Genomic DNA, 55898 nt, shown 5'->3' with positions numbered 1-55898 from the left:
CGTGTCATCCACCCTGGACTGAGAGGCGCGGAGAGGGGAGGATGCCAGGGCTTACTACACAGCGGGGTCACGTACTTACCGGAGAGGTAAGGATGAACGTCGAAATGTGGGTGCGGGCGTTGAAGGCCGCCCGAGCCGGTGCCGAGGTGTCCCAGGAAGCACTGGCAACGTTGACAAGATGGAGTCCATCCACGGTGGCCGCCATCGAGACCGGCCGGCGTCGGCCGACCATGGAGTTCGCGGTCGCCGCCGACGAGGCCCTAGCCACCGGCGGCCTCCTCGCCGAACTGTTACGGGCCGCCGATCGGCAGCGGCTTCCGACCTGGTTCGTTCCGTGGCGCAACCATGAGGAGCAGGCGATCCGGCTCTGCGAATTCGAGCCGTGCCTGATTCCGGGGCTTCTGCAAACCGAGGACTATGCCCGCGCGGTCATTTCGGCTGGCGGGCTGAATCCAACCAAGGTGGTGGACGAACTGGTCACGGTCCGGATGGAACGACAGCAGTTGTGGCAGCGGGCAGAGTCGCCGCAATGCGTCTTCGTCCTGGACGAGACGGCTCTACGCCGCCCGGTCGGCGGGCCGGCGGTACTGGACGCTCAGCTCGGTCGCCTGATGGAACTTAGCGCCCTGCCAAGCGTCAGACTGCACGTCGTGCCGCTCGACGCCGGAGCCCACGTCGGACTGACCGGCGGGTTTTTGCTCGCCGAACTGCCCGACGGGGAACGGGTCACCTATGTCGAGGACGTTGCTCGTGGACACGTCATCGATGACCCAGACGTCGTCCGCCTGATTGGTCGGAAATGGGATAGCCTGCTCGGCGAAGCGCTCTCCACAAGCGCCTCGGTGGATCTGATCCGGAAGCTGAAGGTGACGCCATGACCGTTGCTCAACCCCGCTGGCGGACGTCGACCAGGTCCGGCGACACGGGCGGTGCGTGCGTCGAGGTGGCGGACAATCTGCCCGGCGTCGTGCTGGTCCGGGACAGCAAGGACCGTTCCGGCCCGACCCTCACCTTCGCTCCGGCCGTTTGGCGTGACTTTATCGCCGACGCTGCCCAGGTCGCCGGCCGCCGCGCAGGCTAGCGCCGGGGCGTGACCGTGGCCAGCAGCTCCGGCTGGCGTCGGTCCAGCACGTCGCCGGCCAGGTACGCGCCCAGCAGCGCCGCGCCCAGCCCGTACGCCACGCCGACCGGCAGGGCCAGCCAGAGCCAGGCGTCACCGAGCAACGCGGCGGCCACCACCATCGGCACCGCGGCGACCGCCGAGGTGAGCATGGCCAGCAGGGTGAGCAGACCCTTCGTCAGACCCGCACCGCTGTTCATCGCGAACGGGTTGCTGGTCTCCGGCAACGAGTACGCCCCGAGCACCGAGACCAGGCTGTTCACCGCCAACCCGGCGCCGTAGGTGGCGACCAGGCTGCCGGCCGTGAGCCCGATCCAACCCGGTCGGCCGAGCAGCACCGACAGCACCACCGCCACGACCGCCAGCATCGGCAGCACGTACAGCGAGAAGGCCGTCATCCGGGCCCGCAGCTCGACCCGGCCCGGCACCCCGGCCACCACGTTGGCGGCGTACGCGCTGCCGTCGAAGCCGAACTGGTTGGCCAGGGTGACGGCGGCGAGCACGCCCACGAAGACCATCGAGATGGTGACCACGACCGGTGAGCTGTCGCCGGCAGCCGCCGTCAACCCCTCGTCGCTCATGGCCGTGAAGTCTCCGCCCGTAACGTTGATCATCACTGGCACGAAGATGCCGACCACCGCGATCGTGATCAGGTTGGCTCGGCGTCGAGCGTCCCGCCACCAGTAACGGGCCTCCCTGGCGACCAGGGCACCGAACCGGTCCCGGCGGGCCCAGCCGGCAACCCGGGGAAACAGTTGGGCGACCGCACCACCGGCAGCGCCGCGCCGCGCCGGTGCCTTACCGGCACTCGCCGCACCCACCATCGCCGACTCGAGCGACCGGGACCACCAGGCCAGCAGGGCACCGAGCGTCACCACCGTGATCAACAACTTGACCGGCGCCGCCCAGACCCGCCCCTGGGCCACGTCGATGCCGGCGGTCCACGGTGCGCCGAACGGTGTCCAACCGATCACGGTCGCCACGCCGGCCAGCCTGGTCCAGTCCGCCTCGCGTAGCGCCGCGAGGCCGAAGACCTGCAACGGGCCGAGCAGCGCGGCGGTCACCGCCAGCAGCACGGCCGCCAGGTCGCGAACCCGCCGGGACCGCAACATGGTGGCGAAGGCGCTGGTCACCGCCCTACTGGCGGCCACGCAGAGCAGCAGCCCGGCGAGTACACCCACCACGGCGACCAACCCCGCCGACCAGCCACCCAACGACCAGGCGGTCAGCACCAACCCGAACGACGCGATGAGCACCGCCAGCACCGGCACGCTGATCAGGGCCGCGGCGAACAGGCCGGTCACCAACGTGCGGCGGGGCAGCGGCAACAGCGCGAACCGGGCCGGGTCCAGTGTCTCGTCCACACCGAAGAAGACGAGGGGCAGCAGCAGCCAGCCGAGCACCAGCAAGCCACCTCCCGCCGCCGCGATCAGCACCGCGTACCGGCCGTTGCCCGCCAGGCCCGGCGCGGCGAAGAGGAAGAAGCCGCTGGCGGCGAACCAGAGCCCGAGCAACGCGCCGCCGATGAACAGGGCGATCCGCCAGCCCTGACCCCGGAAGTTGTTGCCCATCACGCGCAGCTTGAGCCGCACGAAGTGTCGAGCGGAGACCGCGCGCACGGGCGCGGCGGGGGTGGCGTCCGCGCTCACTGGGAGAGCCACGACAGCTCCTCGCCGGTCGCCGTGCGTCCGCCGACCACCTCCACGAAGACCTGCTCCAGCGAGCGGTCGCCGCGGACCTCGTCGATGGTCCCGACCCGCTTGATGGTGCCGCCGGCCAGGATCGCCACGTGCGAGCAGAGCCGCTCGACGACCTCCATCACGTGACTGGAGAAGACCACAGTGCCGCCGCCGGCCGCGTACCGGGTGAGGATGTCCCGGATCAGCGCGGCGGAGACCGGGTCGACCGCCTCGAACGGCTCGTCCAACACCAGCACCCGAGGGCCGTGCAGCAGCGCGCAGGCCAGGCCGATCTTCTTCTTCATGCCCGCCGAGTAGTCCACCACCAGCGTCCGACCGGCGTCGCCGAGCGCCAGCACGTCCAGCAACTCCGCGGCCCGCTGGTCGACCACCGCCGGGTCCATCCCCCGCAACAGCCCGTGGTACGCCAGCAGCTCCGCCCCGGTCAGCCGGTCGAACAGGCGGACCCCGTCGGGCATCACGCCGAGCAGCCGCTTGGCGGTGACCGGGTCCTGCCAGACGTCGTGCCCGAGCACCCAGGCCGTACCCGCGTCCGGTCGCAACAGCCCGACCGCCATCGACAGCGTCGTGGTCTTGCCGGCGCCGTTCGGCCCGAGCAGGCCATAGAAGGAGCCGGCGGGGACGTCCAGGTCGACGCCGGCCACCGCGATCGTGCCGTCGAACCGTTTGGCCAGGCCACGTAGTGCGAGCGCGGGGTGCTCAACAGTCATGCGCCGACGTTATCCGTCGACCGCCAGTTCCGCCGTCCGGCGACGGGCGGATCGCTGATCATCCCTGCGGCGGACGAGCCCCGCAGAGCCCCTGGCACGGGTACGTGACGAGGACGCTCAACAGTGATCCTGACAACTACTCCTTGCTGCACCTGATGCAACCGGACGCCGTGCTCGCGGGTGACTGAGGCAGGAGCGAAACGGGGAGGGACGTTGGACAGAGATGACGGCTTCGAGGAGTTCTACCGAGCGACCAGGCACCGGCTCGTCACCGTGCTGTACGCGCTCGGTGGCGACATCCATGAGGCGCAGGACGCCGCGCAGGAGGCGTACGTGCGGGCCTGGCAGCGCTGGCAGTCCATCGGTGCGTACGACGATCCATCGGCCTGGGTGTACGTCGTGGGACATCGCCTCCTCCAGAACCGTTGGCGGAAGATCCGTAACGGGATCACCGCCCATCGGCGGAATGACCAGGTAACCGCGGTCGGACCACCATCGGAGAACACCGTCGCGCTGGTCGCCGCGTTACGCCAGTTGCCGAAGGACCAGCGCGAGGCTGTCGTCCTGCACCACCTCGCGGATCTTTCGGTCGCGGACATCGCGACGCGGATGGCTGTTCCGGCCGGCACGGTCAAGGCGCGGCTCACCCGAGGGCGCAAGGCCCTCGCACCTCTGCTCGGCACCACCCTCCCCGAGGAGGTCAGCAATGCCTGATCAGCCCTTCGTTGACCTGTTTCAGGACACCGAGCACCTGCGCTGGGCCCCGACCGAACAGGTGCGGGAGCGTGGCCGGCGGCGGACCCGCCAGACCAGGATCGCGGCAACGCTCGCCGGCCTGGTGACGGTGGCGCTGCTGGCCACGGGGGCGGTGGCGCTGGCCGACGGCCAGGAGGGCGCACCGACTCCGGTGCTGCCGGCGACCGGATCACCCACCCCGACACCCACGCCGTCGGCTACCCCGACGCCCTCCACCCGCGACACCCCTGGGCCACCACCGTCGAGCCCGTCGACGACCAGCGGCAGCCCGTCGAATGGTTCCACCAGCACGGCCATCCCGGCCACGGCCATGCTGCGGCTCACGGATCTGCCCGCCGGCTTCACGATGACCGAGGGCGACATCGACGGCGACTGGAGCCTGGAGTCGGTGTCGATCTACTGCCGCGATGCGCCGTCGTGGACGTCCAACGGCAGGCTCGCCCAGCGGACCGTGTCGTTCGACTCGCCCACCGCCAGCATGATCCAACGGGTCGTCCGCTACTCGCGTGGCAATGCTGCCGTTGAGATGGACGGGGTCCGCGCACTTTTCACCGACTGCATCCCCAGAGGGGCGACCAGCTCGATGTCGGTCCTGGCTGATGGGCTGGGGGCCGGTGACGAGTCTCTGCTGGTGGGCTCGGACATCGAGGGCGTGCGGAGCCGCTGGCTCGTCGTACGGCAGGGCGATTTGGTGGCACAGATCGCGTTGGACACGGACACCACGCCGAAAGAGGCGCGGCGGTACGCCCAGCCGGTGGCGCAGCGGCTCTGCGCCGGCACTGACACCTGTTGACCTGTTGGCGACCCCGTGGCGGCTGTGATCACTGCATGCGGAGGGCTTCCGGGGTGTGCAGGCGGAGCATGGTGGCGGCGACATCGGCCGGGGCTCGCCGGCGGGTGGCGATCGACACCGCGACCATCACGGTGAAGGCCAGCGGCACCGTCCAGGCGGCCGGCTGCGCGATGAGCGTGGCCGGCCAACCGGACAGCGGCGGGCCGAGCACCGTGACCAGCACCGCGCCGATCGCCGCGCCGCCGCCGACCAGCACCCCGGCGGCGGCGCCCAGATCGGTCAGCCCCCGCCACCAGATGCCGAGCACCAGCAGCGGGCAGAAGCTGGACGCGGCGACCGCGAAGGCCAGCCCGACCACCTGGGACACGTCCAGTCCGGAGACGTGCAGCGCCAGCACCGCCGGGACGGCTCCGGCGATCACCGTGGCCAGTCGGAAACCGCGTACCGAGCCCCGGCCGAGCACGTCCGTCGAGATCACCCCGGCGACACTGGTCAGCAGCCCGGACGAGGTGGAGAGGAAAGCCGCGAACGCACCCGCCGAGACCAGCGCGGCCAGCAGCCGCCCGGCCGTCCCGTCGCCGAGGGCCGCGCCGGGCAGCAGCACCACCACCGCGTCGGTCTGCCCGCTGACCAGTAGCTGCGGGGTGTAGATCCGGCCGAGCACCCCGTACAGGGTGGGCAGCAGGTAGAAGGCGCCGACCAGGGCCAGCACCACCAGGGTGGTCCGGCGGGCCGCCGCCCCGTCCGGGTTGGTGTAGAAGCGCACCAGCACGTGTGGCAGGCCCATGGTGCCCAGGAATGTGGCCAGGATCAGCGAGTACGTGGCGAACAGCCCTCGGTCGTCGTCGCCGGCGGCGCTGGGCAGCAGCCAGTCGCTGGCGTCGGTGGCCACCCCGGACACGTCCGGCACCGGGTCACCGGCGGCGAAGGTCAGCTCGTCGCCGGGGCGTACCTCTCGGATGTCGCCGTCGGGCAGGGTGAGGGTCGCGCGGTGCTCGACCACGACGGTGGTCGCGGCCCGGAACGTCGGCCCGTCGGGTGGGGTCACCGCCGGGCGGCCGTCGGCCTGCCACTGCAAGGCCAGGAAGATCACCGGTACGGCGAGCGCGGTCAGCTTGAGCCAGTACTGGAAGGCCTGCACGAAGGTGATCGCGCGCATCCCGCCGAGCGCCACGTTCGCGGTGACCACGGCGGCCACCAGCAGGGCGCCGAGCGGGTACGGGGAACCGGCCACCGTGGCCAGGGTCAACCCGGCGCCCTGCAACTGCGGCACCAGGTACAGCCAGCCGATGAAGATCACGAAGGCGGTGGCCAGGATGCGGAGTCGACGTGATCCCAGCCGAAGCTCGCAGAAGTCGGGCAGGGTGAACGCGCCGGAGCGGCGCAGCGGCGCGGCCACGAAGAGCAGCAGGGCCAGGTAGCCGGCGGCGAACCCGACCGGATACCAGAGCACGTCCACGCCGTACTTGAGAACCAACCCCGCGATGCCGAGGAAGCTCGCCGCCGACAGGTACTCCCCGCCGATGGCGGCGGCGTTCCAGGTCGGACTGATCGCCCGGGACGCCACCAGGAAGTCGGAGGTGGTCCGGGCCAGCCGCAGCCCGTAGAAGCCGATTCCGAGGGTGACCAGGGTGACCGTGACGATGGCCGGGACCACGAAGTCGTTGCCCACCTCAGCGCTCCGGCCGTTGCACCAGGTCGATGAAGTCCTGCTCGTTGCGTTCGGCCAACCGCACGTACGCCCAGCCCACCCCGATCAGGAACGGGAAGGACACCACGCCGAGCAGCAGCCAGGGCAGGTTGACGCCGGCGACGGTGGTCCGGCCCAGCGAGGGCGCGATCGCGAACAGCCAGGGCAGTCCGCCCAACCCGATGGCCACCACCAGGGACAACCGCAGCGCCAGCGCGAGTTGGGCCCGGACCAGGCCGCGGACCAGTGCCTCGCCGACCTGGGTCTGTTGGGCCAACTCGGCGCGGGTCCGCTCGGCGCGAGTGTCCTGCCGGGTGATCTCGGCCAGCACGATCCGGGACCGCCGGGGCGGCGGAACCGTACCGCCCGACCCCACGTCCGGGAGTTGCTTGGCCACCCCGGCAGTCTCACCCGCCGTACGCGATTGTCAAGCAGCACGAGCACGGCACCGCTGTGCATAACCTGTGGACAACGACTCAAGGCTGTGGATAACTCGCTCGCTGTGCGGGCTGGCCTGTGTGAACTCCCGAGGCTCGTTGTGGACGACCGACCGAGCTGTCAGGGTGGTCCGGTAGAGAGGAGGTGTGACGGTGACCAACCCTGCCCGGCCCGGCCACGGCGACGCCTGGACGGTCGACGACCTCCAAGGCATTCCAGAGGACGACCAGGTCTACGAGATCTTCGACGGGAGCCTGCTCGTGTCCCCCCATGCGGACGTCTTCCACGGCGCAGTCGCCAACCGCCTCCGCCGGCTCCTCGACCGGCAGGCCCCGGACGGCGTGCTCGTCGGTCAGGACATCGGGGTGAGCGCCAAACGCACCTCCTATTTCGTGCCCGATCTCTTCGTTGCCCGCGAGAGTGCGGTGGACCGGGGAGGCGCGGCGCTCGACCCGGCCGACGTGCTCCTCGTCGTCGAGGTGATCTCGCCGAGCAACGCCGGCCGCGACTTGGTGTTGAAACGGCACGAGTACGCGGCCGCCGGCATTCCCATCTACTGGCTGGTGGAGCCGCGAAAGCAGACCCTGACGGTGTTGGTGAACGGCGTGGGCGGTTACCGCGAGGAGGTCTTCCTCCCGGCTGGCGAGGTCTATCGCACCGACCAGCCGTTCCCTCTCGCCCTGCCGCTGGCCGACATCTTCTGACCCGTCCGTCCAAAGGTGCGGGCCGGTGGTACGGCCGGTCACTCCAGGCCGATGCGCTCCGGCCGGGCCGAGGCGGAGCCGAGCCAGGTGTGCGGGTTGCCGTACCAGCACCAGCCCAGCTTGGGTGCGCCCTGGCTGATCCAGAGCGCCGGCACCCGCTTGTCGCCGCAGCGGGAGCCGACCAGCGAGAAGCACCGGTTGCTGGCCAGCGCGGCGGGGTGCAGGGTGACGAAGGCGAGCCCTTCGTCGATGGTCAGCGGCAGCCGACCCTGGGCGGTGATCCCCTCCATGGCCGTCGCCGGGGCCAGGTTGCGGAACTCCTCGCCCCGGTCGACGTCGAAGAGCAGGTACGCCGGCCCGGCCGGTACCTCCAACTCCTTGATCGGGTCGAAGCGGGGCAGGTCGTCCTCGGCGTAGTTCCGGTCGATGACGCCGGGCTTGCGCTTGCCGGCCAGGGTGGTGAGCTGCACCCGTTCCGGCACCCCGATCAGGTCCCGGGTGATGACCAGCAGGAACGGCACCCGGGCGTCGGTGGGAGCGGGCAGTCCGGCGGTGCCCTCGACCGCACTGGCCCGCAGTGGCGCGACCAGGTCGCGGAAGGCGTTCTCGGTCAGCCCGGCGAGGGCGGGGTAGCCGAGCTGCACCAGTCGGTCGAGTTGGCGGTCGAACTCGGTCTCGGCGTCGAACGGGGTCTCGGTCACGGCGGCCTCCCGGAAGTCGTACGGACTAGCGTACAACGTACGGTAGGGCCGCTGTCATTCCCGGTTCAGCGACTCCAATCCTGCTTCGCGGCCCTGACCAGCTTGTCCTTCAGCTCCCGGGTGTGCCGCCGACTCACCGGCAGCTCGGTGGCGTCGACCACCACCACATAGCCGGAGTTGACCAGTCGCAGTTCCGCGATCAACTTCAACTGCACCAGATACGACCGGTGCACCCGAACGAAACCGGCATCGGCCCAGCGTTCCGCCAGCGTGGCCAGCGAGACCCGGACCAGGTGCGACCCCTCCGCGGTGTGCAACCGGGCGTAGTCCCCCTGCGCCTCCACCCACCGCACCGCCGAGCGGGGCAGCATCCGGGTGGTGCCGGCCAGCTCGATGGGGATGGTCGGGTCCTCCTCCGCGCGGGCCAGCGCCGCCGGGTGCGACGGCACCACCCGTGAACCGATCACCCGGCGCAGCGACTCGGCCAACCGATCGGCCCGAACCGGTTTCCGGACGTAGTCGGTGGCACCCAGGTCGAAGGCGTCCACCGCGCCGTCGTCGTACGCGGTGACGAACACGATCGCCGGTGGTCGGGCGAAGCGGCGCAGCACCCGGGCCAGCTCCATGCCGTCCAGGCCGGGCATCCGGATGTCCAGGAAGACCACGTCAACGTCGCCGTCGCGCAGCAGCCGCAGCGCCTCGGTGGCATCCCCGGCCGTGTGCAGCCGGGCCACCCGGGGGTCGGCCCGCAGGTGGTACGCCAACTCGTCGAGCGCGGGCGGCTCGTCGTCCACCGCCAGCACCCGCAGGAAACCGGTCGCGTTCACCGCACCCGTCCCCGTCCGCTCGCTCACGATCCTGCCCGTACGCCGGGGTGGAACTTCGGCACCCGCATGCTCACCTTCGTACCCGAGCCCAGCCCGGTCTCCACGACCAGGCCGAACCGGTCCCCGAAGACCGACCGCAGCCGCTCGTCGACGTTGGAGAGGCCGACGTGCTGGCCCGTGTCGTCGCCCGGGTCGCCGGTGCCGCGGGCCAGCTCGGCGATGCCGGCGGTCAGCGTGGTCGGATCCATTCCCACTCCGTCGTCCTCCACCGTGATGTGGCATTCGGCCCCGGCGTCCCGGGCCTCGATGCTCACCATGCCCGTGCCCGGCTTGCGGGACAACCCGTGGCGGACCGCGTTCTCCACCAACGGCTGGAGGCAGAGGAACGGCAGCGTCACCGGCAGCACCTCCGGGGCGATCTGCAGCCGTACCTGCAACCGGTCGCCGAACCGGGCCCGCTCGATGGTCAAATAACGGTCGATCGACCGCAGCTCCTCGGCCAGCGTGGTGAACTCCCCGTGCGCCCGGAACGAGTACCGGGTGAACTCGGCGAACTCCAGGATCAGCTCGCGGGCCCGCTCCGGGTCGGTGCGCACGAACGAGCCGATCGCGGTCAACGCGTTGTAGATGAAGTGCGGGCTGATCTGCGCCCGCAACGCGCGGATCTCGGCACGGGCCAGCCGCTCCCGCGACGAGTCCAGCTCGGCCAGGGCGAGCTGGTTGCCGGCCCAGTGCGCCGTCTCCAGGGTGGCCTGCACCAGCCCCGGGGGTGGTGGACCGTCGGCGACCGCCACCAGCGCGCCCACCACCCGGCCGTCCGCTCCCAGCAACGGCGCGACCACCGCACCACGGATCGGGCAGTCGACCCGGTCGCAGTGCAGCTCCTGCTCACCCAGCACCGTCGAGCGGCCGGTGTCCACCGTCCGCCGGGCCGCCGCGAGCAGTTGCTCGCCGTGGTGCGTGCCGCGCCCATCGAGGGCCAGCAGCCGCTCGGCGTCGGTGAGTGCCAGCCCGGCCGCACCCACCAGAGCCCGCAGATGGCGTACGGCCTTCGCCGCGCCCGCCTCGCTCAGTCCGGCCCGGAGGGGCTCGGCGGCCAGGCCGGCGGTGTGCAGCACCTCGTAGGTGGCGCGCTGGGTGGCGGTGGCGATGCCACGGCGGGCCCGCAGTCGCAGCACCGCCAACAGGGCCGCGGTCAGCGCGGTGACGAGTGAGACGACGCCGACCACGGCGGAGAGGTTGGCAGCCACGCAGCGATCCTTGCCCCTGCGAGCCGGCGCGCCAACCCCCTAGTACGCGCCCTTGCGGGCGAGCACCACCCCGACGGTCCGCCACAGGATGCTCAGGTCGTACGCGAGCGACCAGTTGTCGACGTAGTAGAGATCCAGTCGGACCGACTCGTCCCAGGACAGGTCGGAGCGGCCGGAGACCTGCCACAGGCCGGTCATGCCGGGGCGGACCAGCAGGCGACGGCGGACGTCACCCAGGAAGTCGCCGTCGTCGGCCGGCAGCGGGCGGGGCCCGACCAGCGACATCTCGCCCCAGAGCACGTTGATCAGCTGCGGCAGCTCGTCCAGCGAGGTGGCCCGCAGGAAACGACCGACCGGGAAGACCCGGGGGTCCTCCTTCATCTTGAACAGCATGCCGTCGGTTTCGTTCCGGTCGACCAGCCCGGCCAGCCGGTCCTCGGCGTCGACGTACATGGTGCGGAACTTCCACACCCGGAACGTGCGCCCCTCGTGCCCCACCCGGGGCTGGCGGAAGAAGACCGGCCCACGGTCGGAGATCCGGATCGCCACGGCGATGGCCACGAAGAGCGGGATCAGCAGCAGCAGGCCGAGGCCGGCGGCCACCCGGTCCATCAGGTTCTTGGCCAGCAGCGCCGGCCCGGAGAGGGTCGGCTCCTCGACGTGCAGCAGCGGCAGACCCTCGATCGGCCGAATGTGCACCCGGGGCCCGGCGATGTCGGTCAGTTGTGGGGCGACCACCAGGTCGACGCCGGAGCCCTCCAACTGCCAGGCCAGCCGACGCAGCTCGCCCGGCTCCGCGCTGGCCGACCCGCAGACCGCGATGGTGTCCCCACCGACCTCACGGACCAGGGCCAGGACGTCGCGGCCGGCGTACACCGGAACCGGGGTCGGCATCCCCCGGGCCGCCGCGTACCCGTCGGTGATGTGGATGGCGACGGGCATCAGCCCGGCGGCCGGGCTGCGGGTGACCGCCGCGTAGACCTCCAGGCATTCGGGCAGGGTGCCGACCAGCACCATCCGGTGCGCGGCCTGGCCGGCCCGCCGCCGGATGTAGTGCAGCGCCCAGCGGGCCACGAAACGGCCCCACAGGATCAACAGCAGCGCCCCGAGCAGCGCCGTGCCCACAGTCCAGCGGGACAGCGCGGTCTTGGTGGCGAACGCGAGGAACGAGACGCTCGCGGCGACGGTCACCGCGGCCCGAATCACCCGCTTGAACTCGTCCGGGCCGAGCCCCAGATAGCGCCGGTCGTACGCCCGGTTGCTCCAGAGGATGACCACCCAGCCGAGCGGGAGCAGCAGGTAGGAGATCGTGTGGAACCAGGTCGGGTCCTGCTTGGTGCCGGAGAACCCGGAAGCGGCCTGGTCGAAGAGCTGGATCGCGATCCAGCTGGCGAACGCCGCCGAGGCGAAGTCGAGCAGCAGCAAGATCGCGATGTAGGGGCGGTGCCAACGGGAGACACGGCGTCGCGCCCTGGTCCATGCCGACCGAGGGACGCCGTTGTGGGACGGCGGCGTCGGCGGCTGGATCTCGAAGCTGTCGACGTGCCGCACGAGTCTGCTCCGGCCTTCGTTGGTTACCGGGCGCTGGAGGCTTGCCGTCACCTCACCCATGTCCTCCCGCATGACACGAGCCGCTCACTCAGCGTGAGGGCCCGGTCGCCCACCGTCCCAGTCTCCCACGCGGGCTCCGACCGGTCGTCGCCCCGAAGGAGATTGGCGACCGATGGTGCCGGCGAGATCTGGCCGGCTCCGCACCATTTCAGAAGCCGGGGACCGGGCCACTATACCGATGGATGCGCGCCTGGCGAGAACGGCGGACCGGAGCTTCCGCTCAGTGCGGGCGATTCCGCTCCGTAGTCGTGGAGTGGAATTACTCACCGTACGAGGCGGGACAACCGACGGTCAGCGAGCGGCTTGCCGCCGGTCTGGCAGGTCGGGCAGTACTGGAGGCTGGAGTCGGCGAACGACACCTCCCGCACGGTGTCCCCGCACACCGGGCAGGGCAGCCCGGTGCGGGCGTGCACCTTCAACCCGGAGCGCTTCTCGCCCTTGAGCTCCGCGGCCCGTTGACCGAGGGACCGTTCGACCGCGTCGCCGAGGACCTGCCGGGTGGCGGCGTGCAGGGTGGCGATCTGGGCGTCGGTGAGCCGATCGGTGATCGCGAACGGAGACAGCTTCGCGGCGTGCAGGATCTCGTCGGAGTACGCGTTGCCCACGCCGGACAGCACCGACTGGTCGGTCAGCACCCCCTTGACCTGCCCCCGCCGGCTGCGCAGCCGCTCGGTGAAGGTGGGCAGGTCCGCGGCCAGCGCGTCCGGGCCCAACTTGGCCACCCCGGGGACCGCCGTGAGGTCGGTGACCAGGTACGCGGCCAGCTTCTTCTGGGTGCCCGCCTCGGTGAGGTCGAAGCCGGAGCCGTCATCGAGGCGTACGCGCACCGCGATCGGGCCCTTGCCCGGACGCAGCGGGGTGCTGGCGGGGAACGCCTCCCGATAGTGCAGCCAGCCCGCCCGCGCCAAATGCACCACCAGGTGCAGGCCGCCCTCGAAGAGCACGTCGAGGAACTTGCCGTGCCGGCTGGCGTCGACCACCGCCCGGCCGGCGACCTCGCTCGGAGCCGGCTCGTACGTCTTCAGGGCGCTGATCGCGGCGATCTCCAGGCGATCGACGCGCCGCCCCACCGCGCGCTGACGCAGGTAACCCGCGAGCGCCTCAACCTCCGGTAGTTCGGGCACGCCACAACGGTAGCCTTCTTTGCCGTGAGCGTGAGGAATGAGCTTGCGAGTTCCCACCGCGAGCGCGAGGAGTGAGCTTGCGAGCCCCGCAGGCGCGAGCAACAGTCGGCACAGCCGCGAACGAGAGGCAAGCTCCGTGAGAATCGTGGTGGCGCACAACCGGTACCGGGAGGCCCAGCCCTCCGGTGAGAACACGATCGTCGACGCGGAGATCGCTCAGCTCACCGCCGCTGGCGTCGAGGTGCTGCCCTTCATTCGCAGCTCGGACGAGATCCCGTCGATGTCGAAGGCGGCGAAGGCGCTGCTGCCGATCTCGCCGATCTGGGCTCCGCGCGCCCAGCACGACCTGAGCCGGCTGCTCACCGAGCACCGCCCGGACGTTCTGCACCTGCACAACCCGTACCCCCTGCTCTCGCCCTGGGTGGTGCGGACCGCGCACCGGCACGGCGTGCCGGTGGTGCAGACGGTGCACAACTACCGGCAGGTCTGCTCGTCGGGGATCTACTTCCGCGACGGTGTGATCTGTCAGGACTGCAAGGGTCGGGCGCTGGGGATCCCGGCGATCAAGCACCGCTGCTACCGCGACTCGGCCGCGCAGAGCGCGCTGATGGCGACGACCCTGGCCGTGCACCGGGGCACCTGGCGCTCGGTGGATCGGTACGTCGCGCTCACCTCGGCAATCGCCGATCACCTCCGCGACTACGGCATTCCGGACGAACGCATCGTGGTCAAGCCGAACTCCGTACCCGATCCGGGTCGGCCGGCGCCGCTGGGTGACGGCTTCCTCTTCATGGCCCGGTTCTCCCCGGAGAAGGGTGTCGACCTGTTGCTGGACGCCTGGCGTCGGCATCCGGTGGGCTCGTTGGGCACGCTGCGGCTGGCCGGCGACGGTGAGCTGCGCCCTCTCGTGGAGGCGGCTGCCGCCGAGCGACCCGACGTGGTCTACCTCGGTCAGCTCGACCGGGCCGGCGTGCGGGCCGCGGTCGAGGCGAGCGCGGTGGTGATCGCCGCCGCCATGTGGCACGACGTGCTGCCCACCGTGATCATCGAGGCGTTGGCGAGCGGCCGGCCGGTGCTCGGTACGGCGTTGGGCGGCATTCCGTACCTGGTCGGGGCCGACGCCCCGCATGAGCCGGCCGGCACCGGGCCCGCCGAGATCGCCTCGGCGGTCGCCGGAGGTGGCGGGTCACCCATGCCGGCGGGGATCGACCTGGGCGAGGCCGGTTGGGTGGTCGCCCCGGAGTCGGCCGCACTCGCGGCCGCCCTGCCGGTTGCCCGCGCCGGTGCGCCCGAGCTGACCCTGGCCGCCCGCGCCCGCTACGAGCGCACCTTCCACCCCGACGTGGTCACCAAACAGCTCATCGACATCTACGCGGGCCTGTCCCGCACCCCCAACCCCGCGTAACCCCCGCCCCCCGCCCCCCGCCCCCGCCGCGCGATCTTGCACTTTCTGTCGCGGCATAAGGGGTATTCCGCCTAAGTCGACAACCGAAACTGCAAGATCGGCGCGGTCAGATCGGCGCGGTCAGGATCGGCGCGGTCAGGGTGGCGCGGTCAGGTCAGCGTAGGGAGGCTCGGGCGGAGAAGGCGATGCTGGCCAGCAGGAAGCCGCCGTTGACGATGGTGAAGGCGACGAGCACCCAGAGGATCAGCGCGGGGGCGACGGCGAGCACCAGGGCGGCCACGAAGACCACCGCGCCGTAGTCGCGGACCAGCTTCACCAGGCGTACCGGCAGCGAGGTCGAGGCGACCATGCTGGCCGCGTTCGGGCCGGCCTGCATCACCGACGTCACCAGGTTGACCATCCAGGTGCCGGCGAAGGTCGCCACCAGCCAGGTCGGCGTGGACGGCTCCTGCGCCACGGCGGTGGCGGCCAGGGCGGCCACCAGGGCGATCTGCGCGGCCACGTCGCAGAGCACGTCGACCCGGGCCCCGGCCGCGCTGCCCTGGCCGGTCACCCGGGCCAGTTGCCCGTCGGCGCAGTCCAGGGAGTACGCCACCTGCCAGCCGACCAGGGCGAGCAGGCCGACCACCCAGGCCGGTACGTCCCCGGCGGCGACCGGGCCGGCGAGCGCCACCACGGTGACCGAGGTGGCCAGTCCGAGCACCAGGTTGGTGATGGTCAACGCGGTCGGTCGCAGCCCGAGCCGCTGGGCGACGAGCGCGAAGACGGCACCCAGCCACTGGCTGATCGACTCGCTGAACAGGCCGCCACCCCGGTTCACCCGGTGGAAGTCGGCGATGGTGGGACGGGGGTCAGCCAAGCTGGTCGCGGATTGCACCGGCGTAGTCTGCCAGCCGTTCCCGGGTCTCGGTAGGCGACAGCGCCAGGTGTTCGAGGATGGTGTACCGGTCCGGCCGGGTCCGCGGCGCGAACTGCACCGCCTCCACGAACTGGTCGTCGGTGAGCGCCACCTCGGCGGGGAGCCGGGGCAGACCGTGCCGGGCGAGGCAGGCCGACATCTCGCCGAAGCGGCGCAGGTCGCCGCGCAGCCAGGTGCAGAACAGCGCGCCCAGTCCGGCCAACTCGCCGTGCGAGGCGGTGCCGGGGAAGAGCGTGTCGACCGCGTGCATGATCTCGTGGCAGCCGCCGCTGGACGGACGGCTGGTGCCGCACACCGCCATCGCCAGGCCGCTGGAGATCAACGCTTCGGCGAGCACGGTGACGAACGCGTCGTCGCTCATGTCGCCGGGGTGGTTGAGCACCGCCTCGGCACCCGCACGGGCCAGCGACGCGGCCAGCCCGTCGACCGGCTCACCGCGTACCCGCCGGGACAGCTCCCAGTCGGCCAAGGCGCTGATGTTGCTGATCACGTCGCCGATGCCGGCCCGGTTGTGCCGGTCCGGGCCGCTCTCCACGAAGTCCAGGTCGACGATCACCGCGATCGGGATGTGCACCCCGTAGGAGCCCTTGAGTCCATCGGTGATCAGACTGGCCACCGGGGAGGCGATCCCGTCGTTGGCGAGGCTGGTCGCCACCGACACCATCGGCAGCCCTCGGCGGGTGGCCGCGTACTTGGCCACGTCTATCGTCTTGCCGCCGCCGATGCCGACGACCGCGTCGTACGACCGGGCGCGGAGTTTGCCGCCCAGGTCGTCGGCGGCGTCCAGGGTCCCGCCGGAGACGGTGAACACGTCCGCCGAGCGCAGCGACGGTCGGATCAGCTCCGCGATCTGGGCACCCTGACCCGGGCCGACCACCACCGCGACGTCGCCGCCGGAGGAGATCCGCCCGTCGGCCAGGATCGCGGCCAGGTCGGCGACCGCCCCTCGTCGTACGTCGATGTGCAGCGGGGTGAGGACGCTCCGAGCTAGTAGCGGCACGCGATCTCCCGGGCGCGGGCCAGGTCGGCGTGGTTGTCGACCTCGACCCACGGGACGTCACCGATCGGCGCCGCCCGCACCTCCCCACCCCGGTCGGCGAACTCCTGGTAGCCGTCCTCGTAGTAGAGGTTCGGGTCCCGTCGCCAGGTCGCCTCCAGCGCGTCGGCGAGGGCGTCGGCGACCTGCGGCTCGATCAGCGTCGCGCCGATGTACTCCCCGTACGCCTCGCCGGGGTCCATGATCTTGGTGATCCGGGTGAGCTGGCCGGCGGCGTCGAAGGTGGTCTTCATCTCCTCCTCGGCCAGCGGCTTGAGCGTGTCCACGGCGAGCAGGATGCCCGGCCCCCGCTCGGCGAGCAGGGTCTTCTCCACGCTCACCGGGTGCACGGTGTCCCCGTTGACCAGGAGCACTCCGCGGGCGAAGTACTCCCGGGCCAGCCAGAGCGAGTAGGCGTTGTTCCACTCCTCGGCCTTGTCGTTGTGCACCAGGGTGAGCGTGACCCCGTACCGCTTCTCCAGGTCGGCCTGCCGCTCGCGGACCGCGTCCGCCGCGTAACCGACGACGATCACGATGTCGGTGAGCCCGACCTCGGCGAGGTTGCCCAGCGCGATGTCCAGGATCGTCGTCTCGCCATCCACCGGCACCAACGCCTTGGGCAGGGTGTCGGTGTACGGGCGCAGCCGTCGTCCCGCGCCGGCCGCGAGCACCATTCCGATCATCGCGACATCCTCCCTCGTCCTGCTCCCCGTCACCGCTGGAGGATAGCCCTGGCCGGCGGTACCGCTCCGGCCAACCGGGTCAGCCGGGCAACGCCGCCAGGTCGGCGAGCATCGTCAGGCGCTCCTCCGCACTGAGCGTGGCGTACGGGCCGGCGGCCCGGCGGTCGGTCTCCAGCTCGATGGCGAGCCGCTCGGGACCGGCCGGCAGGGCGGCGATGCTCGACGCGGTGTGCCCGGCGGCGGTCCAGGCGGCGGCGTGCGCGTCGGCCCGGTGGTATCGCAGGGTGCCGAGCCGGTTGAGCAGCAGCACGCCCGACGGGGTGCCGTCCGGCTCGTACGGCGGCGCCAGCGCGGTGAAGGCCGAGCCGCCCCGGTCCTCCTCCTCGTCGGCCAGCACCAGGGCGTACGACAGCAGTCGGCCGAGCAGCGCCACCAGCCGGACCACCCGCTCGTCCTGCCCGGCCCACAGCTCCTCGGTGACCTCGGCGTGCACCTGGTACAGCTCGGCGAGGAAGGCGGCGCCACGCTCGGTGGCGGCCAGCGCGCCGTCCGGGCCCCGGTAGATCATCCCGTGTGCCACCTGCTTGTCCACGATCCGCCGGCAGGTGACCGGGTCCTGGTACCGGGTGATCGCCGCGAACCCTGGCCCGTCGACCGTGCCACCCGGTGCGGCCAGCCGGGTGCGCAGGTCGACCAGGAAGCCGGTGGCCGCCACACCGCCGTACCGCTGGGACAGCTCGGCGCCACCACCGTCGCGGCCGGCCAGCATGCCGGCGCGGAAGGTCCGGTCCACGGCCGGTGCGAGCAGCCCGGCGATCCGGTGCGGCGTCAGCGCGACGGTGTTCACAGACCGATCGACCGCAGGACGGCGAAGCCCTCCTCCGCGATCCGCCGGATCAGCCCGTCGTTGACGTCGCGGTGCTCGTCCAGCAGGGTCACCTCGTGTTCGGCCAGCCAGCGGTACTCGGTGTGCTTGCCGGCCTCCAGCGTCGGGCGGTCGAGGTCACCGTCGACGCGGACCAGAAAGTCGTACTCGGTCCGGGCGAGCCCGTCGTCGCCGACGTAGGTGTACTCGCCCACCTGGCCCAGGACGTGCGAGAGGACCCAGCCGGTCTCCTCGGTGATCTCCCGGCGTAACGCCTCGTCGATGTCCTCGCCCGGCTCCAGGTGCCCGCCGACGATGTCCCAGCAGTTGGGAAAGAGTCGTCGGTGTGGTGAGCGGCGCTGAAAGAAGATGCGGCCGTCGTGATCGACGATCAGCGCGCCGGCGCAGCGCAGGGGCTCGGTGGACACCATCCGACAGTAGCCAGCGTCCGCAGCATGTGCGATGCCGCTCTTGTCCCGGAAACATCCACGGACCACCATGTCTGTACCGAATGCCACCGTCCCAAAGGGGTGATGCGTGATGCAGGTACGGGATGCGATGTCCAGCCAGGTCCTCGTCGTCGGTCCGGAGCACACGCTCCGCCAGGCGGCCCGGATGATGTCGGCCCGCGGTGTCGGGTCGGCGGTCGTGATCGACCCGGACTCCGAGGGCGTCGGGATCATGACCGAACGCGACGTGTTGAAGGCCATCGGTGCCGGCCTGGACTGTGACGTGGAGCGCACCGGAGCCCATCTGACCTGGGACGTGGTCTACGCGGGGCCGGAGTGGACGGTGGCCGAGGCGGCCGCCGCGATGGCCCGGGGCGGGTTCCGGCACCTGGTGGTGCTGGACGGCCGGGAGGTCGCCGGGGTGATCTCCGTTCGGGACATCATGCGGGTCTGGTCGGAGAGCCAGGCGGTCGCCACGACCTGACCCGGGGTGGTGTGCCGGGCCGGATCGACGGGTAAGCATCCCTTGCGGGCGCGGAAATGCCGTGGCCCGTGGGGGAGGTCCCGATGCGCGACGCGGAGCGGCTGGTCGAGCAGCAGTACGCCATGCTCCTGCGCCGGGACGTGGCCCGGCTGCCGGATCTCTACGCCCCGGAGGCGTTCTATTCCATGCCGGGCGTGACGGTCCGTCCGATCGAACTGCCCGCCCTCCTGCGCACCTGGACCGGTGCCTTTCCGGACCTGCGGATCGACCCGATGGGCGCGGTCCGCACCGGCGGTGGCGCCGCCGTCGAGGTGCGGCTGACCGGCACCCACACCGGCACGCTGCATTCGCCGTACGGCACCGTTGCGCCCACCGGCCGCCTGGTGAGCTGGGAGGTCGCCGACGTGGTCCGGGCCCGCAAGGGTCGGATCACCGCCTGGCGCTCCTACTTCGACTGGAGCCAACTCCTCGACGCGCTCGGTGTGCAGCTGGAGGGACTTTCCCGGGCGGCGCAGCACGACGCGCTAGCCCTTCCGGTCTGATCTGCCGTCGACCGGCCACGTGGGGTCACCCGACCCGGTGGCTCAGGATGCGGACATCGCCGTGCCGACCGCGCGTTCCCCACCGCCGCCCGTACGCTCAACATTCATGACCGCCGAGCAGTTGATCTCCTTTGCCCGTGGGGCTCCCTCGCTGGACATCGTTGATGTCGAGGGGCTCAAGGCCGCCGCCGTCCGCGCCTTCGACGCCGACCCCGCGGGGGTAACGGCGTACGGCACCTCCGTCGGTTACCTTCCGCTGCGAAAGTGGATCGCCGAGAAGCACGGGGTCGCGGCCGACCAGGTGCTGGTCACCAACGGGTCGCTCCAGGCCGACGCGTTCCTCTTCGACCACCTGGTCCGCCCCGGTGACGCCGTGGTGGTGGAACGCCCGACGTACGACCGGACGCTGCTCAACCTCCAGCGGATGGGCAGCGAGCTGCACGGCATCTCCGTCCAGCCGGACGGTCTGGACACCGCCGAGCTGCGCAAGCTGCTGGAGTCCGGCGTCCGTCCCCGGCTCGCGCACGTCATCCCGAACTACCAGAACCCGGCCGGCATGACGCTGTCGCTGGAGAAGCGCCGGGAGCTGCTCGACCTGGCCGCCGAGTACGAGTTCACCATCTTCGAGGACGACCCGTACGCGGACATCCGTTTCCGTGGCGAGGCGCTGCCGTCGATGCTCTCGCTGGACACCCGCAACGTGGTGGTGCACGCGTCGAGCTTCACCAAGACGGTCTGCCCGGGCGTGCGGGTCGGTTACCTGGTCGGCCCGGCCGACCTGATCGCCGACATCGCGAAGAACGCGACAAGTCTCTACATCTCGCCCGGCATGGTGTCCCAGGCGATCGTGCACCAGTTCTGCGTCTCCGGTGACATCGACCGCTCGATCGCGACCGTACGGGCGGCGCTGGGCGAGCGGGCCCAGGTGCTCGCCGAGTCGCTGCGCCGGCACCTGCCGCAGGCGCGGTTCGTGGAGCCCGACGGTGGCTACTTCCTCTGGGTGGAGTTCCCGGAGGACGTACTGGTCGACCGGCTCGCCCCGGCGGCCGCCGAACGCGGGGTCGCGGTGGTCAAGGGCAGCGACTTCGTGGTGGACGGCGGGCGGCACGCGCTCCGGCTGGCCTTCTCGGCGGTGACCGCCGACCGGATCGACGAGGGCGTCCGTCGCCTCGCGGAGGCCGTCGAGGCGGTCCGCGCCTGATTTATCTGTCGGGTTTCCGACAAAACGACGATGCCGGCCGTCCCAGGGCTCCCCTGCGGGCGGCCGGCTGGCCCACAATGCTGCGAGCGTCACACGTCAGCGGCGGAGATTACCGCCCGGCCTCCGGGCCGGTCCCGACACCTGGGTGACGCGGCAGCACAACCTCCCGCCCCCACAGGCGCCGGGTGGGCCGTGTCGTCCCCGCACACCCCCCGATGCGGCCCGGCCCGCCCGGCGCCGCCCCCGAGCGACCGCCGTCACACCGACCCTCGACCGCCGTCGGCGTAGCCTGCAAGCCGCAGCTGAGCGCGGGAGGTGACGCGATGACGGATCGGACAGAGCGGGACCGGACGGCACCGTCGACCACAGGCCGGGTGCTGCGACCTCGGGCGTGGCCCTCGCCGGTCCGGGCGATGACCCGGATCCTCAACGCCGACGGTTCGCCGCCCGTCCCGGCCCCGACGGGCACCGGCCGCAGCGCGGTGGTCGACTGCGCGCTCTACATCGACGGCAAGCGGCAGCCCGGCGACTGGACGTACGCGGAGGCGCTGGCCGCGGCCCGCCGCGAGGAGCACGGCTTCGTCTGGATCGGCCTGCACCAGCCCGAGCTGGCCGAGATGACGGCCATCGCGGAGACCTACGGCCTGCACGAGCTGGCCGTCGAGGACGCGGTCAAGGCCGAGCAGCGCCCCAAGCTGGAGCGCTTCGGTGATGTGGTCTTCCTGGTGCTGCGGACCGCCCGATACTGCGAGCACACCGAGCTGACCGAGAACTCCGAGGTGGTGGAGACCGGGCAGGTGATGCTCTTCATCGGCCCGAATTTCGTGATCAGCGTCCGGCACGGGGACGCCTGCCGGCTCGCGCCGATCCGTGCCGACCTGGAGACCAAGCAGGAGCTGCTGCTCCAGGGCCCGTGGGCGGTGGCGTACGGGGTGACCGACCGGGTGGTCGACCTCTACCTGGAGGTGGCCGACCAGATCGAGGACGACCTGGACATGCTGGAGGCCGAGGTCTTCGACCGGCACGGCCACGGGCGGATCCAGCGGATCTACCAGATGAAGCGGGAACTGGTGGAGTTCAAGCGGGCGGTGGTGCCGTTGCAGCGACCGCTGTTGACGCTGACCTCCCAGGTCAACCGGGACGTACCCAAGGAGATCCGCCGCTACTTCCGGGACGTGCAGGACCACCTGAGCCGCACCGTGGAGCAGGTGAACTCCTACGACGACCTGCTGAACTCGATCCTCCAGGCGCGGCTGGCCCAGGTCACCGTCGACCAGAACAACGACATGCGCAAGATCGCCGCATGGGCTGGCATCGCCGCGGTCTGGACCGCCATCGCCGGCATCTACGGCATGAACTTCGACAACATGCCCGAGCTGAAGATGACGTACGGCTATCCGGTGGTCCTGGCCCTCATGCTCGGCGTCTCGCTGGCCCTCTATCGGTGGTTCCGCCGCAACGGCTGGCTCTGAACGCCCGGCGACATCGCCAGCGGGCGGGTGAGCGCCGCCGACGGGGAAACGCGGAAGCGCGGCCAACCCGGAAGTGCGGCCAACGCGGAAGCGCCGGCGAGTGGGTGAGTCCACTCGCCGGCGCCCGGAACGCTGCCGCTGGCCTCAGCGGCGGCCGTTGGTGCGGGCCGTGTTCTTGCCCAGCGCCTTGGTGAGGTCGTCGGTCGGTCGACCGGAGACGTCCGTGGCGCCCTCGGCGACCGACGGGACCTTGTCGGTCGGTCGAACACCGGTCTGCTTGGTCGTGCCGGTGGTGCTGGCGCTGGTGCCGCCGGCCACCGCCGAGCTGCCCGCGCCGGTCATCCCCGCCGCGCCGGTCATGGCGGACCCGTCGGACCCCCTGGTGGCGGACGGCGTGCGTACCTCGATCGAGTCGACGTCGTCGCGCATCGGCTCCAGGGTGCTGCGGGTCGGGTCGTACTCGGCCCACTCCTGCTGCTCCCGGCGGCGACGCAGCGCGACCGCGCCGGCCAGGCCGGCGATGGCACCCGCCGCCAACAGGCCGGTCATCATCGAGCCGCGACGGCGCGGCTGCTTCTTCTTACCGGTAATCCGCATGGTCTTCGACTTGGCCTTCCTGGTCAGCGGCCCTGCCTGCGCGGCGCCGTCACGGGCCGCCGCTGCCAGCGGTGCCAGCGTGGTGAGAGTCGTCCCCCAGCCGGTCGACGCGCGGTCGCGTACCTTCGCCGCGGTCGGCCCGACGTAGCCCCGGGCCACCTGGACCCGCGGGCCGACGGTTGCGCCGGCGCCCTTCGCGGCGTGGTTGGCTGCCAGCATCAGGTGGCTGATGCTCTGGTTCAGCTCGGCCAAGGCCTGCTGCCCCTGGGACTGCCGCCGCCCGAATCCAAACACGGTCCTACCTCCTGGGAGTTGTTCCTTCGTCATCCTCCACCTTCGGATGCCTCCGCGATGCCAGATCGGGCACATGGGAGGATCCGCATGGAACTGACCAACGAGTGAGGAGTACCCGTGGCCGAGGCTGTCTACGCCACCCTGCACACCAACGCTGGCCCGATCCGGCTGGAGCTCTTCCCCAACCACGCGCCGAAGACCGTCCGCAACTTCGTCGACCTGGCCGAGGGCAACCGTGAGTACACCGACCCGCGCACCGGTCAGCCGGGCAGTGGTCCGTACTACGACGGCACCATCTCGCACCGGGTGATCAGCGGTTTCATGGTTCAGATGGGCGACCCGACCGGCACCGGCCGGGGCGGGCCGGGCTACAAGTTCGCCGACGAGTTCCACCCGGAGCTGCGGTTCGACCGTCCGTACCTGTTGGCGATGGCGAACGCCGGACCGGGCACCAACGGTTCGCAGTTCTTCATCACCGTGTCCCCGACGCCGCACCTGAACAACCGGCACACCATCTTCGGCCAGGTGGCCGACGAGCAGTCGGTGAAGGTCGTGGACTCGATCGCGAACACCCCGACCGGTCCGAGCGACCGTCCGCTCCAGGACGTCGTCATCGAGCGGGTCGAGATCGAGCGGTCCGCTTCCTGAGCGACTCGCGAGGTACCTTTGCTCGCATGATTGAGCGCTCCGGAGCACCGCACCGGCCGGTGCCGGTGGATCGCGCGGCGGTGGACGGAGGGTCGGCCCGGTGAGCGAGTCTCCGCCGACCGCCCCGGTCTGCTACCGGCACCCCGGCCGGGAGACCTACGTCCGGTGCACCCGCTGCGACCGGCCGATCTGCCCGGACTGCATGCGGGAGGCGTCCGTCGGGCACCAGTGCCCGGAGTGCGTCAACGAGGGACGTCGCAGTGTCCGGCCGGCGCGTACCGCCTTCGGCGGCGGTATGGCCGGCCGGCACGGCTACGTCACCAAGGCGCTCATCGCGCTGAACCTGCTGTTCTTCCTGCTCTCGGTCGCCTCCGCCCGGAGCGGTAACGCGGTGGTGGGTGGTTCCGGCTTCGGTGGGCTGGCCGGCGACGAGACACCGCTCACCCGCTGGGGCGGCGTGCTCGGCTACGCCTCGTACGTCGCCTTCGGCCCGGTGCACGGTGTCGCGGCCGGCGAGTGGTACCGCCTGGTCACCGCCATGTTCCTGCACTACGGGTTGCTCCACCTGCTGCTGAACATGTGGGCGTTGTGGGTGCTCGGCCGGGAGTTGGAGGGGGTGCTCGGGCGAGTGCGTTTCCTCGCCCTCTATCTGATCGCGGGGCTGGGGGGCAATGTCGCCGTCTTCCTGTTCAGTGCGCCCAACCAGCCACCGACAGTCGGCGCGTCGACGGCCACCTTCGGGCTCTTCGCCGCGATCTTCGTGATCATGCGTCGCCTTGGTCGCAACACCTCGGCGATCGTGCCGATCCTTGTCATCAACCTCGTCTTCACCTTCGCCGTGCCGGGCATCTCCATCCCCGGGCACCTCGGCGGTCTGGTGGTCGGCGCGCTGATGGCGTTGGTGCTGGCGTACGCGCCGCGTGCTCGGCGCACGCTGGTGCAGGTCGTCGGTGCCGCGGTCATCCTGCTGGTCCTGCTCGTCCTGGTCCTCGTCCGTACCGCCTACCTGCTCGGCTGACCGGGGGACGGGTCAGCCGGCCTGGTCCGGGCGGGCGGCCCGCAGCTCGGCGGCCACCTCTTCCGGGGTGGCCCCCAGGTCGTACCGGCCGAACAGGTGCAGCGAGTCGCCCGCGTCGATCTCCAGGGTCTCGCTGGTCAGCCCCAGCCGGGGCCGCCGGTCGACGGCGATCGCCTCGACCGCCGACCAGGGCAGCAACCGCCGGCCGGCGAAGCCCTGGATGACGGTGAGCCCCGCCGGGTCCACCGCCAATCGGACTGGTGCGACCAGGTCGCGTACCGCCCAGCCGGCCAGGGCGGCGGCGGCCAGGACGGCCACTGCCAGTCGGACCGGGTCGCCGTCGGCGAAGAGCAGACCGAGCGCGATCAGCAGAACCGCACCGGCGAGTTTCGCCGCCGGCAGGCCCGCCGGGACCCGCCACTGCCGGACCGGGGAGATCTCATCCACCCGCCCAGCATGCCAGCGGTCCGCCGGATCGTAGCCCCGTGCGGGTCGATCATGGAGTTGTGCTGCCCCCTATATGGTGCGAAGCGGAAACTTCTGCCCACCACAACTCCATGATCGACGCCGGAGGGGGCCTGGGGGCAGTGTCGTGGGCGAGGGACGACGTAGGATCGGGTCAGCCCAAGTTACCGGGGAGTAAACATGAGTGACGCGGTCATCGTCGGCGCGGTACGAACCCCGGTCGGGCGGCGCAAGGGCAGCCTCGCCGGCGTCCACCCGGTCGACCTCTCGGCGCACGTGCTGCGCGCCCTCGCCGAGCGCACCGGGCTCGACCCGGCGCAGGTCGACGACGTCTTCTGGGGTTGCGTGTCCCAGGTCGGCGAGCAATCGTGGAACATCGCCCGCAACGGCGTGCTCGCCGCCGGCTGGCCCGAGACGGTGCCCGGCACGACCCTGGACCGGCAGTGCGGCTCCAGCCAGCAGGCCCTGCACTTCGCCGCCGCGACCGTGCTCTCCGGCCAGGCCGACCTGGTGGTCGCCGGCGGGGTCGAGTCGATGACCCGGGTGCCGATGGGCTCCAGTGTGGCCGGCGGCATGCCGTTCAGCGACCAGTTGCGGGCCCGCTACCGGGGTGTCGAGGGCTTCGCCGACGACGCCCCGCTGCCGTTCAACCAGGGCGTCGGGGCCGAGCTGATCGCCCGGCGGTGGCGCCTCTCGCGTAACCAGCTGGACGAGTTCGCGCTGGCCAGCCACGAGAAGGCGGCCGCCGCACAGGACGCCGGGGCGTTCGATCCGGAGCTGACCCCGGTGCCGGTCGGTGATGGTGGCAAGTTCGCCGCCGACGAGGGCATCCGCCGGGACACCTCGCTGGACAAGCTCGGCGAGTTGGCCACCCCGTTCCGGGCCGACGGTGTGGTGACCGCCGGGTCCGCGTCCCAGATCTCCGACGGTGCCGCCGCCCTCGCGGTGACCACCTCCGACTGGGCCAGCCGGCACGGCCTGCGCCCGCTCGCGCGCATCCACACCGCCGTGGTCGCCGCCGACGACCCGGTCACGATGCTCACCGCGCCCATCCCGGCCACCGCAAAGGCGCTGCGCCGCGCGGGGCTGGGCATCGAGGAGATCGGGGTGTACGAGGTGAACGAGGCGTTCGCCCCGGTGCCGCTGGCCTGGCTGGCGGAGACCGAGGCGGACCCGGAGCGGCTCAACCCGCGCGGCGGTGCGATCGCCCTCGGGCACCCCCTCGGCGGCTCCGGTGCCCGGATCATGACCACCATGCTCCAGCACATGCGGGACAACGGGATCCGCTACGGCCTGCAAACCATGTGCGAGGGCGGTGGCATGGCCAACGCCACGATCGTCGAGCTGGTCTGAGCCGCGGTCGAAAAACTCCTCGCCTCGGCGCGGGAGGGCCACCTAAGGTGCCGACCGTGACGACGATCGCCGGTGACCGCGCCCCCGACTGGTCCAGCCAGCAGTGGCAGGTGCGGGCCCGGTCCTGGGTCGATGCGCAACTGAGCCGCGCCGGCCGGCGGGTGACCGGCCTGGTGGAGCCTCGGCTGCGCCCCTGGTCGCTGGTCTGGCGGGTGCCGACCGACGACGGTCCGGTCTGGTTCAAGGCCAACAACCCGGGCACGGTGCACGAGGCCGTCCTGGTCGCGTCGCTCGCCCAGCTGACACCCGACCGGGTGCTGACGCCGATCGCGGTGGACCCGACGCAGGGCTGGTCGCTGCTGCCCGACGGCGGCGAGTCGTTGCGCGACGTGCTGGGGCGCGACCCCGATCTGAGGCACTGGGAGCGGGCGCTGCCCGGGTACGCGGCGCTGCAACTGGCGAGCGCGTCCCGTGCCGACGAGTTGATCGCCCAGGGCGTGCCGGACCAGCGCCCCGAGGTGCTGGCGGGATTGTTCGCCGGACTGCTCGACGATCACGAGTCGTTGCTGATCGGCGCCGAGGGCGGACTCAGCCCGGAGACGTACGAGCGGCTGCGGGCGGAGGTGCCGTCGTACGCCCAGCGGTGCCGCCGGCTCGCCGACATCGGCATTCCGGCCACCGTGCAACACGACGACCTGCACGACGGCAACGTCTTCGCCGGCGAGGCCGGCTACCGATACTTCGACTGGGGCGACGCCTCGGTGGCGCACCCGTTCGGCACGCTGCTGGTGACCCTGCGTTCCATCGGGCACGTCAAGAAGCTCGCCGCCGACGACACCCAGCTGGTTCGGTTGCGCGACGCCTACCTGGAGGCGTGGACCGACCGGTACGACCGGCGGACCCTCGTCGAGGCTGCCGACCTCGCGATCAGCCTGGGGCCGGTGGGCCGTTCGCTCTCCTGGCGTCGGGCACTGGACACCGCCGAGGAGTCCCGCGCCGAGTACGCCGACGCGGTCCCGGGGTGGCTGGGGGAGCTGTTCGCGGCCAGTCCACTGCAGCCCAACTCCTGACCATGATCCGTCGGGGTCTGAAGTCGGACAGGCAGTGCGACAGAGGGCGTGGAACTTCCAAAAAAGCCGCGTGACCCACGTCACTCCGCTGGGGAGGTCGTTGGGCAGGTCATGGACGTCTTCTCCCGAACGTTCCTCCCGGCCGCCGCTGAGGCTGGCCTGGCCGTGCAGACGGTGAGCCGGCACATGCCGGTCTTCCGACGCTGCGTCGGCTCCGGTGACGCCACCATCCTGGTCACCCGTTGCAGCCGCCCCGACCGTCCGGTCACCGGCGACTACCTGTTACTGCTCACCCACCGTCGGCTGGTGGTGACCCAGCAGACCCGCCTCCTGCACCGACTGCGCCTGCACCTCAACACCGAGTTGCGCGAGCTGAGCAACGTCACCTGGAGCCCGGACCCGCGGTTGCAGTCGGTCGAGATGGCGGCCACCGCGATCGACGGGATCCGTGAGCGGTTCCTGATCCGGACCAGTCACCCTAAGCAGGTCTGGCAGCTCGACGCGTTGCTCAACCAGGCGTTCCGGACCCGCCTGCGGCCGTCCGGCGCGCGGGTCGTCGCCAGCATCGGTGACGCACCGGCCGTCGCGCGGCCGGGGATGTTCGCGCCGTCCCGGTGAGCTGACACCTCATCGGGCTTTGCACCGCCTTTACCGAACTCGAACACGCACCGATCGCGCCGAGCCCGCCGGGTCGGCAATCATGGGCCGGTGACCGTCGAACCACCGCATCGCGGGCTCGTCCTCGTCGTCGAGGACGAGCCGGCAATCGCCGACCTGGTCCGGCTCTACCTCACCCGGGACGGGTTCGGCGTCCACCTGGAACGCGACGGCGAGGCCGGTCTGAGCGCGGCCCGCCGGCTGCGCCCGGTGGCCTGCGTCCTGGACATCGCCTTGCCGGGTCTGCCCGGCACCGAGGTCTGCCGCCGACTGCGCGAGGCCGGCGACTGGACACCGGTCATCTTCCTCACCGCCCGCGACGACGAGGTGGACCGGATCGTCGGCCTGGAGTTGGGTGCCGACGACTACGTGACCAAGCCGTTCAGCCCTCGCGAGTTGGTCGCCCGGGTGCGCGCGGTGCTGCGCCGATCCGCCGGCGGCCCGGAGGGCGCGGACCGGCCGCGGGTCGTCGGCCCGGTGACGCTCGACCCGGCCCGCCGCACGGTCACCGCCGCCGGTGCCCCGGTGCAGCTCACCTCCACCGAGTTCGACCTACTGGCCCACCTGATGGCCCGGCCCGGTCGGGTCTTCACCCGGGAGGAGTTGCTGGCCGGGGTCTGGGGCTACGCGGCGCACGCCGGCACCCGGACCGTGGACGTGCACGTCGCGCAGGTACGGGCGAAACTTGGCCCGGCGAGCGTGATCCGCACCCATCGCGGCGTGGGATACGCGGCCGATGCGTGACCGTCCCGGGCACGTCGAGTCGCCGACCATGGCCCTGCCGGTGGTCGGCACCGGTCCACCCGCCGCACTTCGACGAGGCCGCTTCGGCCGTACCCTGACCGCCCGCGCGGTGTTGGTCACCTGCGCGGTGGCGCTGGTGTCGGTGCTGGTCACCGCCATCGTCGCGGTACCGTTGGCGATCCGTGGCGCGCAGCGGGGCGAGCAGGAGGCGCTGGCCGCCCAGGCCCGACTCGCGGCCGAGGTGCTGCGGACCCGCCTCGACCGGGGTCGCAGCGCCGACGAGGAGCGGCTCATCCAGCAACTGCGTGACCAGGGCATCGACGCGTACCTGATCCGGCGTGGGGCGGTCGACCGGGCGGGTCTGCCACCCAGGGTGGTGCAGCGGATCAAGGAGGGCCGCAACGTGTCGGCCCGCCGCTCGGTCAACGGCGAGCGCGCCCTGGTCGAGGGTCGGGCACTGCCCGGCGGCAACGGGGTGGTGCTGTCCCGTCCCCTGGCGAACGGGCTGTGGGCCCGGGTGCTGCTCAGTCTCTGGTTGCCGCTGCTGGCCGGGCTGACCGCCGGTGTGGTGGCCGGGCTGCTGCTGGCCCGTCGCCTGGCCCGGCCGATCCGGGTCGCGGCCACCGCCGCCGCCCGGCTGCGCGCGGGTGACCGCGCCGTCCGGGTGCCGGTCGAGCCGCCGGACGAGGTCGCCGACCTGGCCGAGGCGTTGAACGGGCTGGCCGCCGCTCTGGCCACCAGCGAGGGCCGACAACGGGAGTTCCTGCTCTCCGTCTCGCACGAGCTGCGCACCCCGCTGACCGCGATCCGCGGGTACGCCGAGGCGCTCGCCGACGGGGTGCTCGGTGTCGATGACACGGTGGACACCGGCCGGACGATGCTCGCCGAGGCGCAACACCTGGACCGGCTGATCGGTGATCTGCTGGCACTGGCCCGGCTGGAGGCCGCCGACTTCCCCCTCGAACCGGTGCCGGTGGACCTGGCCCAACTGGCCCTGGACGCCGAGCCGACCTGGTCCGGTCGGTGCGCGGCGGTGGGCGTGCCGTTCCGGGTGGAGACGCCCGGCCAGCCGGTGCCCGCGTACACCGATCCGGGGCGGATCCGGCAGGTGCTGGACGGGTTGCTGGAGAACGCGCTGCGGGTCGTACCCCCGGGGTCTCCGGTGGTGCTCGCGGTCCGGCCGGCCGGCGCGGACCCGGCCTCCGGCGGTGTGCTGGAGGTCCGCGACGGCGGGCCCGGCTTCACCGACGACGACCTGGCGGTGGCATTTGAGCGCGGCGCCCTGCACGAGCGTTACCGGGGCGTGCGCAAGGTGGGCAGCGGACTGGGGTTGGCGCTGGCCGCCGGGTTGGTCCGCCGGCTGGGCGGGGAGATCGCCGCCGGGCACGCTCCGGAGGGCGGTGCCGCCTTCACGGTCCGGCTGCCCGGTGATCCTTACCTGGCCCGAACATCGGCCTGACGCTCCGCTCGTCGTTCCCGGGAAGGCTGAGGGCTCCACGGACGAGAGGGAGAGTCATGCCACGTTGGGGTATCGCCACCGGCACCACGGCACTGCTCGCGGCGGTCGCGCTCGGCGTCAGCGGCTGCGGCGCGGCCGAGGTGGCCAGTCAGCCCGCCCGGGATGCCGCCGTCGAAGTCGCCGCGGCCATGGGAGTCGAGGGTCAGGCGTTGGCCGCGATGGGCTTCGACGCCGACGAACTGGACGTGCAGACGATCGCCGCGCCGGCAACCCCGACGCCCGGTGCCTCGCCCACGGCCCAGGAGAAGGCCCGGGACAAGCGCGGCGAGGAGTGGCGCAAGCGCCGTCAGGCCCGCGTGCTGCTGCGCAAGAACACCCTGCACGGTGAGGCGGTGGTGAAGACGAAGGACGGCGGCACGCAGACCGTTGCCGTGCAGCGCGGCGAGGTGACCGCGATCGACGGCGACACGATGACGGTCAAGTCCACCGACGGCTTCACCATGACCTGGACGTTCGGTGCCGACCTGCGGGTGGTCGAGCGGCGGGCCACCGTGCAGCCGAGCGAGGTCAAGGTCGGCGCGACGCTCGGCGTCGCCGGCACGAAGGACGGTGACAACGGCGTGGCCCGGCTCATCCTCATCCCCCGCGCCAAGTGAGCGCAGGGGCCCTGGTCGACGCCAGGGCCCCTGCCCTCGTCAGTAGACGCGGGAGCCGACGAAGTCGTCTCAGTAGACGCGGGAGCCGATGAAGTCGTCGTGACCGTAGCCGACCGGGTTGGCGGCGGTCCGGGCCTCGAACGACCACTGCTGCCGGGTGCTGCTGGAGCAGGTCGCCAACCGCAGGCGAGAGCTGCCCAGCAACGGGTTGTCGAACGCCACGCAGAGGTTGTTGGCGCTCGCCGGCCTGATCTGGTTACCCACGAAGACGAACTGCTGGGCCCCGGTGCCGTTGCAGTCGTAGATGTTGACCGCGGTGCCGGCGGTCATCGAGCTGTTGGCCACGTCCAGGCAGCGATCGTGGGACAGCTCCGAGTGCAGCGACCGCCGGGCCGAGTCGTACCAGAAGCCCTGGTTGCGCCCACCGTGGCAGGAGTACGGCTGCTGGACGGTGCCGTTGCGGGAGTCGTACCCCTTGCCGTCGACGCAGGTGCCGGTGGCCAGGTTGCGCAGTTGCTTGAACTCCAGCAGCCCGGGATAGAGCACCCCGCTGCCGGTGCTGGCCGGGTCGACGCAGCTGGCCCGCTGCTGGCCGGAGTTCCAGAACTGGGTGATGCACTGGGCGAACATGCCGTGCCCACGGATGTTGGGGTGGAACGACTGGCGGGCGGCGTTCTCGTTCCAGATGCCCACCTCGATGTAGAGGCCGCGGACCGAGGTGTTGTCGGTGCACACCTCGTGCCCGTGGAAGAGCCGGCTGGCGTCCAGGTAGCGGGTGCCGGTGTTCGCCGCGGCCGACCGCAGCGCCGACTCGAACAACGGCACCGCCTTGTTCCGGGCGAACGCCGCGTCGGCGAGGTAGAGCAGGCAGCCGCCGGAGTACCAGCCGGGGAAGTTCGGGTTGTCCTCCACGTCCGGGCTGCCGGGGCTCGGGTACGACATCAGCACCAGCTCGTAGTCCGACCGCAGGTAGCCGGCGTTGGTCATGGTCTGCCGGATGTCGGTGAGCGCCGACTCCACGGCCTGCCGGCTGCCGTCGGTGCGGATCGTCCACTGGTCGGTGTAGGTGGGGTAGCAGGGGCCCTGGAAGAAGACCCGGCGGACGGCACAGTCGGTGGCGACCGGACCGAACTGGATGGTGCCGTCACCGTTGGCGCCGACCACCACCCAGATCAGCTTCACGTGCGTGTTGCGCGCCTTGATGCCCAGGTAGTCGCCCTGGTTCAGCTCGTTGTGCTGGGTCGGTCCGCCGGCGATCAGGTTCCAGGGGGTGGCACCGGAGCAGGCGATGTTGTACTGCGCGTCCGACGTGATGCCGGTGCGGAACACCGCCTGGTCGTACGAGCGGTCGCACCAGTTGCCGTCCTGGTGGGTGCCGGGGACGTAGTTGCCGACCCCTTCGCCGGATATCTCGCTGTCGCCCATGGTGATCAGCGAGGTGCGGCGTTGTTCGATCGGGCGGATCGCCGGGCTGCCGTAGAGGGCGGTCGCCTCGGCGGCCCGGACGGCCTCAAGGTTGGCGGGGAGTGGTTGGACGGCTGGCCGGTCGGCGGCGCTGGCGAGGGTGGCCGGTCCGGCGAGCATCGGTAGGACGAGAGCGGCGACGGCGACGGCGACGGTGCTGGCCCGTCGTCGGGTCGCGCGTTCGGGCCTGGCGGGGATTGCAGGCATCGACGCACTCCTTTCGGCTCAATCGCGGGACGTCGATTGAGTTACCCGACGGTAACGTGCGGATCAATGGATGTGAATGCGCCTCAGATCCTTGCGCGCGGGATGCAGAACCGCCCGGATCGGACTATCCGGGCCTGCTGGCTCAGTGGTCCGGCGGCGGGAGCCCGCTGCCTCAGCGGCCCGGCGGCAGCGCGTAGCCGACGTAGCCGTGGAACTGCAGCCGCCAGCCGGCCGGGACGAGCTTGGCGCAGGCCGCCTGACTGCCCGTGCAGACGATCGCGTCCACCGAGGAGGGATCGGCCGGCGGTCGTTCCGGTAGGACCGACTGCAACGCCACCAGGTCCGGTGAGCTTCCGTCGGGCTGCCGTAGCAACAGCCACCACGGGTACTCCCAGTTGTCGTTCTGCTGCACCAGCCCGATCCGTCGCGCACCGCTGTCCCGGACCGCGGTAGCCGCCCAGCGGAACTCGTCGGCCCACTGCGGGCGGCGCAGGAACCGGGTGTCCCAGTCCGAGGTGGTGAAGACCGATCCGGCGCCGACCAGCCGGCGCGGGAAGCCGTACGACAGGGCGAGCACCCCGGCCAGCGCCGAGGTGGCCAGCACGGCGACGGCCGCCACGGCGGCCACCGACCGACGCCCGCCCGCGCGGTCGCGCAGGAACGCGTCCAGCCAGAGACCGGCCAGGGGTACGGCGAGCACCACGGCGTAGAGCAGCAGGCGGTTTCCCCACGGCTGCCACTTGATCATCGCGGTGTGCAGCAGCACGGCGGTCACCACCACCACGGCGTACGCCCGCAGCGACCCGGCCCGCCCGGGGGCGATCCGCCGTGGTCGGGCGAGCGCGATCACCGCGCCGATCAGCGCCAACGCCCCAGCCAGCGGAAACGCCACCCGATCCTCGTCCGGATACCAGGCGGGCTCCGGGAAGAGCTCCCGACCGAAGGTGATCGCGCGATCCTGCGGGTCGACCCCGATCGCCTCGGCGCCACTGATGATCACGTCGGCCCCGGTGCGGCGCAGGGGCGCCAGCGGGGTGTCGAACGCGGTGTGCCCGATCCGCAGCGCGTTGACCAGGACCGACGCCGGGTCGTGCCGTTCCATCGGAATGGACTCGCGCAGCCGGGGTGGCCCCAGCGGATGCCCGAACTCGGCGGTCACCCGGGCCAGGAACGGCCCGACCACCACGGCCGCGACCAGCAGGATCAGCACCGAACCACCGACCGTACGGGCCAGCCCGCCGATCGGCCAGGACCACCGACCCCCGCCCGCCGCTGCCGGATCGGTTGGTACCGGGTCCGTCGCTGCCGGGCCAGCCGGTGCCGTGCTCTCGGCCCGGACCAGCCTCAGCTGGGCCAGCCCCCAGAGCACCAGCAGCGGGCCGACCGCGATCAGGCCGCTGGTCTTGGTCACCGCAGTCAGCCCGGTGGCCGCCCCGAGCCCGAGCAGTGTGCCCCAGCCGGTCCGCCGACGCAGCCCGTCCAGCACCAGCGTCGCCGCGCAGGCCACCCACGCCGCGCAGACCAGGTCGGTCTGCGTGCTGGTCGCCTGGAGCACCACCATCGGCGTGGTCGCCAGCACGAACGCGGTCAGCAACTGGGCTCGGCGGCCGCCGCCGAGCTGCCCGGTGATCCGTGCGGCCACCAGGAGACAGACCACTCCGGCCGCCCACTGCACCAGGTTGTGCAGGTGATCCCCGCCGGTGAGCAGGCGCAGGTGCAGCAGCAGGTATTCGGCGCCGGGCGGGATGGTCACCTGCCGGTGGATGGCGGTGGGCCAGAAGTCCAGGTCGCCCTGGGCCACCCAGTGCTCCACCTTCGGCAGGTGGTAGGTCTGCGAGTCGAAGTTGTTCGGCTCGGCCAGCAGCGCGACCAGCAGCTCCACCAGGACCAGCCCGCCGACCGTGCCGGCGAGGAGCCGCTCACCCGGTCGAGCCGTACGCCAGGTGTGGACCGTCGCGGCGAGCAGGCCGGCGGGTCCTCGGCCGGCCCGGGGCGGCGCGGCGTCGGGCTCGCCCGCCCCGTGCTCGACGGCCGGGGTCGACGTCTCGGGGCTGCCACCGGACACCACCGCGCCGACCGGCACTGGTCGCGGCGCGGCATCGACCGACGCGCCGGCGGGCGGCTGCCCGAGGCGGGCCGCCCGTCGCCAGCGCAGGCCGGCCGCCGTCGCGGCAGCGACCAGGAAGAGCAGCCAGGCGATGGCGAACGCGGGCCGGGTCAGCGCGTGCAACGCGCCGAGCACCTCGACGACGAGCACCGCGTACGCACCGCTGAGGAGGACGGCGCGCACCACGGCAAGCCGCAGTGGTGCCACCGCGTCAGCGTCGCGCGGCATCGCCGCGGCGGTGAGCAGGAGCACCGCGGCGGCAGGAACCACCGCGAGCAGGGAGCCGGCAGCCGACATGGCGGAAGTAAACACCATCGGCCTGAACCTGCCGCGCCGACTGCCCAGCGGTGGCGGTACGCGGTGAACAAACCAACCAGGTTAGGCTATGGCCGACGTGTTGCCGCCACCGTGGAGATTCCCGTGAAGCTCTCGATCCTCATGCCGGTCTACAACGAGGAAGAACGCATCGCGGATGCCCTCAAGCAGGCACTGGCGGTGGACTACCCCTGCGAGATCGAGCTGGTCGTCGTCGACGACGGCAGCCGGGACGGCACCGGCGAGGTCCTGGGTCGCGCCGACGACGCGCGACTGCGGGTCATCACCCACCAGCGCAACGCCGGCAAGGGTGCCGCCATCAAGACGGCGGTCGACAGTGCCGAGGGCGACTACATGGTCATCCTCGACGCCGACCTGGAGTACGACCCGCAGGACATCCCCAAGCTGCTCGACCCGGTGCTCGACGGGCGGGCCACGGTGGTCTACGGCAATCGCACCTTCGGCAGCCACAGCGCCTACAGCTTCTGGTACGTGATGGGCAACAAGGGCGTCACGATGGCGGCCAACGTGCTGTTCAACTCGTACATCGGTGACCTGGAGACCTGCTTCAAGCTGATGCCGGTGGCGCTCTACCGGTCGCTCGAGGTGCGCTCGCGTGGCTTCGGCATGGAGGCCGAGGTGACCGGCAAGCTGCTGCGTCGCCGCATCCGGCCGTACGAGGTGCCGATCAGCTACCGGGCGCGCGGCCGGGAAGAGGGCAAGAAGATCACCTGGAAGGACGGCGTCGAGGCGATCTGGATCCTCGGGCGCGAGCGCGCTCGCCGCCGCCCCATCGCCTCATCCGCCAACTGATCCCAGGAACGCGCTGATCGACCGCCGCAGACCGGCGGCGTCCAGACCATGCCACCGGGCGTGGTCGGCCGGATCGCCGTACCGTCGCAGGTCGGTCTGACCCACCCCGAGGGCCGCCAGCCGGTGTGGCACGTCCGCCAGCGCCCGGCTGACGACCGCGCTCGACGTTCCCGCCAGGTACGGCTCGACCAGCACCACCTCGGTGCTGGCCAACGCCCGCAGCCCGGCCGTGTCGAACGGTCGGGGCGTGTGGGTGTACGCGACCGTCACGTCCATCCCTTCCGTCGCGGCCAGGGTGGGATCGAGCATCGGTCCGACCGCCACCACCAGCGGCGTGTTCGCCCCGCCCCGCCGGAGCACCCGTAGCCGCTCGGCGTCCGGGTACGCATCGGCGTTGCGCTGCTCCGAGAGCCGCAGGTAGATCGGGTCGTCGGTGGTCGCGGCGTTGCGGACCAGCGATGCGACCTCGTCCGGGTGGCCCGGCACCCGCACGGTCCAACCGTCGCCGAGGGAGTCGAAGAGCGCCACATCCCCGGGCGACTGGTGGGTGCGGCCCTCTGCCGACCCGTCGTAGGACGCGCCGATGCTGACCAGGACCGCGCCCACGCCCTGGTGGTCCAGATCCAGCTTGATCTGCTCGTACGCCCGGTCCACCAGAAACGTCGCGTACGAGTGCGCGATGGGACGGAGCCCGGTCAGCGCGAGCCCGCCGGCCACGCCGATCATCAGCTGCTCCCGAATCCCCACGTTGAGTACCCGGTCCGGGTGTCGGTGGCCGGCCGAAGCGAACTGGCTCACCGAGATGTCAGCCAGCACGAGCGCGGTACGCGGATCCTCGTCGAGGAGCGCGGTGGTGGTGTCGATGAAGGCGGTACGCATGTCGGTCATCCCTTGCTCTCGGTACGGGCGACCACCAGGTGCGGGTGTCGTGGTCGGTGCCCGGTCAGCGCGGTGTACAGGGCATCGTGGTTCCGCCCGTCGACGGTGTCGGCGGTCCAGCCGTTGACGGTGAACCGGCTGGCGATGCCACCGGCCCACCCGTAGCTGGCCGACGCGTTGTCGACAACGATCGCGGTGAGGTTGTCCAGGCCGGTCGCCCCCGCGTACGCAATCGCCTCGTGGTTGGAGCCCTCGTCGAGTTCGGCGTCGCCGAGCAACACGTACACCCGGGGTTTGTCCAGCCCCTGAGCGCGCAGGCCGAGCGCGGTGCCGACGGCCAGCCCGAGCCCGTGCCCGAGCGAACCGGAGCTGATCTCGACCCCGGGCACCAGCAGTCGGTCCGGGTGGTGGCCGAGTCGGCTCTCCGGGCCGGCCAGGTCGTCGAGCCAGGCTTCCGGAATGAAGCCGTGCGCCGCGAGCACCGCGTAGTAGGCGGCCGGGCCGTGGCCCTTGGAGAGCAGGAAGCGGTCCCGCTCCGGGTCGTCCGCAGTGTCCGGGGTGACCCGCAGCACCCGGTCGTAGAGCACCTGGAGCACGTCGATGGTGGAGTGCGCGCTGGGCGCGTGCTTCTCGTCACCGGTCAGTCGTCGGATCAGCCCGGGCAGCCGGGCACCGCGGTCGGTGGTCAGTGTGGTGGTCATGCCACTACTGTGTGACTTGAAGTGCACTTCAACTCAAGGACCTGGTGATGCCGGATTCGTTGACGATCGGGGAGCTGTCCGCCCGCTCCGGGGTGGCGCCGTCGGCGCTGCGCTACTACGAGCGACTCGGGCTGATCCGCGCCGACCGCACCGGCGGCAACCAGCGCCGCTATGCCCGCGCCGAGCTGCGGCGGGTCGCCTTCGTCCGGATCTCCCAGCAGGTCGGCGTCTCGCTCGACGAGATCCGCGAGGCACTCGACTCGCTGCCCGAGGCCCGCACCCCCAGCCCGCAGGACTGGGCGCGGCTCTCGGCGAGCTGGCGCAGCCGGCTCGACGAGCGGATCCGGCTGCTCAGCAGGCTCCGCGACGACCTGGACGGCTGCATCGGCTGCGGCTGCCTGTCCCTGCAGCGCTGCACCCTCAACAACCCGGACGACACGCTGGCCGGTGAGGGCCCGGGTGCCCGACTGGTGCTGCCCCGACCGACGGACGCCGCGACCCCGGCGGGCTCGCTCAGCTGACTGGCGAACCGCCACCGGCGGGCGCCTGACCGGTCTCGCCACCGGCGGCTCGCTCAGCTGACGGCCGAACCGCCACCCGGCGGGCGGGTGAGCAGCACCTTGCCGAAGTGATCGTTCGACTCGACGAACCGGTGCGCCTCCGCCGCCTCGGTCATCGGCAGCCGCCGGTCCACGATCGGCCGGATCCGGCCCGCCTCGACCAGCGGCCACACCTCGTCCCGTACGCCCTGGACGATCTCCGCCTTCTCCGCGAGGGGCCGGGAGCGCAGCGACGTCGCGGCGACGCTCGCCCGCTTGGTCAGCAGCGCGCCGAGATCCAACTCGGCCTTGCGCCCGCCCTGCATTCCGATCACCACGAGACGGCCGCCGGTGGCCAGCGCGGAGACGTTCCGGCCCAGGTAGGACCCGCCCATGATGTCGAGGATGACGTCGACGCCGCGCCCGTCGGTAACTCGGCGGACCTCCTCGACGAAGTCCTGCTCCCGGTAGTCGATCGTGTGTGCCGCGCCCAACTCGCGCAGCCGGGCGTGCTTGGCCTCCCGTGCGGTGGTCAGCACGGTCACCCCGAGGGCCGCCCCGAACTGAACGGCGAAGGTGCCGATCCCGCTGCCGCCGCCGTGCACCAGCAGCGTCTCGCCCGCGTCGAGCCGCGCCACCTGGATCAGGTTCGACCAGACCGTGCAGGCCACCTCGGGCAGCGCGGCCGCGTCGACCGGGTCACAGGCCGGCACCGGCAGCAACTGCCCGGCGGGGACCGCGACCCGCTCCGCGTACCCGCCGCCGGACAGCAGCGCGCAGACCTGCTGCCCGACCGCCCACCCGGCGACCTCCGCGCCGACCACCGTGATCACCCCAGAGCATTCCAACCCGGGGTACGCGGACGCGCCCGGCGGCGGCGGGTAGTGCCCCTGCCGTTGCAGCAGGTCAGCGCGGTTGACCCCACTGGCCCGCACCTCCACGATCACCTCGTCGGGGCCCGGCTCCGGGTCGGGCACCTCGGCCCAGACCAGCGCGTCGGGTCCACCGGGCTCCGGAATCGTGATGGCTCGCATGGGCCCAGTCTTCCCGATCTCACCGGGTGCCGCAGGCGCACCGTCGGGCCCACTGTGGACCCGCCGGACCGGCTGCCCGGCGCACCGGGGAGGGACACCGGGCCGCCCGGAGCGAGCCGTGGCAGACTATGCGTGGCCGTGCACCTACGGGTGGCGGCCCGGGAGGGTTCGCCTAGTGGCCGATGGCGCTGGTCTTGAAAACCGGTAAGGCAGCGATGTCTTCGTGGGTTCGAATCCCACACCCTCCGCCCACCTTGATCCACTCGACTTCCCGGAAGTCGGGGTATCAGGACCCCAGGGATAGCCCCATTTCACTGATCCCGAGTTGATCGCAGGCGCAAGAAGCTGCTCGGTCGCACTCTGGCGCCCCGCGTGCCGGTCACTCCGGCGGGTCAGCGGCCCGCCGCTCCCGGCGGATCGTCTCCTCGGCCAGTCGCTCGACCGCTCGTCGGCGCTCGTCGGAGATGGCGCGCTCGTCCCGGCGGCGGAACGCGGTGAAGACGGCCACCACGAAGTCCCGCCAGATGCCGGCCACGATGTCCCCCTGAGGAACGCTGCCCGACCTCAAACGTAGCTCTGCGAAACCAAACGGGGTCAGCGCGTACTTCCGGTCGTCGAGAGGGCCGCGGCGGGGTAAGAAGGGGCTGGTATCTCCGCACATCGGAAGGACGCGTCCCCATGACCCTGGAACGACCGATCGCCCCGGACCCGTACGAGCTGCTGCCGACGTTGCCCTCGTTCACGCTGACGAGCGACGACGTGCAGAACGGCGAGCCGATGGACGCCCGGCACGCGCATGGCAGCACCGGGGGCGACAACGTTTCGCCGCAGCTGACCTGGTCGGAGTTTCCGGCCGAGACGAAGAGCTTCGCGGTGACCTGTTACGACCCCGACGCCCCGACGGGCAGCGGCTTCTGGCACTGGGTGCTGGTGAACGTGCCGGTCAGTGTCACCCAGTTGCCCCCCGGCGCCGGTGGCGCGGCGGGCACCGACCTTGGTGGGGCGTTCTCGGTCCGCAACGACTACGGCGAGCAGGGTTACGGCGGGGCGGCTCCGCCGGCCGGCGACCGCCCACACCGGTACGTCTTCGCGGTGCACGCCCTGGACGTCGACCGCCTGGACCTGACCCCGGACGCCACCCCCGCCTACGTCGGCTTCAACCTCACGTTCCACACCCTGGCAAGAGCAGTAATCCGCCCGACGTACCAAATCAAGGACTAACCCCGCCCCCAGCCCCCGCGATCTTGCACTTACTGTCCCGGCATCCCTGACATAACAGGCATAACGACGACGGAAAGTGCAAGATCGCCGGGCTGGGGCTGGGGCTGGGGCTGGGGCTGGGGCTGGGCCGGGGCGGGGCGGGGCCGGGGCTGGGGCTGGGGCTGGGCTGGGCTGGGCTTTCAGGCTGGGACTCGGGCTACGGCGAAGACGGACTGGCCGAAGGGCGGAAGGACGAGCTGCTCGGCGGCCTTGGTGGCGGGCAGGACGAGGGTGTCGTACACCTTGACCATCGGGCCCTCCTTCGGCATCAGCCGGAAGACCTTGGTGGCCATGAAGTAGCCGATCAGCCCGAGCGCGTTTGCGTAGTGGATCTTTTCGATGGTGAGGCCGGCCTCGGTCATCGCCGCCCCGAGCGTCTTCTTCGTGTAGCGGCGGACGTGCCCGGTGGCGATGTCGGCCGGGCCCATCGCGAACTGGAACGCGGGCACGATGATGATCACGGCACCGCCGGGTCGAACCAGGTCGCGCATGCTCCGCAGTGCGCCCACGTGGTCCTCGATGTGCTCCAGGACGTTGTACGAGACCGCGGCGCTGTAGTCGCCCCGGTCGTTGTGTGGCAGCAGCATCTGCCGGACGTCGATGTTCGGGCGGTCGGCGAGGCGCTCTTTGAGCTGCACCAGCCGGTCCGGGTCGGCCTCGGTGGCGGTGAACCGGGGCAGCCGCTCGGACCATTCCAGCGCGTAGTCACCAAGGCCGCTGCCGATTTCGATCGGGTCGTCGCCGAGGTACGGCACGGCCAGTTCGATGAACCAGCGTCGGTGGTTGACAGCGGTTGCCAGGCCCTCAAGCACCTCGGACTGCACGCGCTGATCCCCAGTGATTTCTGCCATGCGTCGATTCCTCACGATATGAACTCGACCCGTGCCTGGACCGACAGAGTGAATCATCCGCTGGGACGGCAGAAGAATCGGGGCATCGGGGTGGCCGAATTGTGGTCGGGGGGTGGGTTCGTGATCGGCGGTCGGCGAACCCGGCACATAGTACGGCAGTATCTCGAAACATGTCACGGCGGTGTCATACGCTGACTACCCTATGAATTGTCATGACTACTCCTGAACCGGACGTGCCCAGCGACAGCGGCGGCCCGGCCGCCGCGCCGTCGGCGGCGGGGGACTCCGGTGCCGCTCGGCCGTCCCGCAGGGAGAGGTGGGCCGATCTGGCCGCCGTACTGAGCTTCGTGGTGCTCGGCTTCTGGGTCACCGGTCGACTCTGGTTGGACCCGGGCAGTGACGTGCGGGACAACCAGACCGATCAGTCGCAGTTCGAATGGATGATGGCCCACGGTGCGCGAGTCGTCACGCACTTTGCGTATCCATTCCATTCCAATCAGATGAACGTCCCCGACGGCGTCAATCTGATGGCCAATACGTCCGTATTATCCATTTCCTTGCCAATGACGCCGATCACCCTGCTGTTCGGGCCGCGGGCGTCATTCCTGCTCTTTCTCACCGCCGGCATGATTGCCACCGCCACGGCCTGGTATTTCCTGCTCTCCCGGGTCCTGATCGGCAGCCGAGGGCCGGCCTGGTTGGGTGCCGGCTTCTGCGCGTTCGCGCCGGCCATGGTGTCGCACGCCAATGGGCACCCGAACATCGTGTCGCAATTTGTCGTCCCGTTGATCATTTGGCGCACGCTGCGACTTGGCGAGCCGGGCCGCTGGCTGCGCAACGGGGTCGTCCTCGCGCTCGTCATCGTCTGGCAGGCGTTCCTCAACCTGGAGATCCTGCTGATGACCGCGATCGGGCTCGGCGTGGTCGTCGGCGTGCTCGCCCTCGGCCGCGCGGATCTGCGATCACGGGTCCGGCCGTTCCTCGCCGGCCTGGCCGTCGCCGCCGGGGTTGCCGGGCTCCTGCTGGCGTACCCCCTGTATGTCCAGTTCTTCGGACCTGGCGCCTACTCGGGGCTGTCCCGCCTGATCCGCGGCTACTCCAGCGACCTGGCCTCGTTCGTCGCGTACTCCCGGGAATCCCTGGCCGGCAGCGCGCGCACCGCCGCGGGCCTGGCCAAGAACCCGACCGAGGAGAACAGCTTCTTCGGCTGGGCGCTGGTGGTGCTGGTGATCGCCCTGGTCTGGTGGCTGCGCCGCTCGCTCGTGGTGCTCGCGCTGGCCGCGCTCGGGTTGCTCTTCGCGGTGCTCTCGCTGGGTCGGGAGGTCCGCTTCGACAACCGGGGTACGGGTGTGCCCGGGCCCTGGGCGGCGCTGGAGAACCTGCCCATCCTGCACTCGGTGGTGCCCACCCGCTGGGCGTTGGCGATCACCCCGATCATCGGGCTGCTGCTCGCCTTCGGCGCCGAACGGGCCCGCGAGTTGGCCGGCTCGCACCCGGTTGCTCGGGGGCAGATCCGCTTCGTCACCGCGACCGTGCTCACCATGGCCCTGTTGCCGATCGTGCCCACCCCGCTGCCGGTGGCCCGCCTCGACCCGGTGCCCAGCTTTGTGACCAGTGGGGCGTGGCGTCCGTACGTGGCCGGTGGGCGCAGTGTGGTGACCCTGCCGTTGCCGGATACCACCTACGCGGACCCGCTGCGCTGGTCCGCAGAGACCCGGCTGGACATGCCGCTGGCCCGTGGCTACTTCCTCGGCCCGGACACCCGGCCGAACGCCGATCCACCGAAGGTCGCGCTGTTCGGCGCACCGCCCCGCCCCACCAGCAGCTTCTTCGCCACCATCCGGCGCACCGGGGCGGTGCCGCCGATCAGCCCGCAGAGCCGGGTCAAGGCGGTCGACGACCTGCGCTTCTGGCGGGCCGGCGTGGTCATTCTCGGCCCGCACGAGCACGAAGCCGCGCTGCGCCGGGGGATGACCGAGCTGACCGGAATCCAACCGGTCTTCACCGGCGGTGTGTGGGTGTGGGACGTCCGGTCGCTGACCGACTGAGCCGCGCGGCCCAGCTCAGCCCAGGAGCCCCGGCCCTAGCGGACGCAGCAGCCCTGGCAGACCTTCGGTCGGGGCAGGGTGAAGGCGAGGCAGCAGGTGCGCCGCTGCACGGTCGGCTCACCGGTCGGCCCGGGCACCAGCTCGATCAGATCGACCAGGTCGAGCGCGCCGAGCAGGGTGTCGATGCTCTGCACGGTCGAGCCGGGCAGACCGTCGGCGGCCCGCAGGATGCCGTGCGCGATGCCGGAGGCGACCGAGCCGAGCAGCGTCCGGGTGCCCACCCGGACCTCGGACTGGATCGCCGTGATCAGCGGTGCCAGGTGGGCGTCGAGCAGTGACCCGCGCAGTGCGGCCAGCAGCTCCGCCTCGTCGGCGACGACGCGTACCTCCGGCAGGCCGGCGAGCGCCAGCGGGTCGTTCGGCAGCACCGCCACGGTGGTGCCCCGGCGCAGACCCAGGGTGAGCAGCTGTCGGTGGTCCTCGAAGTGGATCAGCACGTCGGCGGGGTCGAGCAGCGGCACCCGGCGGGCGGAGGCCCAACCGAGCACGACCGGCAGGGCGGTCCAGTAGCTGTACGACTTCCAGGCCAGCGCGGCGCAGGCGTGCGGGGTGCCGCCCCAGCGGACGGCGGCGCCGTTCAGCAACTCCGGCAGGCGGCTGCCGTCGATCAGGGTGGTGGCGGGCGCCCAGCCGAGCTCGTCGTCGACCAGCAGGCCCCGGGCGAGGCCGGGAAGGTCGTCGGTGCCGAACATGGCACGGAGCGCTGCGGTGACGGGGGCGAGCGGCATGGCGGCGGCCTCGCGCCTCGGCATCACCGCTGTCACCTGAGCATCCCCCGTCCGCATGGCCGAGGAGTGTGCCCCGGCGGACGGCCAACGCCGTCCTGAGCTAAGGCTAGCCTAACCACGCCGCCGGGTCTAAGGGAAGCCTCACCTTGGTCGGATAGCGGCCCAGGTCACCCCGCCTGCCGGTGGAGCAGCGCCGCGCGTTCCGCGTACTACCCGGCGTTTGTGCTGGGAAACACCGCCGCAGGATCGATGGTTGTCGGTGGATTGTCAAGCGGAGTGTCGGCAAGGTGCCAGATGCGTGTGCGCTCGCGCACAGAACGTGAAACTTATAGCCCCGGCCACGAGGAAGCTGATGACGACCTCACCCCTCGAACGGGCTGCCGACTCCTTCGCGGCCGAGCTCGCCCGGCAACGGACCGGGCGCGGGCTGTCCAAGAAACAACTGGCCGTCCTGATGGGGTTCGACCCGTCCTACGTGAGCCACGTCGAGGGGCGCCGACACCGCCCAACCGAGGACTTCGCCCGCCGCGCCGAGGCCGTCCTGGAGGCCAGCGGCGCGATCTGGCAGCGCTTCCGGGAGTACGACGACCTGCGGCACGCCCGAGTGGGTCAGGCGCACCGTGAGCCGTACCTGCCGGGGCAGTGGCTGCCACCCGGCACCGGGCTGGTCGTGGAACGGGAACTGGCCATCCTCACCCACACCGACGACGGTTACCGGTGCGTCATCCGCCGCGAGTTGTACAACGCCGGCACCGAGCCGGTCACCCGCTACCTGGTCCGGGTCGCCGTCGACCGCTACCCGAACGATCCCGGCCGCTCCAACCGCCACCACCGGGAGCACCCCCTCACCTTCGCCGAGCTGCAAATCCAGGCCCGCCGAGACGACGGCGGCGGCGACCCCGAGCCGATGCACTGGCGCGCCAAACACGATCGGGACGCGTTCAAGGAGATCTGGCTGCTCTTCGAGAACGGGGAGCGGCGCTTCCCGCTCTACCCGGGCGACCGGGCCACCATCGAGTACGCGTACAGCGTCGGAAACGAGAAGTGGGGTCCCTGGTTCCAGCGCGCCGTCCGGCTGCCCACTCGGCAGCTCGCCGTACGCCTGGACCTGCCGGCGGCGCTCGACCCACAGGTCTGGGGCGTGGAGACCTCGCTCTCCGCGGAGGAGGGCCCGCTGCGCACGGCGCCGCAGCGGCACGACGAGGGCGATCGGGCGATCTACGACTGGCAGACCGACGACCCGCCGCTGAACGCCCGGTACCGGATGCAGTGGCGGTTCCGCGCCCGCCCGGACACCGAACCGGACAACGGCCCCGGCGGGGCCCGGGTCCGACCCAGCGACCGGATGCGCGGCCTCGGCATCGTGCAACGCGGGGACGACCTGCTCCGCCAGCGTGCCCGCCCGTTCGACCTGCCCGCCGAGGAACAGGTCGCTCGGGACGTGGTCGACCGGCTCACCATGGCCCTGGCCCGGCTCGACGAGCTGCACCCGTTCAGCAAGGGGGTGGGCGTCGCCGCCCCGCAGTTCGGCATCGGCCGCGCGGCGGCCGTGGTGCGGCCCCCCGACCGGTCGGCGGAGCCGGTCGTGCTGCTCAACCCCCGGGTGGTCGACGCCGACCTGGACACCGACGAGCAGTACGAGGGCTGCCTCTCCTTCTTCGACCACCGAGGGCTGGTGCCCCGGCCGCTGCGCCTGGACGTGGAGCACGCCCAGTGGGACGGCAGCCGGATCATCACCTCGTTCGAGTTCGGCATGGCCCGGCTGGTCGCCCACGAGATCGATCACCTGGAGGGCCGGCTCTACGTCGACCGGATGGCACCCGGCGTGCCATTGGTGCCGGTGGAGGAGTACCGCGAAACCGGGCACCCCTGGCGTTACTGACCAACGAAGGGACCGGGGCGCGTGCCCCAGGGGGCAGGGGCACGCGCCCCGGTTTGGGGGGAGGAACGTCTAGAGGTCACCGAAGGTGTCGTAGCGGATGTGCGGCGGCGGTACGTCGTCCGCGGCGAGCACCCGCAGGGTGGACCGGACCATCCGGGCCGCGCCGGAGACGTAGCAGTCGTGCGTGGTCCACGGGCCGTACCGGGCCACCACGTCCGGGATGTCGCCCTGCTCGCCGTCGAAGTCCGGCTCCTCACTGCACGCCGGGGTGACCGACAACCACGGGTGTACGGCCACCAACTCCTGCAACCCGGCAAGGCCGTACAGGTCCGCCGCCTGCCGGGCCCCGTAGAAGACGTGCACCCAGCGGGTCCGGTTGTAGGTGGCCAGCTCCTCCACCAGCGCCTTGATCGGCGCCAGGCCGACCCCGCCGGCCACGCAGAGGATGTCCCGTTCCGAGGCGCGGTTCAGGGTCATCGACCCCATCGGCGCCGCCAACCGGAGCAGGTCACCCGGCCGCACCCGACGCACCAGCGCACCGGACACCCAGCCGGCCCCCGGAGACCGCACGTGGAACTCCAGCACGTTGTCGTCGTTCGGGGCGTTCGCCACCGAGTAGTTGCGCCACACCCGGGGGTGGTAGCGCGGCACCTCCAAGCTGACGTACTGCCCCGCCTGCCAACGCAGCGGATGCTGCAACGCCCGGCAGGTCAGCACGGCGGTGTCCGGGCCGTACCGCTCGTGGGTCAGCACCTCGGCGTGCCAGAACGGCGGGTCGTCATCGGCAGCCGCGCCGGCCACCATCAGGGCGGCGATCGCCGCGTACGCCTCCCGCCACGCCTGGTCGTACTCCAGGTTCCAACCGTCGCCGGCGGTGCTGCGCAGCGCGTCGAGCAGGGCGGTGCCCATGGTGGCGTAGTGCCGCTCGTCGACGTGGTACTTGCGGTGGTCGCGGCCCAGCGCCCGGAGAAACTCGTCGAAGCTCTCCGGGTCGTCGACCGTGTGAATGGCCGTGATGATCGCTTCGAGTAGACGGTCGCCCTGGCCGGTCATCTGCACCGGGAAGAGCTGCCGCAGTGCGGGGTCGAGCAGGAACAGGCGAGCGTAGAAGTGACCGCTCAACCGGGCCCGGTCGTCCTCGACCAGGGTCCAGCTCTCCTTCAGCAACCGCGCGAGGTTGTCCACGGACGCTCCTTCTCCAGACGGCATCGGATCGGGCGCCCATAGAATCTCCACGGAGAGTGTCGACCGGTCGCACAGAATGTGCGATCGGCTCATGGTGGCCGGTCAGCCGTGTCACCGGCGCCACCCGTCGGGCAAAGTGGTGCGGTGACCGTTGAGCTGACCCGCCCGGTGTCCCGCCGACTGCTGGGCACCGAGACGCTGCTGGTCCTCGGCCTCTCCCTCGGCCAGTCCGCGGTCTACGCGGTGGTCTCGATCATCGCGAAGCTGACCGCCGAGGGTCCGCTCTCCAAGCAGACCGCCTCGCTGAACACCTCGGCGTCGGCCCGTCCCTGGCTGGACCTCACCTACCAGCTGCTCGGCATCGTGTTCGCGCTGCTGCCGGTGCTGCTCGCCGTACACCTGCTCAGCCGCGACCCCGGCGACCCGGCGCGGACCCTCGGCCTGGACGCCCGGCGGCCCGGCCAGGACGTGGCGCGCGGGGCCGGCTTGGCCGCGCTGATCGGCCTGCCCGGGCTGGCCTTGTTCTGGCTGGCCGCCCACCTGGGCCTCAACGCCACGCTGGTGCCGGCCGCGCTGCCCCCGGTCTGGTGGGCGGTCCCGGTGCTGATCCTCTCCGCCATGCAGAACGCCGTGCTGGAGGAGGTGATCGTGGTCGGCTACCTGGTCACCCGGCTACGCCAACTCCAGTGGCGGCTGACCGCGATCATCGCCGCCAGCGCGCTGCTCCGCGGGTCGTACCACCTCTACCAGGGCTTCGGCGCGTTCGTCGGCAACGCGATCATGGGCGTCGTCTTCAGCCTCTTCTACCTGCGCACCCGACGGGTGATGCCGCTGGTCATCGCGCACACCCTGCTCGACGTGTTCGCCTTCGTCGGCTACGCGTTGCTGCCCCGCGAGTGGTTCGACTGGCTCTGACCGGTCAGCCCCGACCGGGCCGGTAGACGGCCGCCGCCCGGGCCGCGAGCCGGTCCGCCGCCGCCGCGTCACCCAGCGCCGCCGCGAGCACCGCCGCACCCGGCAGCAACCGGGCCACCAGCCGCAACGCGACCCAACCGCCGGCCTGCGCGGTGAGCGGCGCGGCCAGCCGCCAGGCCGCCTCCGCCGCCCGCGGCCACACCCCCTCGACCGGATCGCCCGCCGCCTGGGCAGCGGCCAGGGCCGCCTCCGCGCTCGCCCGGTCCGGATGCACCTGGGTCAGCACCAGCAGGTCGGCGGCCCGGTCGGGGTGCGTCGGATCCTTGCCGTACGCGGCGGCCAGGTGCAGCACCAGCTCCGAATGCGTCCACAACACCGAGGCCAACTCGGCCAGCGGCGCGAAGAAACCAGCCAGCGCAGCGGTCGCCCCGCCCGCACCCGCCGAGCGGACGAACCGCCGGGTCGCCAACCGGGCCAGGCCGTCCGCCGACGCGTCCGGATACCGGGTACGCAACCGCGCGGCCCATCCGGCCGCGCCGGGCCCGAGTGACCGCACCGCGGCCAGCGCCAACAGCTCCGGCGCGAAGCCCGGGTGGTCGAGCACGCGCGCGGCGACCGCGCGCAGCTCCGATTCCGGGGTACGCCCCAGAGCCGGCGCAACCTGCCGCACGGCGGGCGGGGCCGGTGCCGTGACCGGTTCGGGGGCGGGCATTGCCGGAGTCGTCTGCTGCTGCTCGGCCATGGGTTCGAGCGTGGGCTTTGTCGGCTTGGTGCTCTTGCGAGGGGTGGCCGCGCGCTTGGTGGGGCTTGCGGCCTTGGTCGGGCCCGTTGTCGTGGTGGGCGTCGCGGCTATGGAAGGGCGCGCGGCGCTCTTCCGCGGTGTTGGTGTGGTCGAGGTCACCTCAGCCGCCGTTTCGGTCGCCCTCCGGGCAGCAGCCTTGCGAACGGATGTGGTGCGGGACTTCGGTGGCAGGGCCGCCGGTGCGACGCCGGGCGGGGCTGGCTGGCCAGCGCTCGTGTCGGCGCTCGGCGAGCCGAACTCGTCGCCCTTCGGCGGCCCGGGGTGCTCCGCGCTCGGGTCGGTGGTCACCTCGGCCGGTGTCCGTCGGGGCTGTCGGGGCAGCGGGCGATCCGGCTCCGGCGGCTGGAAGAGCACCGCCGGGGCAGCCTTGGCCCGTCGAGGACGCTGGCTCGCCGGAGCGGCAGCCGGGGGTGCCGCCGTCTCTGCGGGCTCCGCCGTTTCTACGGGATCCCGCGTATCGGTGGGCTCCTCGGCCACCGTCGGCGGCCTGAAGGTGGCCCGGGGGGAGCGCCGACGCGCTCGTTCAGCAGGCTCTCGACGGGTCGACTCGCTGGGCGGCTGCTGCTGCATATCGATGGAGCGTAGTCCCGATCACGGCGCCGCACAGCGTTGAAACACGGGGCCGGACAGCCCGGCTGGGCGTACCCCGGAAGTCGTTTTGCTCCCGGTGGGTGGCGACCTGTATCCTCGGGCGCGGTGGTCTGCGGATCACCAGGGAGACTTCGCCTAGTCTGGTCTATGGCGCCGCACTGCTAATGCGGTTGGGGTCTTAAAGCCCCTCCCGGGTTCGAATCCCGGAGTCTCCGCGCGAAAGCCGGGTGTGTACACTGGCTGAGCACAAGCGCCCGTAGCTCAATGGATAGAGCATCTGACTACGGATCAGAAGGTTAGGGGTTCGAGTCCCTTCGGGCGCACCACTAAAGCAGGGAATATGGCCATTCGGCTATATTCCCTGCTTTCGTATGGGTCACCTGTGGGACACGGCTGTGACACGCGTTTGCGCAGGTCAGACGGCCTTTTCGGTGCCCGCGCCCGTCCCCGACTCGCGAGCAGCCACGGACCAGCCACGTCCCTCTGGGTGGGATTCCCGGGTTCGGCCAAGAGTTCGGGTTCGCTTTCTTCCACAGGTAGCGGCAACCCGTCAGATGTCATATGCCCTTGCACGAAAACAGCTCGACCGAGACGCCATGGCTAGCGTCTGCTTCCGCAACCCCGAACGGTGGCCGTGCTGGTTGGCACGCCGTCCGGCCTGTCGATCGGGGCTGCAGGAACGCACCTTGCAGGCCGGCGTCGCGCATCAACCGCTCGACCCGCTTGCGGCCCACGTGCCGGCCTCGGCGGTGCAGCATGGCGTGCAGTCGTGGACTGCCGTAGGTGCCGCCGGAGACGTCGTGGATCTCCGCGATCTCCACCGCCAGTTCGGCGTCCTCGCGTCGGCGAGCAGAGGGGTTGGCGGCTTGGACGAGCCAGCCGTAGTAGGTGGAGACGGCAACGCCGATGACCCGGAGGACGGGCTCGACCCCGAAGCGGTCGCGTAGCTCGTCGACGAGCGTCACGACTTCGCCGGGGCGGGTCGAGTTCCGAGGCGACAAAAGCCGACGCCCCCAAGCTGGCGGGCCAACTGGCGGATCACGGGCTTCGGGTCCGACTCCCGGTAAGAGCGCACCGCACGTTCACGCAGTTCATCGGGGTACTTCTTCGGTGCTGCCACGGCTCGACCGGGTGCTACCCGACGTCGACGTCGAGGGCGAGAGGCTCAAGCAACGCCTGGCGCACGGGAACGAACCGGCCCGGGCGGAGATGGTTTCGCGATAGCCGGCACCCCTTCGGGCGCGCGGCGGCTCAGGCCCAGGCCAGTAGCCGCCGCGCGGAGGGGCGTTTTCCTGTCATCTGGTACGTGTCGGTCTGGACCGTGGTGGACCCGGCACGCTCGGCCATGAAGGGGTTCACCTCAACGGCTGGTGTGTCAGTTGCCCTTCGCCCGGCGGCCGAGGCGGACGGCGGCGATGAGGAAGAAGATGGCACCGGGGATGGCGTAGCCAGCCGCGTTGGTCAACGACGGGTGGTCCGCAGAAGCACCGATGATGAACGATCCACCGGCCAGCACCGAGATGCCGCCACTGATGATCATCGGCCACTGCCCGCCCAGCTCGCGACGGCTGACGCCCACGACGAGCTGAACCAGACCAGCCACCACCGCCCAGGTGCCCCACACCCGCAGCACCGCCGGAATGCCGGACGCGGCGGCGACACCCACGGCGACCGCGGTGAGCAGGCTGACGGCGATGTTCACGTACAGCAGAGCCGGCGTGCCGGTGGTCCGCGACGAGCGAAGGTCATAGATGGCGGCACCCACGTCGAACAGCGGGTAGAGCACGAAGAGCACCACCGTGAGCGGGCCGATCTCCTTGGCGGTCGCGATCGTCACGAGTGCCCACAGGATGGCGAACGCGAAGCGGACGAAGTACAGCCGTCGCAGTGCCGCGGCGGTTTGGGAAATGCCGGGCGAAGCAGCAATGGTGGTCACGGTGGCCCTTCCAGGGAAGTTTGGTAGACCGAACGTTCTTTCTCGTTCAGCATGACCGCCCAGGACCCAAGTGTGCAAGACGGAACGTTCTACCTCTTGAGTGATCCGCTGCACACCGCAGGCCGAGGCGCCGGCCTGGCGACGGCCTGGCTGGTCAGGAGGTGTAGACCGAACGTTCTATCCGATATAGTGGGCGCATGACCCGTGGCGATACCGACACCCGGCCCTCTGCGGCGCGGCAGCGGCTTTTGGCCACGGCAATCAAGATCTTCTACGCGGAGGGCATCCACTCCGTGGGCGTGGACCGGATCATCGCCGAGGCGAAAGTGACGCGGGCCACGTTCTACCGGCACTTCCCCAGCAAGGAAGACCTCATCCTCGCCTACCTGCGTGAAGTCCGTGAGCTGGAACGCGGCGGCGTCGACGCGGCCATCGCCGCCAACCCGTCGTCGGTCGACCCTCTTCTGGCCATCGCCGACACCATCGCTCAGCAGATCCAATCTCCGGGGTTCCGCGGCTGCGCCTTTCTCAACGCCGCAGCGGAGTACCCAGACGCCGACCACCCCGTACGCCAGGAAGTCATCGCCCACCGGCAATGGTTCCTGGACACGCTCACCATGCTGATGGCGCAGGTCCACCCCGAAACGGCGGATCCCGCCGCGCGTCACTTCGTGATGCTCCGCGACGGTGCGATGGCGGCCGGATGCCTCTTCGACCCCGCCTTGGTGTCCGACACCTTCCGTCGCGGGATCGAAGGGCTCCTCCGAATCAATACCGAGCCGACGGTGAAGGGGCCTCGGTAACCCGGATCGCTGCACTCGCGGCGCTCGATGTGCCGCCGGCTGGTGTCGTCGCCGTACCCGAGGTCGCCAGCGGGCCAGGGCCGCGGCACTGTCCGCGGTTGTCCCACAGACGGCATCCGGTCCCGCCGCAGATCCGATCTTCGTGATCGAACCCGCGAAAAACACCTGCATTTGGGGGTACGCGTCACCCGGGCCCCGCAGACACCACTGCAAACCCCGCACCACCGGCACCCGCAGGTGGTCCGCGTGCGCCCTGGGAGAGTCGGTGCTTGACGTAGGTCAGGATAGCGACAAGAACTTACAAGGATCGCTGTTAGCGTTAACAATCCGTCCGGTGCTGCGACAGCATCGTCATGCCGATGTGGCGCCCGGTCCCGACGGCTTGACTCCTCGGTCAGCACTACCACTGCAGGGGAGAAATCTATGCGAACAAGGGCAAGATGGCTCGCGGCGACCGCCGCCCTCGGTGTCGTCCTCGCCGGGGTGCTGACCTCGACCGGTCCGGTAAGCGCGGAATCCAACGGCGGGGTGCGGGTGATGCCACTCGGTGACTCCATCACCGAGGGCACCCAGGTGCCGGGCGGGTACCGCATCGGGCTCTGGCAGCGCCTGGTCAACGGTCGGTACACCGTGGACTTCGTCGGGTCGCAGTTCAACGGACCAGCCAGCCTGGGCGACCACGACCACCAGGGGCATCCCGGATGGCGCATCGACCAGATCGACGCGAACATCGTCGGCTGGCTGAACACCCAACGGCCGCAGACCGTCCTGCTGCACATCGGCACCAACGACATCCTGCAGAACTACAACGTGAGCGGCGCGCCGAACCGGCTCTCCACCCTGATCGATCGGATCACCACCACCGTTCCCACCGCCGAGGTGTTCGTCGCGCAGATCATCCCGCTCTCGAACAGCAACCAGGAGGCGGCCGTACGCACCTTCAACGCGGCGATCCCCGGCATCGTGCAGAGCAAGGTGAACGCCGGCAAGCGGGTGCGCCTGGTCGACATGCACAGCGCCCTCACCACCGCCGACCTGATCGACGGCGTCCACCCCACGTCCGGCGGCTACGACAAGATGGCAGCCCGCTGGTACAGCGCGTTGCAGTCGGTGCCCGGCAGCATCGGCAACCCGGGCAGCGGTGCCGGACAGACCACGGCGATCGTGGGAGCCCTCTCCGGTCGCTGCGTCGACGTCCCCGGCGCTTCCACCACCAACGGCACCCAGGTGCAGTTGTGGGACTGTCACGGCCGCACCAACCAGCAGTGGACCTACACGACCGCCAAGACACTGACGGTGTACGGCAACAAGTGTCTCGACGCCGCAGGCTACGGCACCTCCCCGGGCACCCAGGTCACCATCTACGACTGCCACGGTGGAACGAACCAGCAGTGGAACGTCAACGCCAACGGCACCATCACCGGTGTGCAGTCCGGCCTCTGCCTGGACCCCTACAACGTGGGCACCGGCAACGGCACGAAGCTGGTTCTCTGGACCTGCACCGGCCAGACCAACCAGCAGTGGAGCCGCCGATAGCTCGCGCGGACGCGCCGGCCGGTCGGATCGTATTCCCGCACAGGTGGTGACGATCCGACCGTCGGCGTCGCCCGGTCGAGCGGTACGCGTCCTCGTCGCGCCAGATGAGTGACATGGGGTAGATGAGCGCCGGGTCGCGCACCGGAATGCGCCGCAGGTCGTAGCTGTCCGGCCACAGGTAGCGGGTGCCAACGCCCGCGAGGGTTGCCAGTTCCGCGGTCGTCGGGGTGGGGACGGCTGAGCTTGTCGGCACCGTGAGCAATGGGCAAACGTCGATGTTAACGCGCTCTCCGGGTCTTCTCAAGTGCCCAACTGTGGCCAGCGCCGGGATCTTGGGCGATGCCTGCGGGAAGTCGGTGAAAGGCAGTTTGCGCCAAGATCTGCGGCCGGGCAGCGGCTGATGTTCCCAGCACATTACGTCTTGACGAACGGCATGTTATCGCTCACAGTCGATGCCTAAGGACGACGAGACCTCGGCTTTCCGGGCAAGCCCTGCTTCGTCGATCTCGAATCAGGCGTGCGCCAAGGCCTGCAGGTGTCGTGTTAACGCTAACGTCCTGACGCCTGCGCTCGGCCACGCGTCACGGTGCGCCCATTCTCGGGCAGGCCGTTTGGCTCTTGGTCACTGGAGGAGGATCATGTCTGCCCTCGATAGGTCTCCATCGATCGCGCCGCCGCGACGGCGGCGTTGGTGGTTGCCCCGCGTTCTCGCCGCGAGTGCGGCGGCGGTGATGGTCGGTGGCGCCGCCGTAGCGGTGGTGTCGTCACCCGCCGCCGCGGCGACGGTCGACACGAACGCGTGGTACGTGTTGATCAACCGCAACAGCGGCAAGGCCCTGGACGTCTACAACCTGGCCACGAATGACGGCGCCCGGATCACCCAGTGGGCCCGCAACAACGGCAATCAGCAGCAGTGGCAGTTCGTCGACTCCGGTGGTGGCTACTACCGGGTGAAGTCGCGGCTGTCCAACAAGGTGCTGGACGTCTCGGGCTTCTCGACCGCCAACGGCGCCAGCATCGTGCAGTGGAGCGACAACAACAGCACCAACCAGCAGTTCCGGTTGGCCGACTCGGACAGCGGCTACGTCCGGTTGATCAATCGGAACAGCAACAAGGTGATGGAGGTGCAGGGCGCCTCGACCGCCGACGGCGGCAACATCGTGCAGTACGACGACTGGAACGGCGCCAACCAGCAGTGGCAATTCGTCCGCGTCGGCGGTGGGACCGACCCCACCACTCCGCCGCCGACCGGCACCTGCGACCTTCCCTCGACGTACCGGTGGTCGTCGACGGGAGCGTTGGCGCAGCCGAGGTCGGGTTGGGTGTCGTTGAAGGACTTCACCGTCGCGCCCTACAACGGTCAGCAGCTGGTCTACGCGACCACGCACGACTTTGGGAGCAGCTGGGGTTCGATGAACTTTGGTCTCTTCACGAACTATTCGCAGATGGCGTCGGCCAGTCAGAACGCGATGAACTCGTCGACGGTGGCGCCGTCGTTGTTCTACTTCGCGCCGCGCAACATTTGGGTGTTGGCGTATCAGTGGGGTGGGCCGGCGTTCTCGTACCGGACCTCGAGTGACCCGACGAACCCGAACGGGTGGTCGTCGCCGCAGACGTTGTTCAGCGGGAGCATCACGGGTTCGGGGACGGGTCCGATCGATCAGGCGGTGATCGGTGACGGGACGAACATGTATCTGTTCTTCGCTGGTGACAACGGCAAGATCTATCGGGCGAGCATGCCGATCGGGAACTTCCCGGGCAGTTTCGGTTCGAACTACACGACGATCATGAGTGACACGAC

The 55898-nt window shown here is 70.9% G+C and carries 55 protein-coding genes and 3 tRNA genes; 30 read left to right on the top strand and 28 right to left on the bottom strand.

The window, feature by feature from the left end:
• Window positions 1–92 precede the first annotated feature (92 nt).
• Both ACIBF8_RS14220 and ACIBF8_RS14215 read left to right on the top strand, forming a co-directional pair.
• The gene (locus tag ACIBF8_RS14220) at window positions 93–878 is read left to right on the top strand and encodes a Scr1 family TA system antitoxin-like transcriptional regulator (RefSeq protein WP_396783211.1); all 786 of its coding nucleotides are present in this window, start codon (window positions 93–95) and stop codon (window positions 876–878) included.
• Window positions 875–1081 (top strand): DUF397 domain-containing protein, encoded by a 207-nt coding sequence (locus ACIBF8_RS14215; protein ID WP_396783210.1) that lies wholly within the window; start codon window positions 875–877, stop codon window positions 1079–1081. Before ACIBF8_RS14220 ends, ACIBF8_RS14215 begins: the two co-directional genes overlap by 4 nt.
• Here ACIBF8_RS14215 and ACIBF8_RS14210 read toward each other — a convergent pair.
• On the bottom strand, window positions 1078–2781 hold the full coding sequence (locus tag ACIBF8_RS14210; protein ID WP_396783209.1) for an ABC transporter permease: 1704 nt from the start codon (window positions 2779–2781) through the stop codon (window positions 1078–1080). The two genes, ACIBF8_RS14215 and ACIBF8_RS14210, sit on opposite strands and share 4 nt — an antisense overlap.
• On the bottom strand, window positions 2766–3530 hold the full coding sequence (locus ACIBF8_RS14205) for an ABC transporter ATP-binding protein (RefSeq protein ID WP_396783208.1): 765 nt from the start codon (window positions 3528–3530) through the stop codon (window positions 2766–2768). The genes ACIBF8_RS14210 and ACIBF8_RS14205 overlap by 16 nt, the downstream gene beginning before the upstream one ends.
• 213 nt (window positions 3531–3743) lie before the next feature.
• Here ACIBF8_RS14205 and ACIBF8_RS14200 point away from each other — a divergent pair, with 213 nt between their 5' ends.
• Both ACIBF8_RS14200 and ACIBF8_RS14195 read left to right on the top strand, forming a co-directional pair.
• On the top strand, window positions 3744–4244 hold the full coding sequence (locus ACIBF8_RS14200) for a SigE family RNA polymerase sigma factor (RefSeq protein ID WP_396783206.1): 501 nt from the start codon (window positions 3744–3746) through the stop codon (window positions 4242–4244).
• Entirely contained in the window at window positions 4237–5079 is an 843-nt protein-coding gene (locus tag ACIBF8_RS14195) for a hypothetical protein (RefSeq protein ID WP_396783204.1), read from the top strand. Before ACIBF8_RS14200 ends, ACIBF8_RS14195 begins: the two co-directional genes overlap by 8 nt.
• A gap of 28 nt (window positions 5080–5107) precedes the next feature.
• Here ACIBF8_RS14195 and ACIBF8_RS14190 read toward each other — a convergent pair whose 3' ends face one another.
• The gene (locus ACIBF8_RS14190) at window positions 5108–6751 is read right to left on the bottom strand and encodes a cation acetate symporter (protein ID WP_396783202.1); all 1644 of its coding nucleotides are present in this window, start codon (window positions 6749–6751) and stop codon (window positions 5108–5110) included.
• 1 nt (window position 6752) lies between these two features.
• A complete protein-coding gene (locus ACIBF8_RS14185) occupies window positions 6753–7166 on the bottom strand; it encodes a hypothetical protein (protein ID WP_396783201.1) in 414 nt (137 codons plus the stop codon).
• A 193-nt stretch (window positions 7167–7359) separates the two neighbouring features.
• On the opposite strand from ACIBF8_RS14185, the gene ACIBF8_RS14180 reads away from it, so the two are divergent.
• Complete coding sequence (locus ACIBF8_RS14180) at window positions 7360–7911, top strand: Uma2 family endonuclease (protein ID WP_396783199.1); 552 nt, start codon at window positions 7360–7362, stop codon at window positions 7909–7911.
• Window positions 7912–7949: 38 nt separating this feature from the next.
• Here the strand turns inward: ACIBF8_RS14180 and ACIBF8_RS14175 are convergent, their stop codons facing one another.
• The 5 genes from ACIBF8_RS14175 to ACIBF8_RS14155 form a co-directional block, all read right to left on the bottom strand.
• Window positions 7950–8612 (bottom strand): DUF5701 family protein, encoded by a 663-nt coding sequence (locus ACIBF8_RS14175; protein ID WP_396783198.1) that lies wholly within the window; start codon window positions 8610–8612, stop codon window positions 7950–7952.
• Window positions 8613–8677: 65 nt separating this feature from the next.
• Window positions 8678–9439 carry a LytR/AlgR family response regulator transcription factor gene (locus ACIBF8_RS14170; protein ID WP_396783747.1) on the bottom strand — a complete coding sequence of 254 codons (762 nt, stop codon included), beginning with the start codon at window positions 9437–9439 and terminating at the stop codon, window positions 8678–8680.
• 23 nt (window positions 9440–9462) lie between these two features.
• Window positions 9463–10689: a sensor histidine kinase gene (locus tag ACIBF8_RS14165; protein WP_396783197.1), complete on the bottom strand. Its 1227-nt coding sequence runs from the start codon at window positions 10687–10689 to the stop codon at window positions 9463–9465.
• Window positions 10690–10728: 39 nt separating this feature from the next.
• Window positions 10729–12300: a sugar transferase gene (locus tag ACIBF8_RS14160; protein WP_396783745.1), complete on the bottom strand. Its 1572-nt coding sequence runs from the start codon at window positions 12298–12300 to the stop codon at window positions 10729–10731.
• 263 nt (window positions 12301–12563) lie between these two features.
• Complete coding sequence (locus tag ACIBF8_RS14155) at window positions 12564–13424, bottom strand: Fpg/Nei family DNA glycosylase (RefSeq protein WP_396783195.1); 861 nt, start codon at window positions 13422–13424, stop codon at window positions 12564–12566.
• Window positions 13425–13560: 136 nt separating this feature from the next.
• On the opposite strand from ACIBF8_RS14155, the gene ACIBF8_RS14150 reads away from it, so the two are divergent.
• Window positions 13561–14829 (top strand): glycosyltransferase family 4 protein, encoded by a 1269-nt coding sequence (locus ACIBF8_RS14150; RefSeq protein ID WP_396783194.1) that lies wholly within the window; start codon window positions 13561–13563, stop codon window positions 14827–14829.
• Window positions 14830–14983: 154 nt separating this feature from the next.
• Here ACIBF8_RS14150 and ACIBF8_RS14145 read toward each other — a convergent pair whose 3' ends face one another.
• From ACIBF8_RS14145 to ACIBF8_RS14125, 5 genes are all read right to left on the bottom strand, one after another.
• Complete coding sequence (locus tag ACIBF8_RS14145; RefSeq protein ID WP_396783193.1) at window positions 14984–15706, bottom strand: CDP-alcohol phosphatidyltransferase family protein; 723 nt, start codon at window positions 15704–15706, stop codon at window positions 14984–14986.
• A complete protein-coding gene (locus ACIBF8_RS14140) occupies window positions 15681–16748 on the bottom strand; it encodes an iron-containing alcohol dehydrogenase family protein (RefSeq protein ID WP_396783191.1) in 1068 nt (355 codons plus the stop codon). Before ACIBF8_RS14140 ends, ACIBF8_RS14145 begins: the two co-directional genes overlap by 26 nt.
• Window positions 16736–17467 carry a sugar phosphate nucleotidyltransferase gene (locus ACIBF8_RS14135; protein WP_151488891.1) on the bottom strand — a complete coding sequence of 244 codons (732 nt, stop codon included), beginning with the start codon at window positions 17465–17467 and terminating at the stop codon, window positions 16736–16738. Before ACIBF8_RS14135 ends, ACIBF8_RS14140 begins: the two co-directional genes overlap by 13 nt.
• A 79-nt stretch (window positions 17468–17546) precedes the next feature.
• Window positions 17547–18314, bottom strand: coding sequence for a hypothetical protein (locus ACIBF8_RS14130; RefSeq protein ID WP_396783190.1), 768 nt, complete (start codon window positions 18312–18314; stop codon window positions 17547–17549).
• Window positions 18311–18763, bottom strand: a complete 453-nt coding sequence (locus tag ACIBF8_RS14125; RefSeq protein WP_396783188.1) for an NUDIX domain-containing protein — start codon at window positions 18761–18763, stop codon at window positions 18311–18313. Before ACIBF8_RS14125 ends, ACIBF8_RS14130 begins: the two co-directional genes overlap by 4 nt.
• Before the next feature lie 109 nt (window positions 18764–18872).
• Between ACIBF8_RS14125 and ACIBF8_RS14120 the strand changes: the two genes are divergently transcribed.
• The 4 genes from ACIBF8_RS14120 (at window position 18873) to corA (ending at window position 22480) form a co-directional block, all read left to right on the top strand.
• Window positions 18873–19265: a cyclic nucleotide-binding/CBS domain-containing protein gene (locus ACIBF8_RS14120; RefSeq protein WP_030487774.1), complete on the top strand. Its 393-nt coding sequence runs from the start codon at window positions 18873–18875 to the stop codon at window positions 19263–19265.
• Window positions 19266–19348: 83 nt separating this feature from the next.
• On the top strand, window positions 19349–19807 hold the full coding sequence (locus tag ACIBF8_RS14115; RefSeq protein ID WP_396783187.1) for an ester cyclase: 459 nt from the start codon (window positions 19349–19351) through the stop codon (window positions 19805–19807).
• 106 nt (window positions 19808–19913) lie between these two features.
• Window positions 19914–21008, top strand: coding sequence for a PLP-dependent aminotransferase family protein (locus ACIBF8_RS14110; protein WP_363608284.1), 1095 nt, complete (start codon window positions 19914–19916; stop codon window positions 21006–21008).
• Between the two features lie 323 nt (window positions 21009–21331).
• Window positions 21332–22480, top strand: coding sequence for a magnesium/cobalt transporter CorA (gene corA, locus ACIBF8_RS14105; protein ID WP_396783185.1), 1149 nt, complete (start codon window positions 21332–21334; stop codon window positions 22478–22480).
• Window positions 22481–22624: 144 nt separating this feature from the next.
• Here corA and ACIBF8_RS14100 read toward each other — a convergent pair whose 3' ends face one another.
• Complete coding sequence (locus ACIBF8_RS14100; protein ID WP_396783183.1) at window positions 22625–23404, bottom strand: hypothetical protein; 780 nt, start codon at window positions 23402–23404, stop codon at window positions 22625–22627.
• 84 nt (window positions 23405–23488) lie between these two features.
• On the opposite strand from ACIBF8_RS14100, the gene ACIBF8_RS14095 reads away from it, so the two are divergent.
• Window positions 23489–24019 carry a peptidylprolyl isomerase gene (locus ACIBF8_RS14095; RefSeq protein WP_130405633.1) on the top strand — a complete coding sequence of 177 codons (531 nt, stop codon included), beginning with the start codon at window positions 23489–23491 and terminating at the stop codon, window positions 24017–24019.
• A gap of 100 nt (window positions 24020–24119) precedes the next feature.
• Complete coding sequence (locus ACIBF8_RS14090) at window positions 24120–25037, top strand: rhomboid family intramembrane serine protease (protein WP_396783181.1); 918 nt, start codon at window positions 24120–24122, stop codon at window positions 25035–25037.
• Between the two features lie 12 nt (window positions 25038–25049).
• Here the strand turns inward: ACIBF8_RS14090 and ACIBF8_RS14085 are convergent, their stop codons facing one another.
• The gene (locus ACIBF8_RS14085; protein WP_396783179.1) at window positions 25050–25484 is read right to left on the bottom strand and encodes a PH domain-containing protein; all 435 of its coding nucleotides are present in this window, start codon (window positions 25482–25484) and stop codon (window positions 25050–25052) included.
• 198 nt (window positions 25485–25682) lie between these two features.
• Between ACIBF8_RS14085 and ACIBF8_RS14080 the strand changes: the two genes are divergently transcribed.
• From ACIBF8_RS14080 to ACIBF8_RS14055, 6 genes are all read left to right on the top strand, one after another.
• Entirely contained in the window at window positions 25683–26855 is a 1173-nt protein-coding gene (locus ACIBF8_RS14080) for a thiolase family protein (RefSeq protein ID WP_396783177.1), read from the top strand.
• Between the two features lie 56 nt (window positions 26856–26911).
• Window positions 26912–27925, top strand: coding sequence for an aminoglycoside phosphotransferase family protein (locus ACIBF8_RS14075; protein ID WP_396783176.1), 1014 nt, complete (start codon window positions 26912–26914; stop codon window positions 27923–27925).
• A gap of 111 nt (window positions 27926–28036) precedes the next feature.
• Window positions 28037–28543, top strand: a complete 507-nt coding sequence (locus tag ACIBF8_RS14070; RefSeq protein WP_396783175.1) for a hypothetical protein — start codon at window positions 28037–28039, stop codon at window positions 28541–28543.
• Window positions 28544–28633: 90 nt separating this feature from the next.
• On the top strand, window positions 28634–29326 hold the full coding sequence (locus tag ACIBF8_RS14065; RefSeq protein WP_396783173.1) for a response regulator transcription factor: 693 nt from the start codon (window positions 28634–28636) through the stop codon (window positions 29324–29326).
• Complete coding sequence (locus tag ACIBF8_RS14060; protein WP_396783172.1) at window positions 29319–30785, top strand: sensor histidine kinase; 1467 nt, start codon at window positions 29319–29321, stop codon at window positions 30783–30785. Before ACIBF8_RS14065 ends, ACIBF8_RS14060 begins: the two co-directional genes overlap by 8 nt.
• Before the next feature lie 56 nt (window positions 30786–30841).
• Window positions 30842–31441 carry a hypothetical protein gene (locus tag ACIBF8_RS14055; protein ID WP_396783170.1) on the top strand — a complete coding sequence of 200 codons (600 nt, stop codon included), beginning with the start codon at window positions 30842–30844 and terminating at the stop codon, window positions 31439–31441.
• 69 nt (window positions 31442–31510) lie between these two features.
• Here ACIBF8_RS14055 and ACIBF8_RS14050 read toward each other — a convergent pair whose 3' ends face one another.
• On the bottom strand, window positions 31511–33112 hold the full coding sequence (locus tag ACIBF8_RS14050; RefSeq protein WP_396783169.1) for a ricin-type beta-trefoil lectin domain protein: 1602 nt from the start codon (window positions 33110–33112) through the stop codon (window positions 31511–31513).
• A 172-nt stretch (window positions 33113–33284) separates the two neighbouring features.
• Window positions 33285–35534, bottom strand: a complete 2250-nt coding sequence (locus ACIBF8_RS14045) for a glycosyltransferase family 39 protein (protein ID WP_396783168.1) — start codon at window positions 35532–35534, stop codon at window positions 33285–33287.
• Window positions 35535–35639: 105 nt separating this feature from the next.
• Here ACIBF8_RS14045 and ACIBF8_RS14040 point away from each other — a divergent pair, with 105 nt between their 5' ends.
• Window positions 35640–36347: a glycosyltransferase family 2 protein gene (locus ACIBF8_RS14040; protein ID WP_396783167.1), complete on the top strand. Its 708-nt coding sequence runs from the start codon at window positions 35640–35642 to the stop codon at window positions 36345–36347.
• Here ACIBF8_RS14040 and ACIBF8_RS14035 read toward each other — a convergent pair.
• Together ACIBF8_RS14035 and ACIBF8_RS14030 are read right to left on the bottom strand one after the other, a co-directional pair.
• Window positions 36333–37226 carry a transketolase family protein gene (locus tag ACIBF8_RS14035; protein WP_396783166.1) on the bottom strand — a complete coding sequence of 298 codons (894 nt, stop codon included), beginning with the start codon at window positions 37224–37226 and terminating at the stop codon, window positions 36333–36335. The genes ACIBF8_RS14040 and ACIBF8_RS14035 overlap by 15 nt on opposite strands.
• Window positions 37227–37231: 5 nt before the next feature.
• On the bottom strand, window positions 37232–37927 hold the full coding sequence (locus ACIBF8_RS14030; protein ID WP_396783164.1) for a transketolase: 696 nt from the start codon (window positions 37925–37927) through the stop codon (window positions 37232–37234).
• 47 nt (window positions 37928–37974) lie between these two features.
• Between ACIBF8_RS14030 and soxR the strand changes: the two genes are divergently transcribed.
• A complete protein-coding gene (soxR, locus tag ACIBF8_RS14025) occupies window positions 37975–38448 on the top strand; it encodes a redox-sensitive transcriptional activator SoxR (protein WP_396783163.1) in 474 nt (157 codons plus the stop codon).
• A 53-nt stretch (window positions 38449–38501) separates the two neighbouring features.
• Here soxR and ACIBF8_RS14020 read toward each other — a convergent pair whose 3' ends face one another.
• On the bottom strand, window positions 38502–39500 hold the full coding sequence (locus ACIBF8_RS14020) for an NAD(P)H-quinone oxidoreductase (protein ID WP_396783162.1): 999 nt from the start codon (window positions 39498–39500) through the stop codon (window positions 38502–38504).
• 161 nt (window positions 39501–39661) lie between these two features.
• Between ACIBF8_RS14020 and ACIBF8_RS14015 the strand changes: the two genes are divergently transcribed.
• Window positions 39662–39748, top strand: a tRNA-Ser gene (locus tag ACIBF8_RS14015).
• 131 nt (window positions 39749–39879) lie between these two features.
• Here the strand turns inward: ACIBF8_RS14015 and ACIBF8_RS14010 are convergent.
• Window positions 39880–40035 carry a hypothetical protein gene (locus tag ACIBF8_RS14010; protein ID WP_396783161.1) on the bottom strand — a complete coding sequence of 52 codons (156 nt, stop codon included), beginning with the start codon at window positions 40033–40035 and terminating at the stop codon, window positions 39880–39882.
• Between the two features lie 143 nt (window positions 40036–40178).
• Between ACIBF8_RS14010 and ACIBF8_RS14005 the strand changes: the two genes are divergently transcribed.
• Window positions 40179–40721, top strand: a complete 543-nt coding sequence (locus ACIBF8_RS14005) for a YbhB/YbcL family Raf kinase inhibitor-like protein (protein ID WP_396783160.1) — start codon at window positions 40179–40181, stop codon at window positions 40719–40721.
• A 179-nt stretch (window positions 40722–40900) separates the two neighbouring features.
• Here the strand turns inward: ACIBF8_RS14005 and ACIBF8_RS14000 are convergent, their stop codons facing one another.
• Complete coding sequence (locus ACIBF8_RS14000; protein WP_396783159.1) at window positions 40901–41611, bottom strand: class I SAM-dependent methyltransferase; 711 nt, start codon at window positions 41609–41611, stop codon at window positions 40901–40903.
• Between the two features lie 212 nt (window positions 41612–41823).
• On the opposite strand from ACIBF8_RS14000, the gene ACIBF8_RS13995 reads away from it, so the two are divergent.
• Complete coding sequence (locus ACIBF8_RS13995) at window positions 41824–43659, top strand: hypothetical protein (RefSeq protein WP_396783157.1); 1836 nt, start codon at window positions 41824–41826, stop codon at window positions 43657–43659.
• Between the two features lie 35 nt (window positions 43660–43694).
• On the opposite strand, the gene ACIBF8_RS13990 is transcribed toward ACIBF8_RS13995, so the two are convergent.
• The gene (locus tag ACIBF8_RS13990; RefSeq protein WP_396783155.1) at window positions 43695–44471 is read right to left on the bottom strand and encodes a hypothetical protein; all 777 of its coding nucleotides are present in this window, start codon (window positions 44469–44471) and stop codon (window positions 43695–43697) included.
• Window positions 44472–44799: 328 nt separating this feature from the next.
• Between ACIBF8_RS13990 and ACIBF8_RS13985 the strand changes: the two genes are divergently transcribed.
• Window positions 44800–46329: a peptide deformylase gene (locus ACIBF8_RS13985; RefSeq protein ID WP_396783154.1), complete on the top strand. Its 1530-nt coding sequence runs from the start codon at window positions 44800–44802 to the stop codon at window positions 46327–46329.
• Between the two features lie 69 nt (window positions 46330–46398).
• Here ACIBF8_RS13985 and ACIBF8_RS13980 read toward each other — a convergent pair whose 3' ends face one another.
• The gene (locus ACIBF8_RS13980) at window positions 46399–47514 is read right to left on the bottom strand and encodes a globin domain-containing protein (RefSeq protein WP_396783152.1); all 1116 of its coding nucleotides are present in this window, start codon (window positions 47512–47514) and stop codon (window positions 46399–46401) included.
• 144 nt (window positions 47515–47658) lie between these two features.
• Here ACIBF8_RS13980 and ACIBF8_RS13975 point away from each other — a divergent pair, with 144 nt between their 5' ends.
• A complete protein-coding gene (locus tag ACIBF8_RS13975) occupies window positions 47659–48429 on the top strand; it encodes a CPBP family intramembrane glutamic endopeptidase (RefSeq protein WP_396783150.1) in 771 nt (256 codons plus the stop codon).
• Window positions 48430–48433: 4 nt separating this feature from the next.
• Here the strand turns inward: ACIBF8_RS13975 and ACIBF8_RS13970 are convergent, their stop codons facing one another.
• Window positions 48434–49171 carry a hypothetical protein gene (locus tag ACIBF8_RS13970; RefSeq protein WP_396783149.1) on the bottom strand — a complete coding sequence of 246 codons (738 nt, stop codon included), beginning with the start codon at window positions 49169–49171 and terminating at the stop codon, window positions 48434–48436.
• 775 nt (window positions 49172–49946) lie between these two features.
• Between ACIBF8_RS13970 and ACIBF8_RS13965 the strand changes: the two genes are divergently transcribed.
• Window positions 49947–50037: transfer RNA gene (locus tag ACIBF8_RS13965), tRNA-Ser, on the top strand.
• Window positions 50038–50072: 35 nt separating this feature from the next.
• Window positions 50073–50148 (top strand) — tRNA-Arg (locus ACIBF8_RS13960).
• A gap of 231 nt (window positions 50149–50379) precedes the next feature.
• Here the strand turns inward: ACIBF8_RS13960 and ACIBF8_RS13955 are convergent.
• Window positions 50380–50787, bottom strand: a complete 408-nt coding sequence (locus tag ACIBF8_RS13955) for an IS3 family transposase (protein WP_396783148.1) — start codon at window positions 50785–50787, stop codon at window positions 50380–50382.
• A 410-nt stretch (window positions 50788–51197) separates the two neighbouring features.
• Window positions 51198–51758, bottom strand: coding sequence for a hypothetical protein (locus ACIBF8_RS13950; RefSeq protein ID WP_396783147.1), 561 nt, complete (start codon window positions 51756–51758; stop codon window positions 51198–51200).
• Between the two features lie 197 nt (window positions 51759–51955).
• Here ACIBF8_RS13950 and ACIBF8_RS13945 point away from each other — a divergent pair, with 197 nt between their 5' ends.
• The 3 genes from ACIBF8_RS13945 to ACIBF8_RS13935 all read left to right on the top strand — a co-directional run.
• Window positions 51956–52561, top strand: coding sequence for a TetR/AcrR family transcriptional regulator (locus ACIBF8_RS13945; protein WP_396783145.1), 606 nt, complete (start codon window positions 51956–51958; stop codon window positions 52559–52561).
• A gap of 423 nt (window positions 52562–52984) precedes the next feature.
• A complete protein-coding gene (locus ACIBF8_RS13940; RefSeq protein WP_396783144.1) occupies window positions 52985–54097 on the top strand; it encodes a ricin-type beta-trefoil lectin domain protein in 1113 nt (370 codons plus the stop codon).
• Window positions 54098–54735: 638 nt separating this feature from the next.
• A partial coding sequence (locus ACIBF8_RS13935) for a non-reducing end alpha-L-arabinofuranosidase family hydrolase (RefSeq protein ID WP_396783143.1) occupies window positions 54736–55898 on the top strand: 1163 nt, incomplete at its 3' end.

The sequence above is a fragment of the Micromonospora sp. NPDC050276 genome (genome assembly GCF_044459545.1).
GTDB lineage: Bacteria > Actinomycetota > Actinomycetes > Mycobacteriales > Micromonosporaceae > Micromonospora.
Note: the sequence above shows the minus strand (reverse complement) of the source record. Positions and strands in the feature narration are given on the sequence as shown.

Excerpts from the sequence above, each read along its gene's own strand:
- ACIBF8_RS14220 (WP_396783211.1), top strand. The coding sequence starts at position 93 with ATGAACGTCGAAATGTGGGTGCGGGCGTTGAAGGCCGCCCGAGCCGGT.
- ACIBF8_RS14215 (WP_396783210.1), top strand. The coding sequence starts at position 875 with ATGACCGTTGCTCAACCCCGCTGGCGGACGTCGACCAGGTCCGGCGAC.
- ACIBF8_RS14205 (WP_396783208.1), bottom strand. The coding sequence starts at position 3,530 with ATGACTGTTGAGCACCCCGCGCTCGCACTACGTGGCCTGGCCAAACGG.
- ACIBF8_RS14195 (WP_396783204.1), top strand. The coding sequence starts at position 4,237 with ATGCCTGATCAGCCCTTCGTTGACCTGTTTCAGGACACCGAGCACCTG.
- ACIBF8_RS14160 (WP_396783745.1), bottom strand. The coding sequence starts at position 12,300 with ATGGGTGAGGTGACGGCAAGCCTCCAGCGCCCGGTAACCAACGAAGGC.
- ACIBF8_RS14135 (WP_151488891.1), bottom strand. The coding sequence starts at position 17,467 with ATGATCGGAATGGTGCTCGCGGCCGGCGCGGGACGACGGCTGCGCCCG.
- ACIBF8_RS14125 (WP_396783188.1), bottom strand. The coding sequence starts at position 18,763 with ATGGTGTCCACCGAGCCCCTGCGCTGCGCCGGCGCGCTGATCGTCGAT.
- ACIBF8_RS14120 (WP_030487774.1), top strand. The coding sequence starts at position 18,873 with ATGCAGGTACGGGATGCGATGTCCAGCCAGGTCCTCGTCGTCGGTCCG.
- ACIBF8_RS14115 (WP_396783187.1), top strand. The coding sequence starts at position 19,349 with ATGCGCGACGCGGAGCGGCTGGTCGAGCAGCAGTACGCCATGCTCCTG.
- ACIBF8_RS14110 (WP_363608284.1), top strand. The coding sequence starts at position 19,914 with ATGACCGCCGAGCAGTTGATCTCCTTTGCCCGTGGGGCTCCCTCGCTG.
- corA (WP_396783185.1), top strand. The coding sequence starts at position 21,332 with ATGACGGATCGGACAGAGCGGGACCGGACGGCACCGTCGACCACAGGC.
- ACIBF8_RS14100 (WP_396783183.1), bottom strand. The coding sequence starts at position 23,404 with ATGACGAAGGAACAACTCCCAGGAGGTAGGACCGTGTTTGGATTCGGG.
- ACIBF8_RS14080 (WP_396783177.1), top strand. The coding sequence starts at position 25,683 with ATGAGTGACGCGGTCATCGTCGGCGCGGTACGAACCCCGGTCGGGCGG.
- ACIBF8_RS14070 (WP_396783175.1), top strand. The coding sequence starts at position 28,037 with ATGGACGTCTTCTCCCGAACGTTCCTCCCGGCCGCCGCTGAGGCTGGC.
- ACIBF8_RS14060 (WP_396783172.1), top strand. The coding sequence starts at position 29,319 with ATGCGTGACCGTCCCGGGCACGTCGAGTCGCCGACCATGGCCCTGCCG.
- ACIBF8_RS14055 (WP_396783170.1), top strand. The coding sequence starts at position 30,842 with ATGCCACGTTGGGGTATCGCCACCGGCACCACGGCACTGCTCGCGGCG.
- ACIBF8_RS14050 (WP_396783169.1), bottom strand. The coding sequence starts at position 33,112 with ATGCCTGCAATCCCCGCCAGGCCCGAACGCGCGACCCGACGACGGGCC.
- ACIBF8_RS14045 (WP_396783168.1), bottom strand. The coding sequence starts at position 35,534 with ATGGTGTTTACTTCCGCCATGTCGGCTGCCGGCTCCCTGCTCGCGGTG.
- ACIBF8_RS14035 (WP_396783166.1), bottom strand. The coding sequence starts at position 37,226 with ATGCGTACCGCCTTCATCGACACCACCACCGCGCTCCTCGACGAGGAT.
- ACIBF8_RS14030 (WP_396783164.1), bottom strand. The coding sequence starts at position 37,927 with ATGACCACCACACTGACCACCGACCGCGGTGCCCGGCTGCCCGGGCTG.
- soxR (WP_396783163.1), top strand. The coding sequence starts at position 37,975 with ATGCCGGATTCGTTGACGATCGGGGAGCTGTCCGCCCGCTCCGGGGTG.
- ACIBF8_RS14020 (WP_396783162.1), bottom strand. The coding sequence starts at position 39,500 with ATGCGAGCCATCACGATTCCGGAGCCCGGTGGACCCGACGCGCTGGTC.
- ACIBF8_RS14005 (WP_396783160.1), top strand. The coding sequence starts at position 40,179 with ATGACCCTGGAACGACCGATCGCCCCGGACCCGTACGAGCTGCTGCCG.
- ACIBF8_RS14000 (WP_396783159.1), bottom strand. The coding sequence starts at position 41,611 with ATGGCAGAAATCACTGGGGATCAGCGCGTGCAGTCCGAGGTGCTTGAG.
- ACIBF8_RS13995 (WP_396783157.1), top strand. The coding sequence starts at position 41,824 with ATGACTACTCCTGAACCGGACGTGCCCAGCGACAGCGGCGGCCCGGCC.
- ACIBF8_RS13990 (WP_396783155.1), bottom strand. The coding sequence starts at position 44,471 with ATGCCGAGGCGCGAGGCCGCCGCCATGCCGCTCGCCCCCGTCACCGCA.
- ACIBF8_RS13985 (WP_396783154.1), top strand. The coding sequence starts at position 44,800 with ATGACGACCTCACCCCTCGAACGGGCTGCCGACTCCTTCGCGGCCGAG.
- ACIBF8_RS13970 (WP_396783149.1), bottom strand. The coding sequence starts at position 49,171 with ATGGCCGAGCAGCAGCAGACGACTCCGGCAATGCCCGCCCCCGAACCG.
- ACIBF8_RS13945 (WP_396783145.1), top strand. The coding sequence starts at position 51,956 with ATGACCCGTGGCGATACCGACACCCGGCCCTCTGCGGCGCGGCAGCGG.
- ACIBF8_RS13940 (WP_396783144.1), top strand. The coding sequence starts at position 52,985 with ATGCGAACAAGGGCAAGATGGCTCGCGGCGACCGCCGCCCTCGGTGTC.